Here is a 56632-nt window from a genome sequence, read left to right as displayed (position 1 = left end):
CGGTCGCCGGACTCGGCGCCGGACTCTTCCTGTTGCCCCACACCCCGGACAGCGACCGGCCGCAGGCCCCGCTGCCCCTGACCGGCCGCCCGTCGCCGGACGTCACACCGACGCTCTCCCCCACTCCGCCCCAGCCCTCCGGAACCCCTACCGGCTCGGACACGGCCGCGCCGGACGACACCGCCGGCACCTCCGCACCGCCCTCCGCTCCTGCCTCGACGGGCGGGGCGGCCTCGGACGGCTCGGACGGCTCCGGGACCACGACCTCGGCCCCGCCGCCCCGGAGTTCGTCGACCCCGGGCGACAGCAGCGCACCACCACCCCCCACGACGACGCCCGTCGAGTCACCCTCGTCCCCGCCCTCGTCCTCCTCCTCCGGCTCGGCCGACACCGGGTAACCACCACCCGCCCGCCGGTCCGCCCGCTCTCCGTACTCCCCGGCCGAGGCATCCTCCGGCCCGCCCGCCCTGCCCCGGGACCTTCCGTCCCGCCGACCCTTCCTCGCTCGCCCGCGGCCTCACCCCGGAACCACAGCTCCGCCGTGAGTGCCTTCGGGATGCCCTGCGAGGACGTACAGACCTGGACGAACCATGACCCATACCGTGCGGCTCTCCCCGGCGACCCGCCCGACAGGACTGCCCCTGGACGGACTGCCGCTCCGGCTGCCGCTCCCAGCGGACCACCCGGAACCCGTACTGGACGTCGTCGTCCCGGTGTTCAACGAGGAGCGGGACCTGGAGCCGAGCGTGCGACGGCTGCACCGGCACCTGCGCGAGACGTTCCCCTACCCGTTCCGCATCACCGTCGCCGACAACGCCAGCACCGACGCCACGCCCCGGATCGCGGCCCGGCTGGCCGCCGACCTGCCGGAGGCCGAGTGGATACGGCTGACCGAGAAGGGCCGCGGACGGGCTCTGCGTGCCGCCTGGTCGCGGTCACGAGCCCCGGTCCTGGCCTACCTGGACGTGGACCTGTCCACCGAACTGACGGCCCTGCTCCCGCTGGTGGCCCCACTGATCTCCGGCCACTCCGACCTGGCCATCGGGACCCGGCTGGCCCGGGGCTCCCGGGTGGTGCGCGGTCCCAAGCGGGAGATCATCTCCCGTTGCTACAACGCCCTGTTGCGGTCCACCCTCGCCGTCGGGTTCTCCGACGCCCAGTGCGGTTTCAAGGCGGTCCGGCGCGATGTCGCCGAACGGCTGCTCCCCCTGGTGGAGGACTCGGGCTGGTTCTTCGACACGGAGATGCTCGTCATCGCCGAGCGAGCGGGCCTGCGGATCCACGAGGTGCCCGTCGACTGGGTGGACGACCCCGACAGCCGGGTCGACCTGATCCCCACGGCCGTGGCGGACCTGCGCGGGATCGCCAGGATCGGCGGGGCACTGGCCCGTGGCGCGCTCCCGACCGCTGATCTGCGGCGCGCCGACGCGGGCCCCGCTCCGGGCTCACCCGTGGGCCGCTCCCCACGCCTCGGCGCGGTCGGCCTGCTGACCACGGTCGGGTACGTCCTGCTCTACGTGTCCCTGCGCACGGTGACGGGTCCGCAGGAGGCCAACGCGTGGGCGCTCCTGTGCTGTGCCGTCGCCCACCCGGCCGCGCACCGGCGGCTCGCCCTCGGACGGGGCGGACGCGGCGGCGCGCCGCGCCGGCGGCCCGGAGGGCTCCTCGCCCTCGGTGCCGGTCTGGCCCTCACCGGTGGCGCGCTCGCCGCACTGCACCGCTGGGTCCCCCATCCCGGACGGCCGGGGGAGGTCGCCGTGCTCGCCGTCGCCGACCTCGCCACGACACTGCTGTGCCCCCTGCTCCTCCGGGCCGGGGTGTTCACCAGCGCCTCCACCGCCGACGCACGGGGAGGCGAGGCCCGATGAACCACCCGCGGTCCGCGCCCCCGCCGGCGTACGAGGACGCCAGGACGCGCGTCTACGGCGGTCGGCTCGCCACCGAGCCGCCGTACGCCACCGCCCCCGCGGTCCTCCCCTCCCCCACCGTCCCCACCGTCCCCGCCGTGCCGACACGCCGGGCCCGGCTGCGCCGCGCCGTGTCGCGCCACGCTCCGGTGCTCGCGCTGTACGGATCGCTGAAGCTCGTGGGCTTCTGCGTCTTCATGTACCTGCTCGACTCCGCCGGGGACTTCCGCCGCAAGGACCACCGCTTCGGCGGCGGCGCCCATGTCTGGGACGTCCTGGCCACCTGGGACGGCTGGTGGTACCAGCAGATCGCCGCGCACGGCTACCACCCCGCGCTCGTACCGGTGCCCGGCGCCACCGGCCTCATCACCCTGGAGGGCAACGCGGCGGCGTTCTTCCCGCTGTACCCGGCTCTGATGCGCCTGGTCTCCTCATGCACCGGCCTGGGTCTGCTGGGTGCGGGTCTGCTGGTCTCGGTCGTGGCCTCCTTCGCCGCCGCCCTGGCGATCCACGCCGTCACGGCGCGGATCGGCGGCCGACGGGCCGGACTCGCCGCGGCCGGGCTGTGGGCCGTGTGGCCCGGCTCCGGCCTGGAGTGGTCGGGCTATTCGGAGTCGCTCTACGTCGCCCTCGCGGCCTGGGCCTGTTACGCCGTCATGCGGCAGCGCTGGCTCACCGCCGGACTGCTGACCTGCGTCGCGGGACTCGCCCGCCCGACGGCCACCGCGCTGATCGCGGCGCTCGCCGTCGCCGCGCTGCTGCACGTGCTCCGACGACGGCGGCAGTTGCGGCGCTGGGGCGACGTCCCCGGCCCGGACGGGCAGGAACGCCGGGGCATGCTCCTGCGTCCCCTGGCCGCCGTGGCGATCGCCCCGCTCGGACTGGTCGGCTACCTCGGCTGGGTGGGATACCGGATGGGCGACTGGGGCGGGTACTTCAAGCTCCAGGAGGGCGCCTGGGCCCACACGTTCGACTACGGCGCGCAGACCCTCGACGTGTTCACCTCCCTCCCGGTCGGCCACTTCGACTACCTCTCCGCCTTCCCCTACGAGGACGTCATCGGGGCCGGCACGGTCCTGCTGGCGCTGATCGTCCTCCCCCTGCTGTTCCGGCTCCGACCCCCGCCGGTCCTCGTCGTCCACACCCTCCTGACGATCGTCCTCGTGCTGGGAAGCCAGCAGATCTTCGGCAACGTCTCGCGGTACCTGCTCCCCGCCTTCCCCCTGTTCATCCCGTGCGCGGTCGGGATGCGCCGGCTCAGTACGCCGGTGCTGTGCGCCGTCCTCGGGATCGCCGCGCTCGCCTCCGGCTCGTACGCGGGGTACGTCCTGTTCGAACTAGGCGTTCCGTAGCGGCGTCGCGGGGACGCAGACCCGGGCCCGAACCTGCCGGAGCCCTTGACGCGCCGGACTCGATGTTCGTTTCTCCCCGTGCTGGGCAGGGTCGTGGGCAAGAACAGGGCGGCACCACATGCCGGAGAACCCGGCCCGATTGCAGCGGGCCGGGTTCTCCATGCGGTGCGGTTGGTGCGGTGACGCCTCCAACTACCAGCGGTGGTGGTCCTCGACGACGCGGAAGCTGCCCACGACGCCGTTCTTGACCTTCACACCACCGTGGACCCGGAACGGCATGACACCGTTGCTGGTGCTCCACGGGCCGACCGTGGCAACGGGGGAACCGTTGTCGCAGGTCGCGCCGCGGAAGACCTCGACGGTCCGGCGGCTGTCGTTGCGGACGTTGAAGCTGCGCGAACCGAGACCGCTCACCACGGTGATGCAGCCCCAGCTCTGGGCGGAGTAGGTACGCTCGTTGAAGTCGATGTGGCCCTCGTAGTGGCCACGGCCACCACGGTCGCCGCCGCCGCCACCTCCTTCGTTGCCCTTCGACTGCCCGCTGTCGCCACCCATGGGAGCAACCTGCTTGACGACGGGGGCGGCCTCAGGAGCCGCGGCGGCCGAGGCGTAGGTGACGCCCGTGGCGACGAGGGCCGTAGCAGCCGCAGCAGCGGCCGTCACGGCAATGTTGCGCGTGGTCATGTCACTTTCCCAATCTCTGAGACGTCGGCCAAGCAGCCGATCTATGAGAGAACGTACCGATAATCGCTTTATCTGCCATATCGGACACGCGGGAGTTTCTCGACACCACCCGAATGGACGCAGGTGGCCCACCACCGCCGTCGCACGCCGATCTGACGCCCCCGCAAAGGCGCCTCGGACACGCGAATCTGACGCACCGGCGGCGACGCGCGGAGGAGACGGCACCCACGGCGGCCGGACCGGACCCGCCCGGCCGCCGACACCGGCCCCCGGGCGGGCCGGTACGGGACGGGGTCGGAGCCCGGGACCCGCGGGAAGCCCGGCCGGCCGTGACACGGATCAGCACCCAGCCCCGTCCGGCGTTGTGCGCATCACGGGCCCGGGCACCTCAACTCGGTTCACCAGCAGCGGAATCGAGCACCGACAGGTCGGCCCCGGACACCGTACGGTGGAGCCGATCCGGCCCAACTCACCACGGGCGCGGTGCTCGTCGTCCGGCGTACGGGGGACCCGCGCGGTCAGGGCCGGGTTGTCGGCACCGCCCACGCGATACGCGGGACACCGGGGCGCGTGAGCCCAACACGTTCCCCCGTGCGGACGCGACTCCTCACAGCTTCGCGCCGAAGTCCTGTGTCCACCAAGGGCCGCCGGAGCCCTTGTGAACGCCCACCCCGATGTTCTTGAACGAGCAGTTGAGGATGTTGGCGCGGTGACCGGGACTGTTCATCCAGGACTCCATCACCGCCTGCGGCGTCTGCTGCCCCTCCGCGATGTTCTCGCCGTACGTGGACCAGCGGTAGCCCGCGGCGGTGATGCGCTGCCCGGGGTCGGCACCGTCCGGGTTGGTGTGCTCGAAGAAGTTACGGGCGGCCATGTCGTCGGAGTGCGCCTGCGCGGCCTTCTCCAGCTGGGCGTCCTCGGTGAGCGGGCCGCACCCGGCCGCCGCGCGCTCCTTGTTCACCAGCGCGACCACCTGCTCGACGGTGGTCGTCGGCGCCGCGGCCGACTCCGATGCGCGGGCCGGGGCCTTCGCCGACGCGGTGGAGCTCCGGGGTGTCGGCACACTCTTCTTCGTGGCGGCCGGGGTTCTGGAAGGGCTCGCCTTCCTCGACGGCGACACCGATGCGGAGGGCAGCCCGGACGGCGAGGCCGACGGGGTGGACGAGGGCGTGGACGCGGAGGCGCTGGACTCCGACAGACCGACGACGTGGTCGTCGGTGGTCCGCGCGGCGTTGCCCCCTCCGCCACCGGACCCGGAGTCCGTACCGAAGTACCAGATACCGCCGCCCGCGACACAGGCCGCCACGACGGCGCCGCCCACCGCCCGGCGACGCCGGACGCGCCGGCGCCGTCGGGCCTCGCCGCGGGAGGTGCCCGTACGGCCGGCGGCACGGTGGCGTGCCCTCGTACCCGCTCCGCCGGAGGCACCGGAGCCGTCGGAGGTGCCGGGCGCCGACGACGCGGAGCCGGCTGGAGCCATGCCGCCGTGGGCGGAGCGCACCCGCTCCAGCAGGGCGGGGGACGCCGACACGAGGGCCAGCCCGGCCAGCAGTCCCTCCGCGGGCATCAGTCCACTCCACAGGCCGGAGCAGCGGGCGCACTCCCGGGCGTGCCTCGCTATGCGCTTGCGCCACAGCGCGGAGGGCCGGGCGTCCCACGAGGCGAGGACACCGCGCAGTTCCCCGCACGGCGGCCGCGCGTCGAGCGCCCGCACGACGACACGCGCCGCCTCCAGTTGTGCCTTCATCCGCTGGACCCGGACCGCCGCGTGCTGGGGTGAGACCTCCAGGGCGGCGGCGACCTCGGCCCGGGTCAGCTCACCGGCGCACTCCAGCCACCACAGCGACAGCAGCCCGCGGTCGTCCGGCTCCAGCCACCGGGTGGCACGCGCGGTCTCCTGGCGCTGACCGGACAACTGCAGCTGCACCAGGGTCAGGTCCACGAAGTCGGCGCCGGGATCGGCGAAGTCCCTGGGATCCTCCGGCGTTCCCGTGGTGACCTGCCGGTCCTGTCGGTGTGCCCGCACCTGGTTCATCGCGATCGCCACGAGCCACGAGCGGAAACTCTCCGGCGAACGCAGACTCCCCAGCCCGTCCAGGGCGCGGAGCATGGTCTCCTGCACCACGTCGTCGACGTCGACGGAACCGTTCAGGGCCCGGCCCACGATGTTGTAGACGAGGGGGAGGCAGGAACCGACCAGGGCGTCCTGAGCCCGCGGGTCGCCGCTTCGGGCGGCGGTCACCAGTGCCGCCTCGTCCACCGTGTTCCGTGTGCTCATCAAACGCTTCCCTGTCCTCGACGCCGAACGATGCTGTCCGATACCTGGGAGACCGCTCGGTGCGCCTCGGATAACAGTTCTTCGGAGAATCGTTCCGGGAGAGACTCACCGCTGCGCCGACGAAGCGCAATGGAGGACGTCACATCGGGGAGGGGCAGAAAACGCGCGTGCCGAGCCCGACCGGGTCAGGCTCGACACTTGGGTGTACAGCGTGAAGAGGTGGGAGGAAAGCGGCGATTCAGGCGTTCTTGCGTCCCACCCCGCCGTAGAAGCCGATCTCTTCGGACCTCTCCGGCGGCGGGCCGTCCGGGCGCCAGAACGGCACCTGGGCGAGGCCGGGCTCGACCAGTTCGAAGCCGTCGAAGAGCCGCTCGACCTCGGCACGGTCCCGCAGGTTCAGCGTGGCGCTCGCCTTGTTGTAGACCGCCTGCGCGTCCCTGCGGTCGGCGAAGTCGCCCGTGGCGTGGGAGAGCACCAGGAAACTGCCCTCGGGAAGCGCGTCGCGCAGCGTGGCGACGACCCGCCCGGGCTCGTCCGCGTCGGTGAGGAAATGGACGACCGCGGCGAGGAGGAGGGCGACGGGCTCGTCGAAGTCGATGACGCGGCGCACGTCGGGATGGGCCACGAGCGCCGCCGGATCGCGCAGGTCGGCGAGGACGACTCCGGTCGGGGCGGAGCGGCTGACCAGCGCGCCGGCGTGGGCGTTCACGATCGGGTCGTTGTCGACGTAGGCGATGCGCACGTCGGGCGCCACCGCCTCGGCCGTCTCGTGCACGTTCGGCGCGGTCGGCAGTCCGGTGCCGATGTCGAGGATCTGACGGACACCGCTGCCCACGACGTACCGGACCGCGCGTTGCAGGAACGCGCGGTTGGCCCGCAGACCGATGCGTGCCTCGGGGGCCGCGGCGGCGAGTTCGTCACCGGCCCGCTGGTCAGCCTCGTAGTGGTCCTTGCCGCCGAGCAGGTAGTCGTAGATCCGCGCAGGATGCGGCCTGCTGGTGTCGATCTCCTCGGAACGGATTCCGTACTGCGTCACACCGCGCTCCTCTCGACGGCCGTCCCGGCACCCCGCACACGAACGGCAGAGGACAGCCTGTCACATCAACTGGTGTGCGCATGAATTCAGTTCGCCCTGGTGGTCGAGGGTGGGAGGACCGCGGTGGGCCACCGTCCCGCGTACCGGTGAGCGCGTGGCTGCCGGCGCCGGCCGATCAGTACGTCCGGGGCGCGTCCGCGGACGGGAGGTTCTGTTCGGTCCAGATGGTCTTGCCGGCCGGCGAATAACGGGTGCCCCACCGCTGGACCATGTGCGCGACGATGAACAGGCCGCGCCCGCCCTCGTCCTCGCTGGTCGCCCGCCGGAGGTGGGGGGTGGTGTGCCCGGCGTCCGACACCTCGCACAGCAGGCTGCGGTCGCGGATCAGTCTGAGCTGGATCGGACCGGACGCGTAGTGGATCGCGTTGGTGACCAGTTCGCTGACGACCAGTTCGGTGGTGAAGGAGAGATCGGCCAGTCCCCAGCTGTCCAGTTGCCGACTGGCCAGGCCGCGGGCGCGCGCGACCGCCGCGGGGTCGAGGGGCAGCTCCCACACGGCCACCTCGCACGTGTCCAGTACATGGGTGCGGACCAGCAGCAGGGCGGCGTCGTCGGCCGCCGGGCCCTCGGGGAGGAGTTCGGCGATGACCTGGTCGCACAGCTCCTCGAGCGGCTTCTCGTGGTCGGACAGCACACGGCCGAGCCGTTCGAGTCCGAGCTCCATGTCATGGTCCCTGCCCATGACCAGACCGTCGGTGAACAGGGCCATGAGGCTGCCCGGGGGCAGTTCGAGTTCCGCGCTCTCGAAGGGGAGACCGCCGAGGCCCAGCGGCGGTCCGGAGGGGAGTTCGGGGTAGGTGAGGGTGCCGTCGGGCGCGACGACCGCCGGCGGCGGGTGTCCCGCCCGGGCGACGGAGCACCGGCCGGTGACCGGGTCGTACACGGCGTAGAGGCAGGTCACGCCGAGCGCCGGATCGTCGTCCGGTCCCGGTTCGGTGGGACGGCCGCTCACCCGACGTGCCAGCGTCTGCTCCTCGGAGGTCTGCTCGGCCAGGTCGTCGAGGCGGGTGAGCAGTTCGTCGGGGGTGTAGTCCAGCCGTGCCAGCGCGCGGACGCTGGTGCGCAGGCGCCCCATCGTGGCGGCGGCGCGCAGCCCGTGGCCCACGACGTCGCCGACGACCAGTCCGACCCGCGCCCCGGAGAGCGGTACGACGTCGAACCAGTCGCCGCCGACTCCGGCCAGATGGGCGGGCAGGTAGCGGTGGGCCACCTCGACGGCCGTCTGCGGTGGGATGTTCCGGGGCAGCAGGTCGCGCTGGAGCGCGAGGGCGGCCTCGCGCTCGCGTGTGTAGCGGCGTGCGTTGTCGATGCAGACGGCGGTGCGGGCGGCCAGTTCCTCCGCGAGCGACAGGTCGTCGGTGTCGAAGCGGGCGCAGGCGGGACCGCGCAGGTACGTGATGAGGCCGAGGGTCGTGCCGCGGGCGCGGAGAGGGACGGCCAGGACGGAGTGGGCCCACGGTTCGGCGTCGGGCAGGGGGACCTCCTCGTCCGGCCCGGACTCCTCCAGGACGCGCAGCCCGGAGGAGAGACTGCGGGCCTGGGGCGACTCCTCGGCGTAGGTGATCCGGCGCTCGGCCGGGGGTGTTTCCGGGGCGCCCTCCTCGGAAACACCCCCGGCCGAGCGCCGGGCCATGCGCAGCAGCGGCTCCGGGCGCGTCTGTCCGGGGCCGGGTTCCTCGCCTTCCGTGACGCCTTCCACGAGGTCCACCACGACGGCGTCGGCGAACCCGGGGACGGAGACCTCGGTGCACTCCGTGACCGTGCGCGCCACGTCGAGGGTGGTGCCGATGTGGGATCCGGCCCGTACGAGGAGCGCCAGCCGTCGCTGCGCGAGATAGCGGTCGGTCACGTCGAAGGCGTCCTCGCACACGCCCAGCGTCTGGCCGCGGGCGTCCTGCAGCCGGTAGTAGGAGCAGGACCAGACGTGGTCCTGCTCGCGGTCGGCCGGGGGGCGGCCCCGGTAGCGCAGGTCGACGACGGGCTCGCCGGTGGCGAGCACGTCGCGCATGACCTGTTCCAGCGTCGACGGCGCCCCCTCGGTCAGCACCTCGCCCCCCGGGTACAGGTCTTGCGACAGGGTTCCGACGACGTCCTCGACGGGTTCGGCGAACTCCCGGCCCGACGCGGTGTTGGCCCACGCCAGCCGGAGTTCGGTGTCGTAGATGGTCAGGCTGATGGGCGACTGGGTGGCCAGGCCGCGCAGCATCGCCTGGCCCGCCTCCCAGTCGTGGACCTCCTCCAGCTCCGCCGCGACCACGACCCAGGCCGGTCCCTCGTCCCCGTGGGACAGGCGGGACATCATCGTCGCCGAGCGCACGATGTGGCCGTCCCGGTGTTTCAGGTCGACGGCGTTGCTGCGCACGTTGGGGGCGTCGCGCCACTCGGCCAGGCCGGGCTGCCAGGAGCGCCCGCCCGCGAACAGCACGTCCACGGAGTGCCCGACGATCTCGTCCGACCGGTAGCCGAGCATCCCCTCGGCCGCCGGACTCCATCCGACGACCCAGCCCCGGGCGTCCAGGACCGCCGTGGCGGCCCGCGTGACGTCGAGGGGACCACGGAAGTAGACACTGTCCTTCGCGTTCCAGACATTCATGGCACCACCCCAACCCGTGGCGATGTCTACAGCATCTGTCGGCTGCCCGGGGTGTACAACCGCGGGCACACAGCGACCGGCGTCCTCCACCGCCGCCGCGCGCCGGTCCACGGGTGCACCGGACCCCGCCCCGTCGGGTGACCACGCCGTTGCGGTCCGTGGTCCAGCCGCCGCCGAACACGCGCTTTCCCGCCCCTGCCATGGCGGGCGGTCCCGGCGGTCCGGCCGCGGAAACCCGCCGGACCGGCCGTGACACCCGCGGCGGCCGCATGGGCCTTCCGGGTGGCCCCGGCCGGACGCGCCGCCGCGTGGATGGCGAAGACACCGGTCGGGCCCGGACAGGCCCGGCCGCTCCGCCCGGCCCCGACCGGGCCCCGCGCCGACGGGAGCACGCGTATTTTGGTCGGTATCCACTCGAACCCGTCACGATGCCCCTGTTCCCGGGTTTGCGCCGGTATAGCTGCGGGACTCGGCATGGAGGGAGAGGATGAGGAGAAGTATGACGCCCGCCGCCGAGCCATGGGGTGCGTCGGCGTCCGGAAGCCACCCGATGTTCCGCATGCGGTGAGGAGGGATGGGGATGGGTGCAGCCGAGTCGTTGGAGCGCGACTACGACGCCTCGGACATCGCCCCGACCGCGTCCGGTGGTCTCCTCGACCTGCTGAGCGTGGCCGCCGTCCTCCTCGACGACCAGGGAAAGATCGTCCTGTGGAGTCCGCAGGGCGAGGACCTCTTCGGGTACAGCGCCGACGAGGCGCTCGGTGAGTTCGCCGGCCGCCTGCTGATCCACGACGAGAACCGGGACCTCGTCCTCACCCTGTTCGCGCAGGTCATGGAGGGCGGCGGCAGCTGGGCCGGGGTCTTCCCCATCCGGCACAAGGATGGCAGCACACGACGGGTGGAGTTCCGCAACATGCGGCTCCAGGACGAGCAGGGGGACCACTACGCCCTGGGGCTCGCCGCGGACCAGGCCACGTTGCGGCAGGTCGAACGCGATCTTGCACTGGCGGCCCGGCTCGTCTCCCAGTCACCCATCGGTCTCGGCGTACTGGACACCGATCTGCGCTACGTCTCGGTCAACGCGGCCGAGGAACGGATGAGCGGCGTCCCCGCCGCCGATCACCTGGGCCGGCACGTGCACGAGGTGCTTCCGCACCTGGACGAGTCCTTCGAGACGACCATCCACGAGGTGCTGTCCACCGGCACGCCCGTCCTGGACCAGTACACCTCCGGGCGCACCCCCGCCGACCCGGACAACGAACACGCCTGGTCGATCTCGTTCCACCGTCTCGAAGCGCCCAACGGGAAGGCGCTGGGCGTGGTGACCTCCAGCGTGGACGTCACCGAGCGTTACCGCGCCTTCGAGGAGCAGCGGCGCACCGTCCTCGCCCTTCAACGCAGTCTCCTCCCCCACCCTCCGCCGCAGCGGCCCGGCCTTGCCGTCGCCTCCCGGTACCAGCCGGCCAGGGCGGCCAGCGGGATCGGCGGTGACTGGTTCGACGTCATCGCGCTCGGCGGCGACAAGACCGCTCTGGTCGTCGGGGACGTCATGGGCAGCGGAGTCGGCGCCGCCGCCACCATGGGGCAGCTCCGTACCGCCACCCGCACCCTGGCCGGCCTCGACCTCGACCCCGCGCAGGTCCTCCAGCACCTCGACCGCATCACCGAGGACCTGGAGCAGGACATCATCGCCACGTGCGTGTACGCCGTGTACGACCCGCACAGCACGCGGTGCCTCATCTCGCTGGCCGGCCATCTGCCGCCCGCCCTCCTGCGCCTGGACGGGAAACGCGAACTGCTCGACCTGCCCACCGGAACCCCGCTGGGCGTGGGCAACGGCGACTTCCACACCAGCGTGCTCACTCTGGGCCGTGGGGATCAACTCGTCCTGTACACCGACGGCCTGGTCGAGAAGCGCGGTCTTCCCATCGACACGTGCATGGACGATCTGGTCACTCTCCTCGACGATCCGCACCGCTCCCTGGACGAGACCTGCGAAGTGCTCCTGCACTCCCTGCGGGATCCCGGCGGCCACGACGACGTGGCCCTGCTCGTCGTCCGGGCTCTGCGGGCCTGCGCCTCCGAACGGCCGCCACTGTCCTGACCGCTCCCGTCGCCGCCGGACCCGTCCGGCGCGCCGACGGCGGACCCCTTCGGGCCGCCCCTTCAGTGCGTGGCCGCCCCCGTGCGTCGCACCACCAAGCTCTCCACCTGGTACGACATCGCGGTGGTCGCACGGGTGGGCGCGGGGTGGTAACGCCCGGCGCACACCGAGAGGTTGACGATGAGGTAGGCGTGCCAGGCACGCCCCACCCCCCGCCGGTCGGCGAACACCTGGGTGTCGTTGACCCACCACACCACGGAACGTACGCCGAACTCCACGCGCAGATCGATCCACGCGCCCGGGCTCACCGCCTCGTCCGTGTAGTAATGGCCGCTGCCGCGCACGTGGTTGGAGAACTCCAGCAGATCCGCGTTGTCGGGGTGGTACTCGAAGACGTCGATCTCCTGGCCGCCGTCCCGCCAGGTCCAGATCGCCGGCCAGGCCCCGATCTCGTGGGGCAACCGCACCCGCGCGTCCAGTACGTCGCCGACGCGGACGGCGAAGCCCTCCTCACTGCCCTCGGTCGTCAGCAGTCCCGTGTTCCACCTGCCGTCCCGTCTTCGGGTGGCCCGGAAAACGCCGGTACGGCTGTACGTACCGTCCTCGACCAGGTAGTCGAGCTTGTCGTCGCCCGGATTGACCGGACCGCCGTCGGGATAGGCCCAGGAGCGGCCGGCGACCCACTGGCGGGTGGAGGCGAAGTCCGCCGTGAAGACCACATCGGTCGCGGGCGGGTTTCCGGAGACGGGGAGCGGTTCGTCGGAGACCGGTTCGTGCATGTCCTCGTTCTCTCCGGCAGGAACCGCCGCCATGCCCGCACGCGCCCTCACCGCCGCGCAAACCACACGCCCGGGTGAGATGCCCTCCACCGCGTCGACGGAGCCCCGGCCTCACCGCACATGGCGCCGCCCGAGGCGTCCCGTCCTACCCATCTTCCATCCCGCCTTCCGTCCCGCATGGCCGTGCCGCTGCGCGACCGGGCATCACTGTCCGGGACCGTTCGGGGACCGGTCCGGAACCGGATGCGCCGTTGCCCACCGGCCGACCGACCGTGTGAGGCGGAGTGGAGTAAGGATGGAAGCACAGAGCCATGGGCGCACGACGAACACACCAGGCGGCGCGCCCCGGACGGACGCCGGACATGGTGACCGTGCGTGGCCCGTGCGTGGCCGTGGCGCGGACTTCCCCGTACGCCGTTCCCATGGCGTCACGACGACCGGACAACGAGCTCCGCCGGCCCCTCGAAGGTCAGCCGCCTCCCGCCGCGGACCGCGGAGCGGAGAAGAGTCCCCGTGAACTCCATACCCCGGCGCCTACGCGCTTCTCCCGATCCCGCGGCCGACGCTCCGGCACGGAGAGCCGTCTCGGCGGGCGACTGCGGCCTGTTGCTGATCAGGCTCACGTTCGGCCTGTTGCTGGCGGGGCACGGCGCCCAGAAACTCTTCGGGATCTTCGGTGGTGACGGACTGAACGCGACGGCGAAGGCGCTCGACTCACTCGACTACCGGCCGGGCAAGGTCTACGCCGTGATCGGTGGCGGCTCCGAACTCCTCGGCGGCCTCGGCTTCGCAATGGGTCTGTTCACCCCCCTCGCCGCCGGGGCCATGATCGGCGTGATGATCAACGCCATGGTGACCGTCACCGCCGCCCACGGGGTGTGGGTGACCGAGGGCGGTCTGGAATACAACGTGAGCATCGCGGTCGTGGCGCTCGGCGTCGCCGCCACCGGCCCGGGCAGGCTGGCTCTGGACCGCCCGTTCCGCTGGGGCCGTGGTGGCTGGCCCGAAGCCGTGGTCGCCCTGCTCCTCGGAGGCGTCGGCGCCGCCGTCGTGCTGCTGCTGTAGCGGCCGGGACCGACCGTCGCGCCACCGGCACGGCCACCCACAGGGCCGCGAGACATGCCCCGACGAAGTCCGTGAAAGGGCCACGGAGAGGCCATGCACAGGGCCGGGAGAAAGCGGGTACGGCCCGGTGCCCCGGGCAAAGGTGCCCGGGGCGCCCATCGTCGCGGCGGCCGCTTTCCTTACACCGCGACAATGCCCTCCATGCCGGATTCGGCGAAGGAGGGAAGCCCGGTGACCGTGGTCACCTTGGTCAGAGAGCCGTTCTCGCCCACCCGGAACCCGTCGACCGTGCCGGACGTCGCGTTCTGCACATAGAGGAAGCGCTCGTCCGTGGTCACCGCCACGTCGATGACGCCCTGGGACGCGGCCGACGGCGGGGTGGCGACGCCGCTCGCGTCGGTCAACGACAGTGCGCCGTGGCGGTCGGTGCGGTAACCGGTGACGGTCGAACTTCCCGTGTTGCCCCCGTAGAAGAAGTCACCCGCGCGCTCCAGCCAGCACAGTGTCTTCTGTCCGTTCGGCAGAGGTTTCTGGAGGACGGCGAGCGCGCCGTCGGCGCGCACCTTGTACGTGGTGACCGTGGAGTCCTTCGCCTCGGCCACCAGCATGCGGCCGGACCGGTCGAAGGTGACGGCGAACGGCACGCCTCCGGCCGAGTCGTTGATCACCGCCCGGCGAGCGGGGCGCCCGTCCCGCCCGACGGGGAAGACCTCGATGGTGTTCGCGGACTTGGTGGTGACGACCAACTGGCCGCCGCCCGGCGTGAACGCGACCTGGCCCGGCGAACTCGAGAACAGGGGCACCTTCTTGTTGTCCAGCCCGAGGGAGCGGTGCGACCCCCGCAGCGGTTCGAGCCCTCTGGCCGTGATCCGGAAACCCTGGACGCTGCCCGCGCCGCCCGCGTTCAGGACGTAGGCGAGCCCGCCCGACACCGCGAGGGACGAGGGGAAGTCCCCGCCCGACCACACGACTTGACGGTCACTCAGTTTCTGGCCACGCACCCGGAACGAGGTCACGGTGCCGCTTCCCGCGTTGACGGCCAGAAGCCGCCCCGAGCGCTGGTCGTAGACGAGCGAACCCTGCGAGGCGAGTGAGTCGGTGGGGGCGTCGACCTGGTCGCCGCCCCTGCCCCCGGTCGCGTAGCGGCCCGCGGCCGTCAGCCGACCGCCCTCGCCCCGCTCGAAGACGTGGATGGTGTTGCCGTCCAGTTCGTCACCCTGGACGAAGACGGCATGATCGGCCTTGGCGGTGTCCCCCCGTGGACGGGTCTCCCCCGCCGAGGCGACGGTCACCGACGCGGCGGCGGCCGCCGCGGCGAGGACTCCGGCCGCGCCCACGGTCAGCCGGAACCGCAGCGTCGACCTGCGCCTGTCGTGCCTGCTCATGTGTCGCTCCTCGGACTCGGCCGCCACCCACGCCGGCGGCGGGCAGAGCCAGAGTTGCCCACGCGGAGGGTGGGACAGGAGGCGTTCGGCCGCCGCGTCAGCCTCTCGTAAGAACTCCCCGCACCGCTGGGCACGCGACGGTCGCCCGCCGACCAGGACGCCGGACGAGACGCCGACCGGCCACCAGTCGCCCACAACCCCCGCCCCGGGCGGTGCAGTTGCGCACGCGGTCACCAGACGTCGGCTCGGCGCCACACGGCCACGGGCACTCAGTCCCGCTCCCTCACTCGGGGACGCTCAGGACGACCGCCGTACCTCCTCCCGGCACGCTGCGGATCGTGAGCTCGGCGTCGATGAGGTCCGCACGCTCGTGCATGGCGGAGAGCCCCACCCCCCGTACGGTGGAAACCGGGAGCAACGCCGCGCGCCGGGCCGGCCAGCGCCTGGCGTCCGGGGCCTGCGGCATTCCCCGTCCGTCGTCGGCCACGGTCACCGTCATGACATGTCGGTCGGCCTCCACACCGACCGTGATCCGGGTGGGGTCGGCGTGTTTCACCGCGTTGGTCAGTGCCTCCTGCACGATCCGGTACACGTGGGCCTGCACTTCCGGGGCCAGCCGGTCACTGATGTCGGCCTGTTCAGGATCGATCCGCAGCTCGACACGGATTCCGAAGGTCTCCGAGGTGCGCCGGCACAGGGCTTCCAGAGCCGCGCGCAGCCCCAGTTCGTCCAGGACCAGGGGACGCAGATCGGTGATCAGGTGGCGCAGCGACGTGATCTGGTTGCCGACCAGGGCGCGTGCCTGCTCGATCGCGCCCCGCATCGCCTCCGGCCGTCCGTCGGCGGCGGCCGAGGAGAGCACCACCTGCACGGCGCCGAGTTCCTGGAGGGTGTCGTCGTGGAGTTCGCGGGCCCAGCGGCGCCGTTCGCGCTCCGCGCCGTCGTGGCGGGCGCGGACGCGTTCCCGCTGGAGCCCCCGGTCACGGTGGGTCGCGCTGCGCATCGTGGAAGCCGTGTACGCGACCAGGAGGAGCGGGAGCACATGGAGCGCGTTGAGCAGCGGCTGCTCGGTGATCCGGACCAGGCTGGCCACGGCGAGCATGAGCGCGATGGCACCGGCCACCACCATCCAGGTCCGGCGTCCCGCGGTGTAGAGCGGTGCGGCCCCGAGGAACGGGGTCGCCGCGGCGAGGGAGAGCGCCAGTTCGGACGGCAGCGGCTGGTCGGTGACCTCCAGGACCACCGCGACCGCGAGCAGACAGGTTCCGGCCGCCTGGAGGGCGAGGCCCCAGCGCGCCTGACGCGGTCCGCTCATGCCACCAGGCCGCGCTCGCGGGCCGCGGCGATGAGCTCCGCACGGCTGTCCTTGCCGAGCTTGTCCCGGATACGGGCACGATGGGACTCCACGGTCCGGACCGAGACGTAGAGCTGCCGAGCGATCTCCTGGTTGGTGTGGCCCAGCGCCAGCAGCGACAGCACCTCGGCCTCGCGTGTGGTCAGCGACTCCTGGTCGGCGGATCCCGGCGTCTCCACCGCGAGCCTCGCGCCCAGCACCGGCTGCACATAGGTCGCACCGTCGGCGACCTGGTGCGCGGCGGCCCGCAGCTCCTCGGCGGCCGCCTCTTTGAGCAGGTATCCGGCCGCTCCGGTGCGCAGGGCCTCCCGGGCGAACGCCGGATCCTCCTGCATCGTGAGGACCAGGATCCGGGTGTCGGGAGAAGCGGCGAGCAACGCGGGGATCACGGGCAGGCTCGACGTACCGGCCATGGTCAGATCCAGGACCAGCACCCGCGGACGGGTCCGGCGCACGGCTTCGAGGGTGTCGGGCACGGTGGCGCTCTCGGCGACGATCCGGAAAGCCGGGTCCTGGGCCAGGAGCAGCCTCATGCCGGCCCGGACCACCAGATGATCGTCGGCGAGTACGACGGTCACCTCCCGAGGCGTTTCCCGGGACGGCGCGGTCGCCTCCCGGGGCGCTTGCCGGGACGGCGCGGAGCTGGGGTCGTCCATAGCTGCAACGGTAGATCCCCTCCCGCGGTCAGGCAGCCGCTGTCCACCCGTGTGCGGGAAACCCGCAGGAAGGTGTACGGGCAGGGCGCAGCCGGGGCCGTGGTACCCACGGATTCGCCTACGGGGGTCCTCCGCACGCGGGGTGCGGAACGGCACCGATGTGCCCGCGCCCGCTCGGACGGATGCTCGAAGTGTCAGGACCCATCACCTCCTCTCCCGGGGCGGCCCCCATGATCCGTTCGCCTCTTCCGCTCACCCGAGCCGGCGCGGGCGGGCGGAAACACCCGCTCGCCGGGTGGTGTGCCGGCGGTGGCCGGACGCGGGATCCGTGGCACACCCCCTTCGTACACGGCGGACCGCGGTCAGGTGGCCTCCTCCGCCGGTCGGCGGTCCCGGTCGCGCTGATCACCTCCATCACCCTGGCCGCCACCTTCGCTCCCATGGCCGTCCACCTGTCACCCCTCCTGGTCGCCGCCCCGACCTCCACGGCGGCGTTCGCCGGCGCCCGCTTCACCACGGCCACCGCTCTGGCCGCCAGCGCCGCGGTGTTCGTCGTCGACCGCCATGACGGCCTGCTGCACTCGCCTCTCCTGCCGATCCACATCGCGGCCCTGCTGGTGGTGTCCGTCTTCGTCGTCTCCGCCCGGACCCTGCACGACCGCGATCTGAGGGAACTGACCCAGGTACGGGCGGTGGCCGAGGTGGCCCAGCGGGTCGTGCTGCGCCCGCTGCCCGCGCGGATGGGTCCGCTGCGGGTCGCGTGCACGTACCGGGCGGCGGCGGAGCACGCCCTGGTGGGTGGTGACCTGTACGCCGCCGCCCGGACCGACCACGCGACCCGCTTCCTCATCGGCGACGTCCGCGGCAAGGGACTGCCCGCCGTCGAGGACGCCTCCGCCCTGCTCGGTGCCTTCCGGGAGGCGGCCCACCGGCACGCCGCGCTTCCCGGACTGGCGGCCGCCCTGGAGAGCAGTGTCCGCAGGCATCTGGCGCAGCTCACCGACAGTGATCCCGAGAGCGGCGAACGTTTCATCACCGCGCTGCTCGTCGAGATCCCCGACGAATCGCCCCTCGTCCATGTCGTCAGCTGCGGGCACCCGTCGCCCCTGCGCGGCGGCCGCGGCGAGGTGACCACCCTGTCCGTACCGCGTCCCGCACCGCCCCTGGGGCTGGCCGGAACCTCTCCCGACGCCTATCCCGTGGAGACCTTCGCCTTCGGACCGGCGGACACACTGCTGCTCTACACGGACGGCGTCATCGAGGCCCGCGACACCGGAGGCGGCTTCTATCCGATCCTCGAACGGGCCGCCGACTGGCCGTGGCAGTGCCCGCGCGGACTGCTGCGGCGCATCAACGACGACGTCGACGTCCACGCGGGCGGCCGCCTGGAGGACGATCTCGCCCTGGTGGCCATCCGGCGCACCCCCGTTCCCGGCTCCGGTCAGGGTCCACAACCGTCCCGGCCGCACCACGTGACGGAGGCCGGCCCGTGACTCGTCCGGTACTCCCCAAACGATGTGGAATCCATGGAGAGGTGATGACGACGATGACTGCCACGCGACTCAACAGGTGGCTCTGTATGCTGCTCGTCGTCTATCTCGTCGCGTCGTGCGCCGTGCAGCTGGAGGAGTCCGCGGGCGGCCTCGTCCGCTGGTCGGGATTCTCCGTGCTCCTCCCCGTCACCGCCGCCGCGCTCCTGCCCATGCGGCGCTCCCTGGTCATCGGCCTCGCCACGCTGGCCGCCAGCATCGCCACCTACGGCTTCGCCATCCACGGTGTGTCGGCGGGCGGCCGGACGGTCGTGATCACCGCGGTCGCCCTGTCCGTCGCCCTGGGCCTCGTGGTCCACCGGGCACGCCCGAACCGGCCGACCGGCGGGACCCGACCCGCCCGGCAGCAGTCCTGTCCGGAGGCCCCGCCCGCCGGCCAGGACTGCGGTGCCCCCGGCACTCCGCACGCCATGACGGTCCCGCCCCGCTCGATCCTGCCCGCCGCGCTCCCGCAGCCCGCGGTGGTGGAGCTGGCCGGGCAGTGCGTCACCGGATCCGGGCGGCTCGGCGCCCGCGCCCAGTGGCTCGACGCCATCCCGCTGTCCGGCGCCCGCGTCGGACTCGTCGCCGGTGCGGTGACCGGACCGGACGCCACCGCCACCGCCTCCGAGCTCCGGGCCGCCGTACGCACTCTGGCCGACGTCGATCTGCAGCCGGACGAACTCCTCACGCACCTCGCCGACGTCCTCACCCGGCTGCGCCCCGACGTCCGCCCCGGCCGGGAGCCCCGGACCACCGGCACCGTGAGCGCTCAGTGCCTGTACGCGGTATACGACCCCGCGTCGTGCAGCTGCACCGTCGCGAGCGCCGGCGGCCCCCCGCCCGCCGTCGTCACGCCCGACGGCACGGTCACCTCCCTCGACCTGCCCGAGGGCCCGTCGCTGGGACAGGCGGACCTGCCCTTCGAGACCACGGAGACCGATCTCCCCGAGGGAAGCCTGCTCCTGCTGTACACTCACACCGGCACCAGCGCGCGGAGATCCGCCGGCCGCGAGCTGCTCGGCGCGCTCGCCAGGCCGCGGACCTCCCTGGACGCCACCTGCCGGTCCGCCGTCAGCGCCCTGGCCGACACTCCTGACGCCCAGGCGGCGGTCCTCGCCGTCCGTACCCACGCCCTGGACACCCGTACCGTCGCCACCTGGGACCTGCCGGCCGACCCGGCCGCCGTCTCCTACGCCCGTACCCACATCGCGGAGAAGCTGGACTCCTGGGGTCTCACGGACGCCGCCCCCACCACCGAACTCATCGTCAGCGAGCTGGTCACCAATGCCATCCGCCACGCCCAGCCGCCCATTCAACTGCGTCTGATCCACCACGCCGGCAGCCTGGTCTGCGAGGTCGCCGACGGCAGCAGCACGTCGCCGCACCTGCGCCGGGCCCGCACCTTCGACGAGAACGGTCGCGGGCTGTTCATCGTCGCCCAGCTCGCCGAGCGCTGGGGAACACGCCACGGCCACCACGGCAAGACCATCTGGGCCGAACACACCCACGCGCCCGAACACCCCGCTCCGGGCCGGCCCGAGCCCGGCTGTCCCACCCCCGGTCGGCCCGCTCCGGACAACCAGCCCGTTCCCGACCTGCGCGCTCCCACGGTCTGAACGCGTACGTGTCCTGCGCGACCACCAATCCGAACGCAGATTCGATACATGTCCGGGTCGCGGGTGCCTCTCACAGGTATCGACCGCCAGCTCCGGTTCGTCCCGTTCGCCGTCCGGCCCGTCCGGCAGCGGGTGACTACCATGGATGACAGGCATCTCCGCCGAACGTGTCGTCGACAGCCGTCGCTCCTCCGACGGGCGGGAGGCCCGGGCGATGACCTCCACGGATATCTACGACGCGGTCGTGGTCGGTGCCGGCCACAACGGCCTGGTCGCCGCCCTGTACCTGGCACGGGCCGGGTGGTCGGTCGCCGTGGTCGAGCGCGGGGCCGCGGTGGGTGGAGCGATCGCGAGCGGTGAGGTCACGCTGCCCGGGTTCGTGCACGACCTCTACTCCACCAACCAGAACCTCTTCCTCGGATCGCGAGCGTACGCCGACTTCGCGGACGAGCTGACACGGCGCGGGCTGCGGTTCCGGAGCACCGACCGCCCCTACGCCAACGTGTTCCCGGACGGCCGGAGCCTCGCGGTCCATCACGACTACGCGCGCACCCTCGGGCAGTTGGCGGCACACGACGCCGGTGACGCCGAGGGTTTCGCGGAACTCTACGAGGAGTACCGTAAGTTCGCGCCGTACCTGTTCGGGCTCTACGGGTCCGCGATGCCCTCCGCGGCAGCCGGCCGCCAGGTGCTGGGCCTGCTGCGCCATCACGGGGCGAGCGGTGCGGCCGAACTGGCCCACACCCTGCTGATGAGCACCCGGGAACTGGGCGAGACCTGGTTCAGCACGCCGGAGGCGCGGGCGATGGCCGCCTGTTGGGGCATGCACCTGGACTTCGCACCGGACGTCGCGGGCGGGGCGATGTTCCCGCTCCTCGAACTCTTCGCGGACATGGAGAACGGCATGTCCGTGGTCGAAGGCGGCGCACAGCTCCTCCCGCGAGCGCTCGCCGACGTACTGACCGCGTACGGCGGCGAGGTCCGCACCGGTGTCGAGGTGGACCGCATGGTCTGCCGCGACGGACGGGCCGCGGGCGTCCGCGACACCACGGGGGACGTCCTCACGGCCCGCCGCGCGGTGATCGCGGACGTGGGACCCACGGCCCTCTATCGACGGCTCCTGGACCCCGATCAAGTGCCCGCCCGGGTGCGCCGCAAGGCGTCCCACTACCGGTACGGGCCCGGCACCCTGATGCTCCACCTCGCCCTCGACGGCCCTCTGCCCTGGGAGGCGGGAGACGAGCCGGCGGGCTTCGCCTACGTCCATGTGGCGCCGTACGTCGACGACTTGGCGCGAACCTACGCCGAATCACAGGCCGGGCTTCTCCCCGTGGAACCCCTGCTGATCGTCGGGCAGACCTCCGCGGTGGACCCGACGCGGGCCCCGGCAGGCCGCCACGTCGTGTGGATCCAGGTCCGTACGATGCCGTCGGCCGTACGGGGTGACGCGGCCGGTACGATCCACGGCACCGGCTGGTCCGAGGTCGTCGAGGCGATGACCGACCGGGTCCTCGCCAAACTGGAGCGGTACGCACCCGGCGCCCGGTCCCGGATCGCCGGGCTGACCGCGTACTCCCCCGAGGACCTCGAAGCGGCCGACCCGAACCTCGTCGGCGGCGACAGCGTCGCGGGGAGCCACCACCTCGCGCAGAACTTCGTCTTCCGCCCGATGTACGGGCACAGCGGCTACCGCACGGCGGTCCCCGGCCTGTACCTGACCGGCGCGTCCACCTGGCCAGGTGCGGGCACCAACGCCACGTCAGGCCGGCTCGCGGCCCGACGCGTGCTCAAGGACGCCCGTAGGCGGATCACCCACCACCCGGGCCGACCACGACGCGGCATCGCCGAGCGGTTCACCTCCATGTGAAGATCGCCGGGTGACCGTGCTCCGTTTCCGCCTCGCCGCCGACACCGACCTGCCCTCCCTCGTTCGTCTGCGTGACGATGCCGCACGGTGGATGCTCGCCCACGGCATCACGGGTCAGTGGCGCCCTGGCGAACTGGACGAGGACCACTTCCGCCGGACCATGACGAGCGGGGAGGTCTGGCTCGCGGATTCCGGCGGCCGCCTGGCCGGCGCCTGGGAGCTGTGGTGGACGGACGAGGACGCCTGGGGGCCACAGCTCCCCGTGGCCGGTTACGTCCACCGCCTGATGGTGGACCGGAGTTGTGCCCCGCCGGGGACGGGGCGGCTGCTGCTCCGGGCCGCCGAGCGCCGGGTGGCCGCGGCGGGGCGGTCCTGGGTGCGGCTGGACTGCCTGGCCGGCAACACGCGCCTCAACGCGTACTACCTGAACGCCGGTTACCGGGTCGTCGGCCACAAGGAGGGCAAACCCCAGCCGGCCGGCGCGCCCAAGTCGTTCACCCTGCTGGAGAAGCCCGCGCCGATGCATGACGTGTAGGCATCGCCCGGCCCGATACGCACAAGGGTCACGAAAGCGGCGCCACCGAAATTCGGTGGAACCGCGCTCAGGTGCGCCACTACCGTGCTGCCGAGCCGAGTCGTCCGGGAAAGGACGTGCCGTTGTACACCGTGTGAGACCCCCCGAGCGCTGATCTGTCGCGCGTCGCACCTGTGCGCCGCGCTGCTTCTTGCTGCGGTCCTCTCACTGGAATCGGTGTACCTCTGTGCTCAACACCTGGGTGGTCGCTCCCACCTGCCTGCCCCTCGTTCGCCGTCGTTGCCACACGTGCTCTTCCGAGCACTTCCGCGCGAACGGGAAATTCCGCGTCAACGCCCATCACAAGCTCATCGACGCCTGGCTCCTCGTGCTGTGCACGGCCTGCGGGGAAACGGCGAAGCTCACGATCCTGGAGCGGATGAACGTCCGCTCCGTACCGCCGGAGCTGCTGGACCGGCTCCATGCCAACAGTGCCGTCCTGGCCGCCGAGTTGCTCCAGGATCCGGCCGTGCGGCGGCGCAATCGCATCGCCCTCGACTGGGACGGCGCCTGGCGCCTCGACACCGGCGGTTCGGACGACCTGGACGGCGACGTGGTCGATGTCGCGGTCCGCTTCGCGGCACGGATTCCTGTCCGACCGGTGCGACTGATCGCCGAAGGCTGCGGCCTTTCGCGAGCCGAGGCCGGGAGACTCCTCGCGGAAGGGCGACTCGTCTCGGCGGTCCGGCTCAGCGGCAAGGTCTCCGGGGACTTCACCTTCACGCTCAAGCGCTGAACTCCCCACGGAGGGACGGGGCCTGCCCGGGCTGAAGCACCGGGCGGGCCCTGCCCCACCGCGCCGCGGGCCGCCGTGTCCGTGCGCCCCACCCGCAACGCCTACCGACGTCACGCCCCGGCGTGCGTCCTACTGGCTCCGCCGGCCGAGGATGCAGAACTCGTTGCCCTCAGGGTCCGCCAGAACGACCCAGGACTGCTCGCCCTGACCGATGTCGACGCGCTGGGCGCCAAGAGCCTCCATCCGGGCCACCTCGGCCTCCTGGTCATCGGGCCTGAAGTCGAGATGCAGTCGGCTCTTGGACTTCTTGGTCTCTTCGAGGCGGACGAATTCCAGGCCCGGCAGGCGATCCGGCGCCGACCGGATCTCGAACTCGTCGTCGGAGGAGTGCACCACGACCCAGCCGAGAGCATCGGCCCACCACTGACCCAAGGCCACCGGATCTTCCGCGTGAACGATTACCTGTTCCCATTCCAAGGTCATCCGCAGAGCTTAGACCTGCCGCGGACCCGAACGAAGGCCCTCGGGCCCTCTCCATCCGCCGGAGGGCCCACGCGGTCCGTGTGTGTCCCGGCCGAACGGCCGGGACACACACGGACGATGCTCCGGGGCGGCTCGGCGGGTGCTCGGCGCGCCGGTGCCGATGACTCAGCCAGGCAGCTTCCAGTTCTGGGCACCCGAGCCGTTGCAGGTGTAGAGCTGGAGCTGGGTTCCGGTGGTGGTGGAGGAGTTGGGGTCGTCGAGGCACAGCTTGGACTGGGGGTTGACGAGCGATCCGTTGGCACCGGCGGTCCACTGCTGGGCTCCGCTGCCGTTGCACGTCCACAGCTGGATCAGGGTGCCGTTCGTCGTCCCGCTGTGGTCGACGTCCAGGCATTTGCCGAGGGTGCGGATCGTTCCGTCGCCGGCGACGATCCAGTCCTGGGCGTAGGTGCTGTTGCAGCTCCAGATCTGCACATGGGTGCCGTCGGAGGTCGCCGAACTCGCGTCGTCCACACAGAGGTTCGCGGCGACCGAAGAGGTGATGGCGCCGATGCGCGGCGAGGTCGGAGCCGTGGTGTCACCCGCGTAGGAGGGCGGCGCGGCGGAAGCGGCGGTCGCCCACGAGGTGTTGGCGCCGGTGCCGAGCGTGAAGTCCAGGGTGCCTCCGGCGGTGATGGCCGTGGTGGGGGCGAAGGCGTTGTTCCAGGAGGCGCCGTTCCAGGCCGCGGACTGCACGTAGGGGGCGTTGTCGGCGGCGCCGTTGCCGTTGATCGTGAGCGTCCTGCCGGACGGAAGTGTGACCACGGCCTGGGTGAACAGGGGTGAGCCCAGGGCGAGATCGGAGGTACCCGGGGTCTCGGGGTACATGCCGAGTGCGGACCAGACGTACCAGGCGCTCATCGCGCCGAGGTCGTCGTTGCCGTCGGCCAGGCCTCCGGGGGTGTTCGCCCAGATCTGGTCCTGGATCGCCCGGACGGTGCCCTGCGTCTTGTAGGGCTGCCCGGTGTAGTCGTACTCCCAGGGCAGTTCGATGCTCGGTTCGTTGCCGACCCACGCATAGCCCTTGTCACCGGTGTAGCTGCGCAGCACGGTGTCCAGGTAGTGGTTCATCGCCGTGTTGCCGCCCTTGGCCCGCGCGAGCCCACCGATGTTGAACGGCACCATGCCGGTGTAGATCCAGGAGTCGGCCTCGACCATGTCGGTACCGCTGGTGGGGTCGAACCCACCGGTCCACGCACCACTGGCGTTGCGCGGCTCGACGAAGCCGGAGGCGGGGTTGAGCACGTTGCGCCAGCCCTGGGCCCGGTTGGCGTACGTCTTCTGGGCACTGGTGTTGCCGAGTGCGCCGGCCATCGCGGAGATCGCGAAGTCGGCCGTGTTGTACTCCAGCGTGGTGGCGACCGGACCGTAGAAGTTGCAGCAGCCGTAGCTGCCGTCGTGCGGCATGTATCCGGGCGAGTTCAGGTAGTTCAGGCCCGGACGGTCGTTGTTGGTGGTACTCGCCTGTTTCACCATGTCGGCCAGGGCGGTCGAGGAGTCGAAGTCCCGTGCGCCGAAGGCGTAGTAGTCGGCGAGGATGGCGTCCGCCGGGTCGCCCACCATGACGTACGACTCGCCGTTGTTCTCCGACCACTTGGGGAAGATGCCGGTCTGGGCGTAGTCGTCGACCATCGACTGTGCGGTGTCCGAGGCGACCTGCGGAGCCACCAGGGCTTCGAGCTGGGCCTGTGAGCGGTAGATGTCCCAGCCGGAGTAGTTGGCGTATGCAGCCTGGTGACCGGCGTCCACGGTGTGCGTCCTGCCGTCGAACCCGAAGTACTGGCCGTTGGTGTCACTGATGACGTTCGGGTGCAGCAGCGAGTGGTAGAGCGCGGTGTAGAAGCTCTGCTGCTGCGCGGTCGTCCCGCCGGCAATCTGGATCTTCCCGAGCGCGCCGTTCCAGGCGTTCTGGGCGGCGGTCCGGGTCGCGTTGAAGTCCCAGCCGGAGTTCTCCGCGACCCGGTTGGCCGTGGCGTTCGCGACCGAGACATAGGAGATGCCGACCTTGGCCTGCACCACCGGGTTGGCGGTGGTGTTGAAGGTGACGTAGCCGTTCGAGGCGGCGGCGTTCGGGGCGGCGCCGACGGCAGCCTTCGCCTTGTTCGCCGCGGTGGGGGTCTTGCCGTGGAGTACGGGCCTGTTGGCTTTCTCGGCGGCATTCTTGGAAGCGGTTCCGGACTTCTCCGGCGTGGCCGCCGACTTCGCGACCGAGGCGCCCTGCGAGGTGAACGGCTGGTCGAAGACCATGTCGAAGTACACGCTGTACGTGTTTCCCGCGCCACAGAAGTGACCGCTGGTCACCTGACCACTCACCTCGGTGCTGGAGACCTTGGTGAACTGCGTCGAACTGGCGCCGTTCTGGCTCCCGGTGAGCTTGAAGATCAGGTTGGCCTGGTTGCTCGCCGGGAAGGTGAAGCGCGCCATGCCGCTGCGGGTCGTGGTGGTCAGTTCCGTGGTCACCTGATTGTTGAGGGCGACCTTGTAGGACCCGGCCGACGCGGACTCGTTGGCGTGTGAGAAGGCGTCCGTGGCACCGGTGTTGACGGCACCGACCGTCGGGAGCACCGGAATGTCCCCGGCCGCACCGCAGCCGGGTCCGGCGATGTGGGTGAGGCTGAAGCCGGTGATGGACGAGTCGTTGTACTCGTATCCGCCGCCGGAGGGACGCGACGGAGTGTCCGGACTCCACTGCACCATGCCGAACGGCACGTCGGCCCCGGGGAAGTCGTCTGCCTGGTTCGACGTGCCGATGAACGGGTTGACCACGGTGGCGGGCGACGTGACGAGCGCGGCCTTCACGGCGGCCGCCGCGGGCGCGCACAGACCCGCCGCGGCCAGGGCGCCGGCGGCGATCAACCCGATCGCGGTGGTTCCGGGGAGTCTCGGCCATCGTTTCATCACAGGGTTCTCCTCTACTCGGGAGCAGGAAGCGGCACTTGACAACGTTGCCTTCGACCAAAAAGCGCGATGTTCCGACCATGAGCGAGGGTGACAACGTTGTCTCATCACGAGGATGGGGCACCTGGCGATGTGAACGCGTTGACGGAGCCCCGGGGCCACGAGCACCTGGGGGCACAGACGGGAACTCTTTGTGAAGCTAGCCACAGGTCAGGGTCATGTCAACGCTTCGGGCGAGGGGTTGGCTCGACCTTGAGGCAACTGGGGCCTGGGAAGATCGGACGCGGCGGGCCTCGGGCTCACGACCCCGAGGGGGCCCGCGTCCCTTGCCGGACCGACTGGTCGATCTCGACGCCGCGACAGTCGAGCGGCAGGTCGAAGATCGGGCTGTTCAGACCCAGTTCGCCCATCCGAAGGTGAAGAGACAGGCCCGGCGCCCCGCTTCCAGGCCGCGAACGCCCCTGAGGAACATCGCTGCCAGAGCGCCGACGAACAGGAGGCCGAACACGCCGGCCACAAGGGCTCCACCGGCGGGCCCCGCACCGAGGCTCACGAGCACCGTCGCGATCACGACGATGCCCAGACCGAGGTGTGCGGCAGGCAGGTCGGCTCCGATCACCTCTCGCAGCGCCTTGCGCTCCGCGCGCATGTCGGAGGTGTACCGCTCTCTCGCCGCCTCCGGATCGGCGGCAGGCCCTTCAGACCACTTCTCCACCGAGGTCCCCCGTTCTGTTCGACTGATCCTGACGTGGACGCCGTTCTTCCATTGGACCATCGCGGACGACCACATGGTCGCCCTCTCGACGTCACCTGCGGCTCGGTCGGTCTCGGACCGCCAACTGGATTCGCACCGCCGAACCGGCCACGCCGCTGACCGTCTTGACAGTCAGGGGACGACCTTCAGCCTCCCCCTCAGGCGCCGCGTGCCCACCGCGAGCTGTGTCCCGGCCGCGACCTGTTCGGGGTCGGCTCCGTGGAGCAGGGTGATCCGTCCGGCGCTGACGTCGTCGCCGCGGAAGAACGTCAGGTTGGTGTAGGGGTCTGGGCACGCCACCCGCGAACGATCCAGGCCAGGCGTTCCGGCGGGTCGCGTCCGCACGGCCGCGCCGCACGCGCGTCGTTCATGCCTCCGCGGCGGAACCTGCTCCCCCACTCCCCGTTGACGCCGTCCGGCAACTCCGCCTGTCCGGCCACGAGGTCGGCGACCGGCCCCCGCCCCGGCGAGCGGGCCACCGTGTGCTCGGCGAGACTGCGAACAGCCTGCTCGGCAGCGAAGTGCAGCACCTGATCGACGTCCCGCGTGGCGAAGACTTCTTGGCGGGGGCCGCGGTCCCCGCGCGCGGTGCCGTACTCGCCGAGGACGAGGAAGACGGCGCCGGGATCACCCGCGTGTCACGGGTACTCACCGGGCGAGGAGCCCATGGAGGGAACATGATGTCGTCGAGCAGGTCGGAGCCCGCGGCTATCTGATGCCATGCCTGTTCGAGTGTGTGCTCCGTGATCCGCACGGGCGTCACTATGTGGTCAGGCACTGACAGAGCCCTTCCGGGCTCGGGCACCCCAGCCCCCGGATGCGGACGCGGCGCGTCGCGACAGGGCGGACCGTGGCCGATTCGGGCACCGCCGAGCACCGAGCCCGTGGACCGGGTCGCTGGTGCCGTGACCGCGTCCGGTCACCGGTGGTCCGGCGGCCGGGTGTCCGCCTCGGTAGATGGAACGCAGGTCGGCTGAAGATCGCGCCCCAGCCTGTCAGTTGCCTGGTCTAAGGTTTCCCGAATGGCTGAGCCCTCCTATCTGAAGGCCGTCCGTGAGTCGTACGACACCGTCGCCGCGGATTACGTCGAACGCGTGCCACCTCCGGCCGGGATGGACCCGCTCTCACGGGCGATGCTGGCCGGGTTCGCCGAACTCGTGCGGACGGCCGGCCAGCGGCCGGTCGCGGACCTGGGGTGCGGTCCCGGACGCTTGACCGCACACCTGGCAGGACTGGGTGTGTCCGCCTTCGGCGTCGATCTGTCTCCGAGGATGGTAGGGCTGGCCCGGCAGGCGTTTCCGAACCTGCGGTTCATGGAAGGCTCGATGACCGCGCTGGAGACGGGGGTGGACGAGCTCGGCGGCATTCTGGCCTGGTACTCCACCCATCACACACCCCCACGGTGGCTGCCCGCGGTGTTCGCCGAGTTCCACCGCACGCTCGCGCCCGGCGGCCACCTGCTCTGGGGGGACTACGTCGGCGACGAGCGGCTGCGGCCGACCCACGGCTACGGCCGCCCGGTCTCCTACGAGTCGTACCTCCTGCCATTGGACCGCGTGATCGGTCTGCTGGGCCGGGCCGGTTTCGTCGTCACCGCGAGACTGGAGCAGGAGCCCGGCGGGCGGGTGAAGAGGCCGCACGCCTGCCTTCTGGCCCGCAAGCCGGAAGCACCCTGCCCCGGCTCGTCCCCGGAGTGAGGCCGCTCGCGCTCGTCGGCCGACGGCCGACGGCCGACGACCACGGTACGGTCTGCCGGACCGCTGGGCGGACCTCGTCCCGCGGGTCCGGGTGGGAGGATTACGACGGTCCCGCCGTCCCGGGTCAGCGCCGGGCCGCGGCCACCGGAGCGGCGATGGGCGTGGCGACGCGGCGAGCCCTCCGACATCCGGGCGGGCGAGTCGCCGCTGCCACACCAGCGGCTTCAGCGACACCCGAACGGGGTCGGCCGCGTTTTCGGTGAGGCCGCGTTCGTACCCGTGCACGCCGAGCGGGATCGTCGTGAGGCCCTTCGCCGCGTTCGTCAGGTGGGCGGCCGGCAGGTCGGCGTCGCGGATCGCGGTGGCGGCTGCCCGACCGCCGGTCGGGGGGATCGCGTGGACCGCGTCCCCCCAGTGCGGTGACCGTGCCCGACGGCCAGGGTGTCAGATGCGCCCGGGGTCACAGGCGTGGTAGCGGAACGTGCCCACCGTCCTCGGATCGACCGCGCTCACGATCTCCCGCAGCACCGGAGACCACGCGTGGAGCAGGGCGACGGCAGCACGCACCGCGGCCTCGGCGCCGATCCTGCGGGCCTCCTGGAGTCGGTCGAGCGTCACGTTGACGCCCCAGTAGACGGCGGGGGCTCCGTGAACGCCGGTACCCCGGTGCGGACCTCGGGGTCGAGTGCGGGGCCCGGGACGGTGTCGTGCGGGGTGACGAACGCGCTCGTACCGCCGGGGCCCACCGCGCGGATGGAACCGCCCCACAGCACCGTGGGCAGTTGCTCGCGGACGTCCGCGGTGAGCGGGGTGCGACCGGCGATGCCACCCATGTCCACCGGTGACGACAGCGGCCTGCCCGTGACCACTTCCCCACCGAAGAGGCGCTCGTGGCGGCCGTCGTCGACAGCAGCGTCGGGCGGCGACCGGTGTTCCGCCGCCGGCGGAGAACGGCCCTCTCGCCCCGCCCGCCCACCTGTCGGCGCACATGCACTTCGTGCTGGACCAGTTCGACACGCAGCGTGGACAGTTCGTCGTCCTGAACGAGCTCTGCACACGCGCCGTACGGGACGAGGCCATGCGCGGGACCCTCGACGCCGGCGACACCGCCTGGAAGGACTACCTCCTCGGCATCCTGCGCGCGGGCCAGGACGGTGGCCACTTGCGTGCCGGCCTCGACCCCGACGCGGCCGCCATCCTCATCACCGGATTCCTCAAGAGCCTGCTCCTCCACCCCGGACTGACCGGACTCCGCCCGCAATGCCGCCGACGAGCTGCTCCGGAGTCTCGCACCCGCGTCCTGACGGTCCTCGGGCTGTCGGCTCCGTCCACCAACCGGGTTGGCCCGTTGTGGTCCTGACGGTCGTTCACACCAGGGCCCGCAATCTCGCCAGCCGTCGTCCCGGCACCGGGGCCGCGCCCGTGCCGTGCGGGTCCGGTCAACGGTGCCGTCCCGGAGGCGGGGCGTCGAAGAGGCTCAACTCGTGGCCGTCGGGGGCCTGAAAAGCCATGCGGTACTCCTCGAGCAACTCGCGGCTGATCGACACCGTTCCCGGACCGCCCTCACGGTGGCGGACTTCAAGACGGCGGGTCGACTCGTCGATGGGCACGGCGAGGTGATGCAGTTCCACGGGAACGCCACGTGCGTGCGCCGCCACGCGCTTCTCATCCCGCTCGGAACGCCCCCAGAAGCCGAATTCCAGGATCACGGTCTGTCCGAGCCCCAGCAACTCCTGTGCATGGGACCAAAGTCGCCTCTCCAGCCGGCCCCGCATGCGCTCGTCGAACAGGTCGACGTCGAGATCGAGCAGCCATTCGTCCGGGCACAGACGCACCGCTGGGAGGTCTCTCGCCAGACGCTCGGCCAGTGTCGTCCTGCCGGTGCCGGGAAGCCCGCACAGCAGGATCAACCTGGGCCCGGGACTCGCACCCATCACGCACCTCCACCCCACCGCGGCACCCTCGTCCCCCGCTCCTCCCGCAACCGCTCGGCGCGACGAAATCGGCCGGCCTGACCCCGACCGCGCGGTCCGTGTCCGTCGCGGTGCCGTCGTCACCAGCACCTGCGTGACGCGCAGCGGGTGAACGCGAGATGCCCGAGGTCCCGGCCGGTCGGAAGTCCTGCCGGCGCGGACCAGTACCGGCATCCACGTCCTGGACGGTGACCGGCCCGCCCGAATTCGTTCGACATCACGCGGACGGACGAGGAAGCTTCACCGCAATGACGACGACACGAACAGACACGCCTTCCGCATGGGACGAGCGCACCCAGCTCGCCACCTTCCTCGACTACGTCCGTGACACCGCCCGCGCCAAGTGCGAGGGCGTCTCGGCGCAGGACGCCCGGAGCGCTCCGCTGCCCGGCTCCCCGCTGATGACCCTCGGCGGGCTCATCAGTCACCTGCGCTGGGTCGAGTACTCCTGGTTCCAGGTCATCTTCCTCGGCGAGGAGGACGCAGGCCCCTGGACGGACGAGGATCCCGACCGCGAGATGCGGATCGGCGTCGACGTCCCGCTGGCCGAACTCCTGTCGGACTACGAGCAACAGGCCGCGCGGTACCGGGCGCTGGTGGCCGAGCACTCGCTGGACGACAAGGCGCGGCGCCCGATCCGGGACGGCCGCCATGTCGACCTCCGGTGGATCCTTCTCCATCTGATCGAGGAGACGGCCCGCCACAACGGCCACATCGACATTCTGCGCGAACTCGCCGACGGCACGACGGGATCCTGAACCGATGGACCACTCCGGCGGGTTGCACCCCACCCTCCACAGCCTCACCTTCGACTGCACCGGCGACCCCTACGACCTCGCCCTGTTCTGGGGCGAGTTGCTCGGACGTCCGCTCGACCCCGACGACAAGCCGGGTGACCCGGAAGCACTGCTCCGGGACCCCGCCGGGGGGCCGCGCCTCCTCTTCGTACGGGTCGAGGAGGGCAAGACCGCGAAGAACCGCGTCCATTTCGACCTCCAGCCGCACGGCCGGACCCGGGCGGAGGAGGTCGCCCGTGCGGTGGCACTCGGCGCCCGGCTCATCGCCGACCACACGCGGCCCGACGGCCGCGGCTGGGTCACCCTCGCGGACCCCGAGGGCAACGAGTTCTGCGTGGAGCGCGGGGATCTGGACCGGGTGACGGACCCGGCACCGGAGTAGCCGGCGAACCGGGGCGGTTCGTCCCGGGATGCGATTCAGTGTCGCTCATGTCCTCGTCGTGTCACAGTCGGTCCTGCTGTCGAACCCCGAAGGCCGGCCCCGCCCTCTCAGGGGGCAGGTGCCGGCGAGGGTCCGGCACCCAGACTTCTGCCTCGGGGGACTTCATGCGCTGCAGCACAGGTATCCGCAGGGCGTCGGCGGCGCTGGTGTCGGTGTCGGCGGTCACCGCGCTCCTGACCGGGTGTCAGCCGGACGGAGGCCCCACGGCCCCGGCCCCGGCCTCGGACGACCGGGCCGGGGGCGCGGGGTCCTCCTCCCCCACCGCTTCCGGCACCTCGCGTCCCGCCGGGACACCTGATCCCACGGCGGGGGACCCGTCACCCGGGTCGCCTTCGGCCACCGCCACCGGTAAGGCGGCGGGGTGTGCCGCGGACGATCTCGACGCGTCCATGCGCCAGGCCGCGGTCCGGCCACCCGGCACCGGAACCGGCGCGGTGATCGTCGAGTTCGCCAACGTGTCCGGGAAGCCTTGCGCAGTACGGGGCCGTCCTGAGGTCGCCGGCGCCGGGAACGGCTCCCCGCGGAACAACCGCCCGCTCGAGGTCACGCCCACGGGCACCTCGTCCGAGGTGCTTCTCGCGCCGGGAGCGAAGGCCTGGACGAAGCTCACGTTCGTCCAGGTCCAGGGTGAGGGCGACGGCTACTGCGTCTCCGGGACCCGGCCCGTCACCTTCCCGACGCTGGTGATCGGCCTCCCGGGCTCAGGATCGCACCAAGTCGCCCTGGACGACGGCGTCGTCGCCGAGTGCGACAACCGGGTGACGGTCACCGTCCTTCAGGCTCAACAGCCGGTCCGACCATCGTGACATGGCCTGCGGCTGGTCGGCGGACGCTCGCTCCCGGACGTTCGACCAGCAGCCGCTCGTACGCCAGTTGGGACGCCGGCTCGAACGACATCGGCGGACCTCACCCGCTGAGCCGGAACCGGCCTCCCGCCACGCGGTCTCAACCGACGGCCAGATTCTGGACCACCATGCCGGCCGCGAAGCCGTTCACGCCGAACACTCCGTCCGTGTAGGTGTCGTCCGTCGCGTCGATGACCGGATCGGCGCCGTCGCCGAGCCAGACGCGGATGCGGCTGCCGGTCGTCTGCACCTTCAGATGGTAGGTACGCCCTTCGACGACGGTCGTCCTGAAGGTCGCGATGTCACGCCCGGGGCGCCACAGCTTCACCACGCCGCTGGTGTCGATGTTCGCGGTGTAGCCCGCTCCGTCGGGATCGGCTCGGAAGGTGAGCCCCGCGGCGGTGCCGTTGGTGACGGTCAGGTCACCCTGGTAGGTGAAGTCTGTGCCCGTGCGGTCGCTGAGACAGAAGGCGTCCTGGGCGCTGCGCCCGTGCAGCCCGTCCGGTTCGACGGTCCAGGTGCCGCCGCGCTGGGCCCATCGCGTCGCGGCGAACGTCACGAAGCCCCCGGATCCGGTGTTGAGATTCTGCACCGTGGCCGTGCCGTTGTAGACGTTGGCCCCGAACACCCCGCTCGGGTAGGTGTCGTCGGTCGCGTCGATGACCGGATCGGCACCGTTGTCGAGCCAGACGCGGATGCGGCTGCCGGTCGTCTGCACCTTCAGATGGTGGGTGCTGCCCGCCGCGACGGGCGTGGCGTAGGTCGCGATGTCCTTGCCGGGGCGCCACAGTTTGACCACGCCGCTGGTGTCGATGTTCGCGGTGTAGCCCACGCCCGCCGCGTTCGCGCGGAAGGTGAGTCCGCCGGCCCGCGCGGAGTCGAGAGTGATGTCGCCCTGGTATACGGCGTCCCCCGCGCTGCCGGCGCTCAGGTAGAAGGCGTCACCGGAGGCGGAGACCCGTTTGCCGCCGCTCGTGTCGCTCCAGGCGCCGCCGGAGGCGTGCCAGGGGCCCTTCAGATTGCTCAGCAGCGTCGACTGTGCCGTGCCCCAGCTGGTGTTCAGGCGGGTGAAGGTCGCGCTGTCAAGCGTCACCTTCCCGCCCGCCGTGAAGAGCCCGATGCCTTGGCTGTCCGCCGAGGAGTCGAAGGAGGCGTTGTCGGACAGGGAGTACAGTCCGCCGTCGGCGAAGATCTCGAGCTGTCCCCGGTCCACGAGGATGCGCATCGTGACCTTGCCGTTCCTCGGCCTGAGCGGTTTGCCCTGCAGCGTCTGCGCCTTGGTGTCGTAGACGACCCTCCGGTCGGCGCTGCCGTCCGAGCGCAGGTGGAGGTCGAAGCCGAACTGGGTGGCCGTGGCGCCGTTGACGTCGAATTGCGCGGTCAGTTCGTAGGTGTCGGCTTTGACGTCGGCCAGGAGGTTGCCCTTCTTGGCCGCATCGAGGGTCCGGTTCTTCCAGGTACGGCTGTCGGAGGCCAGGGACTCCAGCTCGGCGACCGGGGTCCGCGTGACGCGCGGACCGTCGGGTGTGGTCACCAGGGCGAGGGCCGCCGGGAACGTGGCGTTGCCGGTCCAGGTGCTGCCGTAGTTGCCGCCCTGCCAGGCCATCTGCACCGTGCGGCCGTCCGGCGTGCCGGTGAACGTCTCGGCGGCGTAGAAGCTGCCTCCCGCGTACGTGGTACCGAGGTCCATCTGCTGGGGCTGGGTCCAGTCTGTGGTGAACGTCCTGCCGTCGAAGGAACCGACCACGTACTGGCTGGACGCGGACGTCAGCACCCATTTCTGCCGCCCGGCCCTGCCGTCCAGGTCGAGCGGGTACAGGTCGGGGCACTCGAACAGCCAGGGGGCCGCGAAGCGGCTGGCGAACGTCCAGTCCAGAAGGTTCGGCGAGGTGTAGATGTTCACCCCGTTGCCGCCCTGGGAGGACCACACCACCATGGTCCAACGGTGTCTGGCAGCGTCCCAGAACACCTTCGGGTCGCGGCTCTCGGCGGGGATGTCGATGACCTTGCGTCCTTTGTCGTACGCCTGGAACGTCCGCCCGTTGTCGTTGCTGTAGTAGACGCTCACACCGTCGGTGTTGGAGAACACCACGATGGGGTCGAGGGAGCCGGTCCTGAGGCCGGAGGTGTCGTCCTTGTCGACGACACCGCCACCGGAGAAGAGTGTGCCCGGATGCACCCCCGGTTCGAGCGCCATCGGCTTCTGCGTCCAGTGGACCAGGTCGGGGCTGGTGGCATGGCCCCAGTGCATGGTGTCCCAGGCCAGTCCGTGCGGGTTGTGCTGGTAGAAGAAGTGGTACAGCCCGTTGGCGTAGACGAGACCGTTGGGGTCGTTCATCCAGCCGGCCTGCGAGCTGAAGTGGAACTGCCCCCGGTACGGCTCGCTGTAGGTGGTCGGCGGATAGGGGAACTCCGGATAGTCCTGCACTGTCCCGGCGACGGCGGGTGTGCTCGGCAGGATCGCGGCCAGGGCCACGACCAGGGTGACGAGCAGGGCCCTGGCTCTTCGACGCATGTGAACCCACTCTCCGAACTTCGAGGGATCATGTCATCGTTGACACTGTCATCGCTGACAGTCGGTCGATGTCCGATGATGGGACCCCGGGCATGGCCAGTCAACGCCGCGGACGCGTCGGATCCGCTGACGTTTCGGACCGCCGGCGTGGCGGGCAGAACTCAGGACGCATCGCCGATGGGTCTCCAACTCAGCGATTCACAGGCGCACTTGATGATCCCCTTTCCACGGGATAACACATCTGATCGCGCGACGAAGTGGACCCCGGAGACCAACGGCGCCTACCTGCACAGGTGTTGTGATTGCCAGATGACTGACGTCATCTCAACATTGCTCGTGTGCGCGGCATTGACTCGCCCACAAGGGACGTCCATCATCCTCCGCAGCGAATGTCATCGTTGACATGTGTCAACGATGGCACCCCCGCCCGCACCCCCAGCACCCCCGAAAGCCGCGCGGATCAACAGTTCTGTCTGCCCGTAGGAGTCGTTCATGTTTCCCAGAACCCGTCCGGCCCTTTCCGTCGGAGTCGCCTGCCTCGCCCTGTCCCTGACGGCCTGCGGGTCCGGCTCAGGCGGCGGCTCCTCGTCCGGCGACGCCAAGGTCGGACTGATCACCAAGACGGACACCAACCCCTACTTCGTGAAGATGCGCGAGGGGGCCGAGCAGGCCGCGAAGTCCGCGCACGTCGATCTGTCCACGGCGGCCGGCAAGTTCGACGGTGACAACGCCAGTCAGGTCACCGCGCTGGAGAACATGGTCGCGTCGGGGGTCAAGGGCGTGCTGATCACCCCGAACGACTCGAAGGCCATCGTGCCCGCGATCGCCAAGGCCCGCGCCAAGGGTGTGCTGGTGATCGCCCTCGACACCCCGCCCGAGCCGCAGAGCGCCGCCGACGCGCTCTTCGCCACGGACAACGTGAAGGCGGGCGAGTTGATCGGCGCGTACGCCAAGGCGGCCATGAAGGGCAAGGCCGCGAAGATCGCCACGCTGGACCTCGCCCCGGGCATCTCGGTCGGCGTGCAGCGCCACGACGGCTTCGCGAAGGGCTTCGGTATCGGTGCGACCGATCCGTCCATCGTCTGCTCCCAGGACACCGGCGGCGACCAGGCCAAGGGCCAGACCGCCATGGAGAACTGCCTGCAGAAGGCGCCCGACATCAACCTCGTCTACACCATCAACGAGCCCGCCGCCCTCGGGGCGTACACCGCGCTCAAGGCCAAGGGCCGTGAGAAGGACGTCATGATCGTCTCGATCGACGGCGGGTGCACGGGCGTCCAGGCGGTCAAGGACGGCAAGATCGCCGCCACGTCGCAGCAGTACCCCCTGAAGATGGCCTCGGACGGCGTCAAGGCGATCGTCTCCTACGCCAAGGGCGGCAAGAAGGCGTCGGGTTACACCGACACCGGGGTGCAGCTCATCACCGACAAGGCACAGACCGGCATCGAGGCCAAGGACACCGGCTTCGGTCTGCAGAACTGCTGGGGCTGATCCCCCATGGCCGTCTCCACCTCGCTCGCCGCGGGCAAGGACCCGCTCACCCTGCGCAGACTGCTCACGACGCCCGTCGCCGGTCCGTTCGCGGCCCTGGTGCTCGCGTCGGTGTTCTTCTCCGTCGGCACCGACCGGTTCCTGTCCGGCGGAAACTTCTCGCTCATCCTCCAGCAGGTGATGGTCGTCGGCACGCTCGCGATCGGGCAGACGCTGATCATCCTGACCGCCGGGATCGACCTGTCGTGCGGTGCCGTCATGGCCTTCGGCAGCATCCTGATGGCAAGGCTGGCCGTTCATCAGGGGTGGCCGCCGCTGCTCGCGGTGCTGGCGGGACTGCTCGTCTGCGGAGCGTTCGGACTGCTCAACGGACTGCTCGTACAGGCCGTGCCCCTGCCCCCGTTCATCGTCACCCTCGGCATGCTGAACGTGGCGTTCGCCCTCACCCACCTCTACTCCGAGGAGCAGACGGTGACCGGGCTGCCGGGAACGCTCACCGCTCTCGGCCGCACCTTCCCGCTGGGCAGGACGGACGTGACCTACGGGTCGCTGGTCACCGTGGCGCTGTTCCTCGGTTTCGCGTACGCGCTCGGCAGCACCTCCTGGGGCCGTCATGTGTACGCCCTGGGGAACAGTTCCGAGAGCGCTCGGCTCAGCGGCATCCGGGTCGGGCGGCTGACCGTGAGCGTGTACGTCGTCGCCGGACTCGTCTACGGCATCGCCGCGCTGCTGCTCGTGTCGCGCACCGGAGTGGGTGACCCGCAGGCCGGCCAGACCGACAACCTGGACAGCATCACCGCGGTCGTCCTGGGCGGCACGAGTCTCTTCGGCGGACGGGGTACGGTCCTGGGCACGTTCGTCGGTGTGCTCATCGTCGGCGTCTTCCGCAACGGGCTCCAGCTGATGGGGGTTTCCTCCGTCTACCAGACGCTGGTCACCGGCGTCCTGGTGATCCTGGCCGTGACCGTCGATCAGCTGTCTCGGAAGGGGACACGATGAGCGGGTCCGAAGCCTCCGAAGAGCCGGCGCTCCCCTCCGGGACGCCCAGGTCGACGACGAAGGACGGTGGGACACCGGCGCCGCTCCCCCACAGCCGCGACGGCGGGGGGAGTCCGCCGGAAGCAGCGCCGCCGCCGGTGCTCAGCGCGCGCGGGCTGGTCAAGCGCTACGGCCATGTCACCGCCATCGACGGCGCCGACTTCGACCTGATGCCCGGCGAGGTGCTCGCCGTCATCGGCGACAACGGTGCCGGCAAGACGAGCCTGATCAAGGCTCTCACCGGCGCGCTGGTCCCGGACGCGGGCGAGATCCGCCTCGGCGGCGAGCCGATCCGCTTCGGAGGACCGCAGGACGCCAGGGCCCGGGGCATCGAGACCGTGTACCAGGACCTGGCGGTCGCCCCGTCCATGGACATCGCGTCGAACATGTTCCTCGGCCGCGAGATCCGCCGTCCCGGCGTGCTCGGCTCGGTCTTCCGGCTCCTCGACAAGCGGGCCATGCGGGAGCAGGCCGCCGCGCACCTGGCGGCGCTGAAGGTGGGCATCGGCTCGCTCACCCAGCCGGTGGAAACCTTGTCCGGCGGTCAGCGCCAGGCCGTCGCGGTGGCCCGCGCGGCGGCCTGGGCACGCAGCGTGGTGGTGATGGACGAGCCGACCGCCGCGCTCGGGGTCAAGGAGTCCGGTCAGGTACTCGACCTGATCCGCCGCATCCGTGACAGCGGCGTGCCGGTGATTCTCATCAGCCACAACATGCCGCACGTCTTCGAGATCGCCGACCGCGTCCACGTCCACCGGCTGGGCCGCCGAGCCGCGGTGATCAAACCGTCGGACTACACCATGGCGGAGGTGGTCGCCATCATGACGGGGGCGCTGAACGTGTCCGCCGACGGGGGTACGGTCGTCGCGGACAGTGACGCCGCCTCCGCGGCCGGGGTCCGGCCGAGCTGATCCCGGCGGGGCTGCGGTCGCACCCGGGGGGAGGTCCGGTCGAGCCGGCCCACGGATCCGGCGTCCCCGGGAACACGGCCCAGAGGACAGGGAGTTCATGACACCGACCCGCAGACCAACGCTCGCCGACGTCGCCCGCGAGGTCGGGGTCAGTGCCAAGACGGTCTCCCGAGTGCTCAACGAGGACGGCCCCAGCTCGGCCGAGACGCGCAGACGGGTCCTGGAAGCCGTGGACAGACTCGGCTTCCAGCCCAATCTGATGGCCCGCTCCATCCGGACCGGAGGCCCGGACACCACCGTGGGACTGGTCATACCCGACGTCGGGAACCCGTTCTTCGGGGCGGTCGCGGGCGGTATCGAGGACGCGCTGCACACCAGCGGCCTGACTCTGCTGATGGGCTCGTCGGACGACGACCCGGAGCGGGAACAGGCGCTCATCGACACGTTCCTGGCGCGCCGGGTGAGCGTGCTGATGGTCGCGCCCGCCGTGGGCGCCGAGCACTCCCGGCTGCGGCCGCACCGGTCGGCGGGCATGCCCGTCGTCTTCCTCGACCGGCCGGGCACCGGTCTGACGACGGACACGGTGGTCAGCACCAACCGCTCCGGCACCCGCGAGGGCGTGGCCCATCTGATCGCGGGCGGCCATCGGCGGATCGGGTTCGTCGGCGACACACCGGCTCGGCTCTACACGCGTCGCGAGCGGCTCGCCGGATACCGCGAGGCGCTCGCCGAAGCGGGCCTTCCCCACGATCGCGCCCTGGTCGCCGACGCACACGATCCCCGGACCGCGGCCGAGGCGACCGCCCGGCTGCTCGACCTGGCCGACCCGCCGACGGCCCTGCTGTCGGGCAACAACAACATGACACTCGGCGTCCTGAGTCAGCTGGCCCGCGGCGGACGCAAGGACGTCGCTGTCGTCGCCTTCGACGACGTCCCGATCGCGTCCCTGCTCGAACCGGCGCTCACCGTCGTGGCCCAGGACCCGGAGGCCGTGGGCTCGACCGCGGGAGCGATCGCGCTGAGGCGTCTGGCGGGAGACCGCTCGCGGGCCCGCACCGTCACCGTGGAGACCCGCCTGATCCGACGTGGTTCCGGTGAACTCCGCCCGGTCGCAAGCGCGGAGTGAACTCCCGGCCGACGTGTTCCCCGGGGACCGTTGGAGTCGGTCCGCCCCGACGCGCGGCCCCGGCGGTCCGGGCCCGACCGGGTCCGGACCGAGCCGTCGCCCAGGTCGGACCGTCGGCGTACCACCCGGCACGGTGTGCCGTGGGTGCCGCCAGGACCGGCGCGTCAGTTCTGCGCGCTGCGTTGACGCGCCCGGTAGGCGGCGGACTTGACCCGGCTTCCGCAGGTCTTCATGGCGCACCACTCCCTGCGGTGACCGCGTGAGTGGTCGAGGTAGACCTGGGTGCACTCGGGCCGGGCGCACTCGCGCAGCAGTGTCGCCTCGTCGCCCCCGAGGATCTCGACCGCCTCGCGCGCGAGGCCCGCGAGCCCCTGGGAGGCCGACCCGGTGTGACTCACGCCGTCCTTGCCGAGCTGGACTTCCACGGGCATGCCGGCCGCTCGCCGGTTCAGCGCGGCGACCGCCGCCGCGGGGAGTTCCTCGCCCGCCAGACGCAGGAAGACCAACTCGTAGATCAACTCACGCAGTTCCACCGCTGCTTCGAGGTCCGCCTCGTTCGCGTCGGGAGCCGCGTCGAGCATCCCGGACTCGACGAACCACGCGTCGAGCAGCTCGGGAGAGGCAAGCTTCTCCGTGGGCACCGTGTTGCGCCGCGCGCGCAGGGTGCCGACGAAGTCGAGGGGAAGCGTTCCGCAGGGAAAGGCATGGTTCACGTCACCATATTGACCGGTGACAGCCAATTGCGCAACGCCCCCGGCCGCACCCGCGACCCACCGGCACCACATGACCACACCGAGTGCTGCGACGCACACGCTGAGTTAAGTCTCCGTCACCGTCCGTCACCGCATGCCGCTGACGGCTCGGCCCGCTCGCGGCCGTGCCTGGCCTGCTCTCCCGCGGCCTGGTCGTCGGAGACCCCTTGGGCGGGTGTCAGCGGCCTGCGCTCGGCACGGCCCTCGACGCCGTGCGCGGCACTGCTTAAGATCGCGGGCACGGCATCGCGTGTCGGTCACCGACCGGGTGAGGCATGGAGGTGCCCGTGAGACTGCCTTGCGGAGGCATTCCACAGATGTCCGTCGAGTTGAATCACACCATCATCCACGCCCGGGACAACCGGGAGTCGGCCGAGTTCCTGGCGCGTGTCCTGGGGCTCGAGGTCGGGACCGAGTGGGGCCCGTTCCTTCCCGTGGCCACCGACAACGGGGTCGCCCTCGACTTCGCCACCGTCCCGGCGGGGTCGATCGTCCCGCAGCACTACGCGTTCCTCATCTCCGACGAGGAGTTCGACGCCTCCTTCGCGCGTATCCGGCAGGCCGGGATCACGTACTACGCCGATCCGCGCCTGAAGCAGCCCGGAGAGATCAACCACCATCACGGTGGGCGGGGGCTGTACTTCATGGACCCGGCCGGACACGGCATGGAGATCATCACGCGGCCCTACGGAAGCCACGAACCGGCACCGACGGCCTCGTGACGCGGCGGTGGGCCGGGAATCCGTCCTGGCCCACCACTCCTCGGCGCGGTTCGCCGAGGCCTTCGTCCCTCCTCGGCGGCTACGAGGATGCCGCGGTCTCCGCGAAACGGAGGACGTAACGCTTCTGCCAAGGGGTCTCGACGGCACGGGCGTCGTAGTTCCGGCGGACGAAGTCCACCGCCTGGCCGGCGGGCACCCCGTCCAGAACGGCGAGGCAGGCGAGGGCCGTTCCCGTGCGACCGCGCCCGCCGGCGCACGCGATCTCGACACGTTCGGCACTCGCTCGGACCCAGGCCTCCGTCAGGACGGTCCGGGCTTCGGCACGGCTGTTCGGCAGCCGGAAGTCGGGCCACCGCAGCCACCGGGCCTCCCACGGCGTGCGGGGAGGCGGTCTGCCGAGGAGATACACGGCGTAGGCGGGAACCGGGCCGTCGGGAATCGGGTGTCGTAGCCCCCGCCCGCGTATCAGACGTCCGGAAGGGAGGCGCAGTACCCCCTTGCCGGCCTCCCAGGTCCCCGTCATGGACCCACCGTAGTCTCCGTGAGCGAGGAGCATCGCCCCGTCGGCGAATCCTCCTGGCCGACTTCGGCTTCGGGCTTGGCTTCGGCTTCGGCTTCGGCTTCGGCTTCGGCTTCGGCTTCGGCTTCGGCTTCGGCTTCGTGGAGCGTCAGCCCGCGACGGTGTTGTAGTTGACGATTCCCTCGACCATGAGGGCGACCGCACCGGACAACGGGCTGTCCACCCCCTTGGCCACCACATCGGGCAGGCGGTGCGCCTCCTTCTCGGTGACCGCCACCATGCCCCAGTACGCGTTGAAGCCCGAGGGATCCGCCGGTTTGTCGGTCGCGGCCGCGACGGTCACCAGGCCGCTCCCCTCGGCCAGGGCCAACGCGCCCATCTGCCGCAGGGTGTCGGGGTTCCGCTCCTCCGCGGCCACCACGCTCCAACCCGCCACATCCGTCCGGCGGAACGCGGCGAGCAGGCTGCCGGTGCTCCCCGCTCCGGAGACAACGATGTCGGGCAGGACGAGGGCCACCGGCCCGTGCGTCATCGGGAGAGCCGTGCGGATGGCGCCGTCGAGGTCAGGTTCGAACGACTGGTCCTGGTAGACGAAGACCATCTGGAACGTGTCGGCGTAGCGGGCGAGATAACTCACCGTGTCCAGCTTGTGGGCTCCGAAGACGACGACCAGGCGTACGTTGAGTCCGCTCTTGGCCAGTTCGACGACGGCTTCCAGGCTGCGGTCCAGCACGGTCACCCCGGGCGCCAGGCAGTGCAGCTCCTTCGAGTAGGGCGCACCGAACCGTGTGCCGAAACCGGCGCAGGGCAGGATGACCGAGACATCAGGGACGGGCACAGACGACCTACGCATCCAGTGGCTCTCAGGTTGTGTTGACGATCGGGAACCTTGTACGTCTCGCCGGGCACGGGTACGGGCGGCCACGGGCCGACGCGACACCGTCGGCCCGAAGGCACGCTGGCGCACACCGTAGCCACTGAGGACGGCTCCACGCGAGAGGGCGTCGATCGGGGTCGGCCACGAGGGACCCGCAGGATGCCTGGGGTGCGCGTTCCGGCCCAACTCCATGTTTTGGAGGTTCACTTGAAGATCGGGCTGGGCAAGATCCGGGGGTGCGCGGGGCTCGGCGTCCAGGTGTCCGGGTACCCCTGCCGCGCGGAACGGCGCGCGACATGAGTTGCGCCGGGCACACTTCAGGGCCGTCGCATCGCAGTCGGCGGGCCGCTCGACCGCCCGCCGGGCAGTCGCGTCGCAGGGAAGACAGGACGAAGGAGGTCGCGGAGTGCGGGTGTTGTTGTCCACGTACGGGACGCGCGGCGATGTCGAACCGCTGGTGGCACTCGCGGTGCGGCTACGGGCGCTCGGGGCCGAGGTCCGGATGTGCGCGCCGCCGGACGACGAGTTCGCGCAGCGGCTCGCGGGTCTCGGGATACGGCTGGTGCCGGTCGGTCCTCCGGTGCGTGCGCTGATGCGCGGCGCCGGCCTGCCGTCGGCGGCCGAACTCTCCCGGTACCGGACCGAGATGGTCGGCACACAGTTCGACGTCTTCCCCGCGGCGGCCGACGGATGTGACGTGCTGGTGGCGGCGGGCCTGGCGCAGATCGCCGCGCGGTCGGTCGCGGAGACCTCGGGCATCCGCTACGTGTACGTGAGCTATTCGGCGGTCAACCTGCCGTCACCGCATCATGCTCCCCCGCCACGCCCGGGTTGGCCGGAGCCCGACGCGAGTGACCACCGGACGCTGTGGGAGCTGGACGCCCGTCATGTGAACGAGCAGTTCGGCGAGCCGCTCAACGCCCACCGGGCGTCGATCGGTCTGCCGCCCGTCGACAACGTCCGCGACCACGTCGTCACCGACCGGCCCTGGCTGGCGGCGGACCCGGTCCTGGGACGGTGGCGGAAGGTCCCGGGTCTCGACGTGACCCAGACGGGCGCGTGGACGCTGCCGGACGAACGCCCACTCCCGGCCGACCTGGTGACGTTCCTGGACGGGGGCGAGCCGCCGGTCTACGTGGGCTTCGGAAGCATGCGCCCGTCGCCGGACATCGCCCGCTGGGCGGTCGAGGCGGCGCGCGCGCAGGGTCACCGCGTACTCGTCTCCCGAGGGTGGGCGGACCTCGACCTGGTCGACGACGAGGACGACTGCTTCGCCATCGGCGAGGTCAGCCATCAGCGTCTGTTCGGCAGGGTGGCCGCCGTAGTGCACCACGGCGGCGCGGGGACCACGCTCACGGCCGCACGGGCGGGGACGCCGCAAGTGGTGGTGCCTCTCCGGCTGGCGGACAACCCCTACTGGGCCGGCCGGGTGGCGGACCTCGGCATCGGCGCGGCGGTCGACACCGCGGCTCCGACGATGGACTGCCTGAGCGTCGCGTTCAAGACGGCCCTGGCACCCGGGACCCGGGCGCGCGCGAAGGCTCTGGGCGGCGAGATCCGTACCGACGGAGCGGCCACGGCCGCGGCCCTGCTGCTCGAAGCGGCCCGCTGACCGGCGTCGGCCCGGTCCGCCTACCGGTGACGCCCGCACCGGAGGCGCGCGGTGGGCCCGAGGGGGTGGCACCGACATGGCTCCGACCTCTCCGGGCCGAGACCGAGCCCCGGTAGGCGGACCCGCGACCGGGGCTCCGGCAGGGGAAGGGACGAACCGGCATCTGTCGCGGACCGTCGCTGATCCGGTGACTGCTAGCGTTCGGGCGCATGGAAGACGGCGTGTACGTGGGCAAGGCGGGCAAGGACGCGGCGCTGGACCGGGGATGGCTGCTCGGACACTTCAAGGAGCGGGACGACCCTCGCCACAGTCAGGCGGTGGAGGTCAAGTGGGGCGTCCACCCGCGGGGCGACGAGCGCGCCCGGTGGGTGGAGGGGGAAGTCCGTACGGCTCTTCTGGTTCTCATCAGTGGCAGGTTCCGTATGGAGTTCCCCGGCCGGAGCGTGCTGTTGGAGGAACAGGGCGACTATGTCGTCTGGGGCCGGGGGGTGGATCACTCCTGGTCCGCCGAGGAGGAGTCCGTCGTACTGACCGTGCGATGGCCTTCCGTGCCCGGATACGCCGTACCGCGGGAGGAAGGGCCGACGGTGTCGTAGGACCGGGTGCGGCCGTGCTCGCGCACCTCCGTGACCGACGGGCGGTCGGTCATGTCGGCGGCGCTGTCCCGGCCGGCGGTTGCCGCCGCGGGGAGGGAACCACGGCCTCGGGCCGGCTCGTGTCCTCGTACGGGCGAACGGTGGGACCGCGCGAGGCTCAGGGGGGCATCATGCAGATCATCGAAGTGACCGGGTATGCCGTCCGATCCGCCGTGATCACCATGAGACGGACGGGGACCCCTCTTGAATTCGTCATCTTCCCGATGCTGCATGTGGCTTCGCCGACGTTCTACTCCCAGGTCCGCATCAGACTGAGGGAGTGCGACCTCATAGTGCTCGAGGGAATCCGCGGGCGAGCGGCCGGGGTGAGTGCCCTGACGCTGGCCTACCGTTTCGCTCCGCGCCGGCGGCGCAACGGCCTCCAGGAGCAGCGCGACGATCTCCTGCTTCCCGAGGGTGTGCCGGTGATCAACCCTGATGTGACCGCGGCCGAGGCGATCGCGGACCTGAAGACACTGCCGCGGTGGATGTACGTGCTGCTCATGGTCGCGGCCCCGGTGATGGGGCTGGTGTTCGCGCTGCGCGGTCCGCGGGCGTTCCTCGACGAGGACCTGGCGGTCGAGGACCTGCCCTCGACGCTCCGGGCGGAGATGATGGCCGACGATCCCGTGGAGCACGCCATGACGGATAGACGCGACCGGCGACTGCTCGACGCGCTCGGCAGGATCGACGCGGAGCGCGGCGCGGAGCCGATCCGGGTGGCGGTCGTGTACGGGGCCGGTCATGTCCCGGCGATCGTGTCGGGGCTGTGGGACCGCCACGGGTACCGGCCGCGCGAAGCGGAGTGGCTGACGGTTCTCATCCCGGCGTAGGGGGGTCCAAGGGCTGTCCCCCGTGATCCCCGGCGGGCGGACACCGCCGAGGGCGAGCGTGCGTAGGGGCGAGCGCCCGTGGGGGGCGCCATGGTTCCGTCCCGACGAGCACGGCGCCCTCCGGTGTGACGGTGGGTGCCGCACACGCCGAGGCGGGAGCCACCGGACCGCGCGGACCCGCCGCGGCCTGCCACCGCGACGGGCCGGTCCGGTGCGGGGGTCCACGCTGGGTCGGGTCAGGCGTCCGCGAGGGCGGCGAGCACCTGCTGTGCGGTGCTGAGGCTGGACTGCGGATTCTGGCCGGTGATCAGGTTGCCGTCGACGATCACGGTGTCGGACCAGGGCGCGCCGGTCCTCAGCCGCGCGCCGCGTTCCGCGAGCCGGGTCTCGACCAGCCACGGCGCCTTCTCGCCGAGACCGCCCTGCTGCTCCTCGGCGTCGCTGAAGCCGGTGAGGGCGCGGCCGGTGAAGACGAACGAGCCGTCCGGGCGCTCGGCGCTGAGCAGGGCGGCGACACCGTGGCACAGAGCGGTGATGATCCCGCCGCGGCGGTCGGCGTCGGCGAGCAGGGTGCCGAGTTCGGCGCTGGCGGCCAGGTCGGCCATCGGGGCGTGGCCACCGGGCAGGTAGAGGACGGCGTAGTCGGCCGCGCGGACGGTGGCCAGGTCGAGCGGGGTGGCGAGGACCGCGTCGATCGACTCCAGGTACGTCCGGAAGGCGGCGGCGGCCTCGGGCTCGACGCCACCGCGCCCGTCCAGGGAGATCGCGTCGACGGTCGGGCGGGCGCCGCCGGGGGTCGCGATGTCCACCTGATGGCCGGCTTCGGTCAGCACCCGGTGCGAGGCGGCGACCTCCTCGGCCCAGAAGCCCGTCGGGTGTGCGGTGCCGTCGGCCAGGGTCAGGGTGTCGGAGGCCGAGATGATCATCAGGATCTTCGCCATGGGGAAGGGGCCTTGTCTCGTGCGGGGACGTGGCTGGGTGTACGTCCCTCGGTGGGTGAGGCCTCCAGCTTTCATCAGATGCCTGCTGCGATCACGCTCGGTCCATAAGTTCTCTTATGTATCGTGGCTTGCGTGACGGACCTTGATCTGCTGACGACGTTCCTGGAGATCTACCGCCGTGGCTCGCTGACCGCCGCCGCCACCGCTCGGGGAATCTCCCAGCCCGCCGTCAGCGGACAGCTCGCCCGGCTGGAGGACCAACTGGGCGATACGCTGTTCACCCGCTCGCGCAACGGCGCGGAACCCACCGACCGAGCCCACGAGTTCGCCCGTCGGATCGGCCCCCATCTGGACGGCCTGCGGCACGCGCTGGCCGAGGACACCGACGAACAGGACTGCCGGGGCACCGTACGAGTCGGCGCGGCGAGCGAGTTCACGGCGGTCCGCCTGCTCCCCACGCTCGCCCCCCTCACCCGCCGTGGACTGCGGTTGCGCGTCACCCTCGATGTCGCCGAGCCGCTCCTCGCGCGCCTCGCCGACGGCGAGCTGGACCTGGTGGTGTCCTCCGCCCGCCCCTCCGCGAAACTGCGCGGTCTGGCCGCGGTCCCCTTCGTGGACGAGGAGTTCCTGCTCGTGGGCACGCCGACCGCGGCCCGCTCCGTCGACCCGCGGCGACTCGCCGAGGACCCCGTCGCGGCCCTCGCCCACCTGCCTCTGGTCACGTACGCCGACGAACTGCCGATCATCCGCCGGTACTGGCGCAGCGAGTTCCAGCGACGCCCGCCCAACCCCGTCTCCGTCGTGGTGCCCGATCTGCGCGCCGTGCTCGCGGCCGTGATCGCCGACGCGGGTGTCTCGGTCCTCCCCCGCTACCTCGCCGAACCGGCCCTGCACGCGGGGTCCTTGGAACAGCTGCACCGGACCCAGGTACCGCCGCTCAACACCCTCTACCTGGTGACCCGCGCCGACCTCGGCGAGCCGGCGGTCCGAATCGTCCACCGCCGGCTCCTCGATCACGCCTCGGCCTGGGGACCCCTCTGAGCCCCGGCGGCAGGGCCACCGGCAACGGCCGCCGCACGGAGGTGGGGCGGCCGTCGTCGTCCATCCGGCCGGTCCGAGGGGGCGTCCCGCGGTCACACCTGCATGAGTTGCGGTTCCGGGCGCTGTGCCGGTGCGGCGGCTTCGGGATCCCAGGACCTGGTGGTCCGCAGGTAGCGGTGGATCACCGACCCCATGGCCAGCAGGAGCAGGGGCCCGAACACCCATGGATGCGCGGCCATCCGCATCGGCAGCCAGCGGTACGACACCAGGAGCGCCGCGAAGACCGTCACACCGTGGGCGACCAGCCCGGCGCCCGACCGGTCCCACCCACGGTCGAACGAGCGCATCGCCACCTCGACCGTGAGCGCGAACACCACACCGGCGACGAGATCCACTCCGTAGTGGTAGCCGAATCCCAGCGTCGCGCAGACCGTGGCGACCAGCCAGAACGTGCCCGCGTACCGCAGGATCCTGGGGCCCTTGCGGGAGTGCAGGAAGAGCGTGGTGGCCCACGCGGTGTGCAGGCTCGGCATGCAGTTGCGAGGGGTGATCGCGTCGAACGGGATCGGGTGCGGGACATCGACCGGCACGGGTGTGGCCGGCCACAGGTTGGCCACGGCCCAGTGCCCGCCGTCGGCGCCGTAGGCGAAGACCGGCCCGACCACCGGGAAGATCATGTAGATGGCCGGACCGAGCAGGCCTATGGCGAGGAAGGTGCGCACCAGATGGTGGCCCGGGAAGCGCCGCTCGACGCCCACGTTGCGCAGTTGGTAGAGCGCGACGATGGCCGCGGCGAGGGGGAGCTGGCCGTACACGGCGCCGAGCACATGGGTCCCGATCGGGCCGGTGGCCTCCACCAACCGGCCCACCACCCACGAGGGGTTGCCCAGTGCGTGGTCGGCCGTGGCCAAGTAGGGGTCGAGCACCGCCGGGCGCGTCTTCGAGGTGATCAGCAGCCAGGTGTCACCGGTCTTGTGACCCGCGATGAGCAGCAGGCCCAGCCCGGCACCCTTCAGCAGCAGCGCACGGTCCCGGCCGGTGCGGCGCGTGACGGCGATGACCGCACAGCCGAGAATCACCCACAACGCGCCGTTGCCGAAGTTCATGGGTGCGTCGATCGCCCATCGCACCACCCAGAAGACGAAATCGACGGCGACCGCGGCACCGGCCGCGACGAACCGCTGCCGCCAGGTGAGCACCACCATCATCAGTGCCATACCGGCGTACAGCAGCGGTCCGGAGTGGGGAGCGAACACCACTTCGCGCGCCTGGTTGGTGAGGGGTCCCGGTACGCCGTACCAGCGCGCGGTGATCTCCAGCGCGACGAGGAAACCGAAGGTCGCCACACCCGCCGTGGCCCACAGCACCGCCCGTGGTCTGTGCCGCACGACGAACGCAATTCTGCTCTGTATTCGCGAGAACATCCGCGAAGCTATAGAAATCAACGTATTTGGCCGATTTACTAGTTTCCGGTCACATGGCTCACTCCATCCTCGTGGCTGCATGGCAGGTTTCTGCCGAGGGCGGACGATCACGGCGATCAACGTGAGATCGGACATGTTATCGGAGGGGTGCACGTTTGTTCCGCTGGTCACCGGTACCACTGAGGCCGAGAAACACCGTGGCCGCCGGGGCCGCCCCGCCGGTATCGTCCGCTTCCCCGACCGACCGCTTCGACCGTCCCGCCCTGAAGAGAGCGATCCTCATGACCAGCCGGCCCCCGACGACGACCCTGTGGCGCCCGACCGGCCCGCTGGAGCTGGACCTCGTCCGCGGGACGAACTGGCGCGCGTGGCCGCCCCGTCTGCCCGAGCAGCCGATCTTCTACCCGGTCCTCAACGAGGAGTACGCGATCAAGATCGCGAGAGACTGGAACGTGCGGCACGACGGAGCCGGCTTCGTCACCCGTTTCGAGGTCGACTCGGAGTTCCTGCGCCGCTACCCCGTCCGGCAGGCCGGAGGGCGGACCATCCTCGAACTGTGGGTCCCGGCGGAGGACCTCCACGACTTCAATGCCCATGTCGTCGGGGCCATCGAACTGGTCCACGAGTTCCATGGAGAGACGCGGGCCCACTGACACACCCGCGGTGACCGGCCCCGCACCGGTCGCCGTGAGCGGGCGGTCGGCCCGCCGTGCCCCGGTCACCGATCGGGACCCCCGCGGGTCCGGGAGCGATCGAGGAACCGTGCCTCGCCCGCCCCCACTCGTCCGAAATGCGTTGGCCGCTCGCCCGTCACCCCGTGCCGAGGGGCGGGCCCTCGGAATCAGTCACCCCGGCCCGGCCGCGGAGAGGCCTTTCCCGGCGTCTGGCAGGGGTCACGGCGCCCGACGGGCCCGGGGGCGGAGGTGGCCGTCACGGGCTTCCTTCCCGTGGCCCCTGCCACGCCCCACGGCATCCGCCCACCCGCCCTGACCTGGCCTTTCGATGCACACGGCACTAAGCTCGCACTCTGCTGAAGGGGGCCCCGAATGGACCGGACCGTGCGCACGGTCGAGGATGTTCTGACACTTCTGGACGGACTGTTCGCCGGACAGGACGGCCCGTGGGCGACGGGTGACGGCGTGGGCTTCTGGGACCGCTTCTACGCCGACCGGTCGAAACCGGTCCCGTTCTTCGCGGCCAAACCCGACGAGAGCCTGGCCGCCCACGTCGAACGGGGCGTCGTCACCCCGGGGCGGGTCCTGGACCTCGGTTGCGGCCCGGGGCGCAATGCCGTGTTCCTCGCATCCCGGGGGTTCGAGGTGGATGCCGTCGACCTCTCTCCGACCGTGCTCTCCTGGGCCAGGGACCGGGCGCACGAGGCCGGGGTCGACGTCCGCTTCGTCCAGGGTGACGCGTTCCGGCTCGTCGGCACGGAGCTGACGGGTCCCTACGATCTGGTCGTGGACTCGGGGTGCTTCCACCACCTTCCCCCGCACCGCCGCGTCAGCCACCTGGCCCTGCTCGACCGCTTGTTGACCCCGGGCGGCCATCTCGCGCTCACCTGCTTCGCCGCGGGCGCGATGGGCTCGGAACTCTCCGACGCGGACCTGTATCGCGAACTCCGGTTGCAGGGCGGGCTCGCCTACACCCCGGAGTCGTTGCGCCGGATCTTCTCGGAACTCACCGAGGTCGAACTGCGCCGCATGCGCGACGAGTCACCCGAGTCGGACCTGTTCGGCGAGGCGTTCCTCTGGACGGCCCTGTTCCGTCGCGACGCGGCTACGGTTTCCGGCTGACGCCGGGGCCGCTGGATCCTGAGGGCTGTCCCGTAATCCCCGGCGGGCGCACGACGACAGCTGCGGCACCTCGCCGCGTCGTCGGATCGCCCGAATACACCCGGTATGAGGACGACCCTCCGCCTTGCGATGCACCGCATCTTCAAGGCAAGGCAATGACGACGGCCAATGATCGTCAGCCGTGTGATCATGAGGGTGTCGCAGGCTAGGTTGTGGTCGGAGGTGACCATGCTGGAGGTTCTCGGGCTGGACCAGCCTGCTGAGGCGTTATACATCATCCTGGTCGACAACCCACCCCTGTCCGTCGACGAGTTGTGCCGCCGAACCGGCATCGAGCCCGAGGTCGCCGTCGCGGCCCTGGTGCGACTGGAGGACGGTGGCCTGATATCCCGGCTCCCCGGCACTCCTCCCTGGTACACCGCGCTGCCCCCCGACCACGCCCTGGAAGTCCTCCTGCTCGCGCGCGAACGCGACATCCACCGGGTGCGGGCGCTGAGCGAGCGGCTGACGGAGCGGCACCGCGAGGCTCGTCGCAGCCGGGACTCGACGTCGCTGATCCAGGTGGTCACCGGACGCGACGGCGTCGCCCGCTGCGGGCAGCAACTGTTCAAACGGGCCGAGCGTGAGCTCCGCGGCATCGACGCGCCTCCCTACGCCCAGGCGAGCGACGGCGAACGTGTCAACTCCGCCACCGCCGTCGCCGGACGCAGTGTCCGCAGCCGCTTCATCCACGCTCGTGACACGCTCAGCATGCCCGGTGTCGTGGCACGGGTGGAGGACGACATCGCGGCGGGCGAAGAGGTCCGTTTCCTGCCCGAGGCCCCGATGAAGCTGATCATCGCGGACGACCAGGCGGCCCTGATCCCGCTGCTCGCCACGCCTCAGGTGCTGGACGCGTGCATTCTGGTCCACCCTTCCGCCCTGCTCGACGCGTTGTCCACTCTCTTCGAGTCGCTGTGGGAGCAGGCGCAGCCCTATCTGCCGGGGAAGCCGGCGTCGGTCGGTCCGAACGAGTTCGTCAGCGACGAGGAGCGGCGGATCATCTCCCTGTTGGCCATGGGGATGTCGGACGAGGCGATCGCCCGCCAACTGGGTATAGGACATCGCACGGTTCAGCGCCGGGTGCAGACACTGCTCGGCAGGCTGGGGGCGGCGAGCCGTTTCCAGGCGGGAGTGCTCGCGGCCAGTCGCGGCTGGTGGCAGCCGGATCACGAACAACGGCCGTCCGGACCCATGGCGTTGAGCGGCGGTCCTGGTCACGCCGGTTCGTGAGCCCGGTGCGCGGGACGCCCGTTGCCCGGCGGCGCGCGATGCGCTCCGCCGGGCAACGGTCCGGCCGGGTGCCCCGGCCGGACCCGTCTCATCTCGACGGCAGACGGAAGTCCGACGTGACCACTCCCCCCTTCACCAACCGGATCGACCGGGCCGCGGGCCGGTGCCCGTCGGCGGAGACGACCACCCGTACCGGGCCGTTCCTCACCGGCAACCAGGCGGAGTACGTGCCCTCCTGAGCGGTCGTCACCGTCAGCGCCGCGTCCGGGGCGTCGATGTCGACCGTGGCCCCGGCGAGCGGTTCCGCCTCGCCGGCGGGCGTCGTCCCCGTGACGGTCCCGGTCAGCCGTCCCCAGTCCGCCGGCGGTACCACCGTCATGGTCACCGGAAGCGACACCGCACCGTACGGGGTGTCCGTGTCGACGACGAGCGCGGCCCGGTGCGCGCCGGAGTCGGCGGCGGTCATCACCCCGGCGTCCAGGGTCAGCCGTATCCGGGCCGACCCGTGCGCCTTGACGGTGAGTTTCCCGGCCGATGCCGCGAGCCAGGGTACGTCGCCGTGCGCCTGGTCCCAGCCCGGCAGTTCACGTACGGCGGGCTGCGGCACACTGAAGGCGTCCATGCCGCCGACCGCGAACCAGCCGGGTGCCGACTGGGCGCCGAGCAGGGGTTCGGCCATGTTGGGAAGCGACGACCAGGTGTCGGTCGACGGGTCGTAGGCGTGCGCCTCGTTGGTCAGCGCGCCGGCGCTCACCTCGAAGCCTCCCGCCACCAGGAGCCGGCCGTCGGCCGCTGTCCCCGTGGCGCCCCAGAGGTCGGCCGGGGCGTCGGCCACCCGGTGCCAGGTCCCGCTCGCGCGGTCCAGGGCGTAGGTGTGCTCGGTGGCCCGTGGTGCGTGGCCGTCGGGTTCGTAGGCGCCGCCCGCGCAGTAGGCGACGCCGTCCGCGGCACCGCACACCGGGTACGAGATCGGCTCCGGGTAGGGCGCGCCCGCCGACCAGGCGTCGGTCGCCGGGTCGTAGACCTGGACGTCGGCCGTGCCGCAGTTGATCCGGTCGCAGCCGCCGATCACGTACAGCCGGTCACCGAGCACCACCGAGCCCGCGGCGCCGTAGGCCTTGGGCGCGTCCGCGATCTGCGACCACGTGTCGGTGGCGGGGTCGTAGACCTCGCCACCCGCGATGGGGGCGCCGGAGGCGTCACGGCCGCCGGTGACGTACAGCTTGCCGCGGATGAAGCCGTAGGCCGGGCCGAGCCTCTTGGTGGCCGGCGCGGTGAGCGCGCGCCAGGTCGCGGTGCCCGGGTCGTAGGCGGAGAAGGCACCGCTCCACCGGCCGCCGGGTGCCTCACCCAGTCCCGCGTACAGCGTGCCGTGGTCGACCGCCGCGAGTCCGGCGAAGGTCCCGGTCGGCAGGTCGGTCAGCGCGGACCACTCCTGCGCGGCCGGCGTACCTGTCCCGGAGGTCGGTGCGGCGGCGGTGCGCGGCAGCGAGTCCGGGGTGAGGGCGGCCTTGGTGTGCCGGGCCGGTACCCCGGCGGACGCCGTCGGGGTACCGCCGAGACCTTGCTCGCCGAGCGAGACGGTGGCCGGTGAGCCCCCGGTGTTGTGGACCGTGACCGTGACGTCCTTCCGGGCGCCCCACGGCACGTCGGCCGCCACCGCCGAGACGTCGTAACGGAGTTGGGCGGGGTGCAGGGTGAAGTCGGCCGGCGTGACCGTGTCCGGCCGGACCTTGACCGTCTCGCTGACCGGCGGGTAGCCGAAGCCCGGAAGTCCCGCGGTGAATCTCCGCGCACCCGTGCGCGAGGAGAACAGCCAGTACAGTCCGTCGCCGTGTGCCGGGTCGCCCGGAGCGGCCACCATGCGGCCGCTGTCGGCGGGCACGGCCGCGGCGGCGACGGTCGCGCCGAGGACGCCGTGGCCGGAGTTGGCGTCGTCGACCTGTCCGACCAGCAGGCCGCCGGGGCGGGTGACCAGGGTCGGGGTTCCGACCGTCACGTCGTCGATCTGCCAGATGCCGGTCAGGGAGCCGGTGAAGTGGAATCGGACGCGCACCGACTCCTTGCCCGCGTAGGCGGTCAGGGGCACCGTCTGGTGGGCCGGTCCTGCGACGATGTCGGTGTGGTGCCACAAGGTCGTCCAGGTCGCTCCGCCGTCGGTGCTCGCGTCCACGTCGGCGGTCAGGTCGCCGACCCGGTAGAGCGAGGGCAGCGAGGTGTCGAACTGCAGCTGTGGGGCTCGCTCGGCACTGAAATCGTAGGCGGGGCTGATGAGTTCGGTGTCCGCGGGGGCCCAGCCCAGGGCGAAGTCGTCCACCTCGGCGAACCGTCCGGTGCCGCCGGTCTGGTTGCCCCGGTTGAGCGGGTCGTCGAACTGCCAGCCGCCGGCCGCGGTGTGGTCGCGGACGGTCCATCCGTCGGGTGTGGCGGTGGTCGGGAAGGACTGCGACCCGCCGCCGTGGTAGGTCATCTCATAGCCGGGAGCCAGGGTTCCCGTGGTGTCGAGCGGCAGTGCCAGATCGGCGGTCCGCGGGGCGGAGCGCACCTGGACGGTGGTGTCGGCGGGGCGGTAGCCGGGGTAGAGCGCCGTGGCGCGCAGCGTGTAGGTGTGCCCCTCGGGGACACGGACCGTGTACCGGCCGGTCGCCGGGTCGGTGTGGAACGTGCCGGGCACGCCGTCGACCATGAGCCGGGCGTAGACGCCCCAGCCGTGCTGTCCGCCGTCACGGACGGTGCCGGACAGGGTCTGTGAGGGCAGCGCGGTGAGGGTCGCGTTCCTGGTCAGTGTGGTGCCGTCGGTCACGTGGACGGTGCCGAGGCCGGAGTCACGGTAACCGAAGGCGCTGATCGTCAGCCCGTACGCGTCGGCCGGTATGTCCAGTCGGTAGGCGCCCCGGGTGTCGGTGGTCGTCCGGTGGTCGCCGAGCGCGACGGTGGCGCCGGGCACCGGTCGGCCGGTGTCCGCGTCGGTGACGGAACCGGAGACGGTGCCGTGCGGGCCGGGGCGGAAGGCGGTCGTGCCGTCGGGTGTGCCCAGGCCGCTCGGTCCGTCGTAGCCGGGCTGCGCGGAGCAGGTGAAGGCGGGGGTGCACTCGGGGGTCGGTCCGTGGCCGCACACCGAGCGGTCGGCGCAGCTGGCGTCGTCGCCGCGGGTCACGTCGTGGAGGGCGCCGGGTGCCTGGTAGGGGTAGGCGGCCGGATACGTCCCGGAGACGGGGGTGCCGGCCAGCGCGTACACACCGGCGATGATCGGTGCGGAGGCGCTGGTGCCGCCGTAGACGTTCCAGCCGCCGTCCGAGAACGAGTTGTAGACCGCCACTCCGGTGGCCGGGTCGGCGACCGCGCTGACATCGGCGACCGAGCGGCCCGGGCAGTCCACGGCGGACTGGAAGGCGGGTTTGGGCTCGACCGCCGAGCAGCCGGATCCCGGGGCGCCCCAGTGCTGTTGGCCGTCGCCGTCGACGGTGGTGGTGTTCCACACCGATTCGTCCCAGCCGCGGGCGCTGCCGTCGCGGACCAGTGAGGTGCCACCCACCGCGGTGACGTACGGCGAGGAGGCCGGGTAGCTGGCGCCGTATCCGTTGTCACCCGAGCTGAACACGACGGCGACGCCCGGGTGGTTG

General features: G+C 71.4%; 50 protein-coding genes (2 of these 50 running past the window's edge). 27 read left to right on the top strand and 23 right to left on the bottom strand.

Features of this window, described 5'->3' with window-relative positions; genetic code table 11:
• The 3 genes from OG776_RS39040 to OG776_RS39030 all read left to right on the top strand — a co-directional run.
• Positions 1-398 carry the 3' portion of a hypothetical protein gene (locus OG776_RS39040; RefSeq protein ID WP_329323437.1) on the top strand. Its footprint begins 151 nt before the window's first position, so only the last 398 of its 549 coding nucleotides appear in the window; the start codon falls outside the window, past its left edge; the stop codon is at positions 396-398.
• A gap of 192 nt (positions 399-590) precedes the next feature.
• Positions 591-1868 carry a dolichyl-phosphate beta-glucosyltransferase gene (locus OG776_RS39035; RefSeq protein WP_148014717.1) on the top strand — a complete coding sequence of 426 codons (1278 nt, stop codon included), beginning with the start codon at positions 591-593 and terminating at the stop codon, positions 1866-1868.
• Positions 1865-3259: a hypothetical protein gene (locus tag OG776_RS39030; RefSeq protein WP_329323436.1), complete on the top strand. Its 1395-nt coding sequence runs from the start codon at positions 1865-1867 to the stop codon at positions 3257-3259. The genes OG776_RS39035 and OG776_RS39030 overlap by 4 nt, the downstream gene beginning before the upstream one ends.
• Positions 3260-3451: 192 nt before the next feature.
• Here OG776_RS39030 and OG776_RS39025 read toward each other — a convergent pair whose 3' ends face one another.
• The 4 genes from OG776_RS39025 to OG776_RS39010 all read right to left on the bottom strand — a co-directional run bounded on the left by OG776_RS39025 (position 3452) and on the right by OG776_RS39010 (position 9910).
• Entirely contained in the window at positions 3452-3943 is a 492-nt protein-coding gene (locus OG776_RS39025; protein WP_148009874.1) for a hypothetical protein, read from the bottom strand.
• Positions 3944-4550: 607 nt separating this feature from the next.
• Positions 4551-6221, bottom strand: a complete 1671-nt coding sequence (locus OG776_RS39020) for a sigma-70 family RNA polymerase sigma factor (RefSeq protein ID WP_329323435.1) — start codon at positions 6219-6221, stop codon at positions 4551-4553.
• Positions 6222-6459: 238 nt separating this feature from the next.
• The gene (locus OG776_RS39015) at positions 6460-7257 is read right to left on the bottom strand and encodes an SAM-dependent methyltransferase (protein ID WP_148009872.1); all 798 of its coding nucleotides are present in this window, start codon (positions 7255-7257) and stop codon (positions 6460-6462) included.
• A gap of 175 nt (positions 7258-7432) precedes the next feature.
• On the bottom strand, positions 7433-9910 hold the full coding sequence (locus OG776_RS39010; protein WP_148009871.1) for an ATP-binding SpoIIE family protein phosphatase: 2478 nt from the start codon (positions 9908-9910) through the stop codon (positions 7433-7435).
• Between the two features lie 580 nt (positions 9911-10490).
• On the opposite strand from OG776_RS39010, the gene OG776_RS39005 reads away from it, so the two are divergent.
• Positions 10491-12014, top strand: coding sequence for a SpoIIE family protein phosphatase (locus tag OG776_RS39005; RefSeq protein ID WP_148009870.1), 1524 nt, complete (start codon positions 10491-10493; stop codon positions 12012-12014).
• A 62-nt stretch (positions 12015-12076) separates the two neighbouring features.
• Here OG776_RS39005 and OG776_RS39000 read toward each other — a convergent pair whose 3' ends face one another.
• On the bottom strand, positions 12077-12793 hold the full coding sequence (locus OG776_RS39000) for a family 16 glycosylhydrolase (RefSeq protein ID WP_148009869.1): 717 nt from the start codon (positions 12791-12793) through the stop codon (positions 12077-12079).
• 522 nt (positions 12794-13315) lie between these two features.
• On the opposite strand from OG776_RS39000, the gene OG776_RS38995 reads away from it, so the two are divergent.
• Positions 13316-13858: a DoxX family protein gene (locus tag OG776_RS38995; protein ID WP_148009877.1), complete on the top strand. Its 543-nt coding sequence runs from the start codon at positions 13316-13318 to the stop codon at positions 13856-13858.
• A gap of 179 nt (positions 13859-14037) precedes the next feature.
• Here OG776_RS38995 and OG776_RS38990 read toward each other — a convergent pair whose 3' ends face one another.
• The 3 genes from OG776_RS38990 to OG776_RS38980 form a co-directional block, all read right to left on the bottom strand.
• Positions 14038-15243 (bottom strand): lactonase family protein, encoded by a 1206-nt coding sequence (locus tag OG776_RS38990; RefSeq protein ID WP_187285664.1) that lies wholly within the window; start codon positions 15241-15243, stop codon positions 14038-14040.
• Between the two features lie 283 nt (positions 15244-15526).
• On the bottom strand, positions 15527-16558 hold the full coding sequence (locus OG776_RS38985; RefSeq protein ID WP_148009868.1) for a sensor histidine kinase: 1032 nt from the start codon (positions 16556-16558) through the stop codon (positions 15527-15529).
• A complete protein-coding gene (locus tag OG776_RS38980) occupies positions 16555-17253 on the bottom strand; it encodes a response regulator (protein WP_148009867.1) in 699 nt (232 codons plus the stop codon). Before OG776_RS38980 ends, OG776_RS38985 begins: the two co-directional genes overlap by 4 nt.
• A gap of 440 nt (positions 17254-17693) precedes the next feature.
• On the opposite strand from OG776_RS38980, the gene OG776_RS38975 reads away from it, so the two are divergent.
• The 5 genes from OG776_RS38975 to OG776_RS38955 all read left to right on the top strand — a co-directional run bounded on the left by OG776_RS38975 (position 17694) and on the right by OG776_RS38955 (position 23578).
• The gene (locus OG776_RS38975) at positions 17694-18746 is read left to right on the top strand and encodes a PP2C family protein-serine/threonine phosphatase (RefSeq protein WP_148009866.1); all 1053 of its coding nucleotides are present in this window, start codon (positions 17694-17696) and stop codon (positions 18744-18746) included.
• Positions 18747-18790: 44 nt separating this feature from the next.
• On the top strand, positions 18791-20401 hold the full coding sequence (locus tag OG776_RS38970) for an ATP-binding SpoIIE family protein phosphatase (protein ID WP_329323433.1): 1611 nt from the start codon (positions 18791-18793) through the stop codon (positions 20399-20401).
• Positions 20402-20546: 145 nt separating this feature from the next.
• Entirely contained in the window at positions 20547-22268 is a 1722-nt protein-coding gene (locus OG776_RS38965) for a phytoene desaturase family protein (RefSeq protein WP_148009864.1), read from the top strand.
• A gap of 10 nt (positions 22269-22278) precedes the next feature.
• Positions 22279-22803 (top strand): GNAT family N-acetyltransferase, encoded by a 525-nt coding sequence (locus OG776_RS38960; RefSeq protein ID WP_148009863.1) that lies wholly within the window; start codon positions 22279-22281, stop codon positions 22801-22803.
• Between the two features lie 226 nt (positions 22804-23029).
• Positions 23030-23578, top strand: coding sequence for a DUF1062 domain-containing protein (locus tag OG776_RS38955; protein ID WP_148009862.1), 549 nt, complete (start codon positions 23030-23032; stop codon positions 23576-23578).
• 129 nt (positions 23579-23707) lie between these two features.
• Here the strand turns inward: OG776_RS38955 and OG776_RS38950 are convergent, their stop codons facing one another.
• From OG776_RS38950 to OG776_RS38935, 4 genes are all read right to left on the bottom strand, one after another.
• The gene (locus OG776_RS38950; protein ID WP_148009861.1) at positions 23708-24061 is read right to left on the bottom strand and encodes a VOC family protein; all 354 of its coding nucleotides are present in this window, start codon (positions 24059-24061) and stop codon (positions 23708-23710) included.
• Between the two features lie 165 nt (positions 24062-24226).
• Positions 24227-26998 (bottom strand): lectin, encoded by a 2772-nt coding sequence (locus OG776_RS38945; RefSeq protein ID WP_148009860.1) that lies wholly within the window; start codon positions 26996-26998, stop codon positions 24227-24229.
• A gap of 391 nt (positions 26999-27389) precedes the next feature.
• Positions 27390-27647, bottom strand: coding sequence for a hypothetical protein (locus OG776_RS38940; protein WP_261994596.1), 258 nt, complete (start codon positions 27645-27647; stop codon positions 27390-27392).
• A 237-nt stretch (positions 27648-27884) separates the two neighbouring features.
• Positions 27885-28052, bottom strand: a complete 168-nt coding sequence (locus OG776_RS38935; RefSeq protein ID WP_187285663.1) for a hypothetical protein — start codon at positions 28050-28052, stop codon at positions 27885-27887.
• Between the two features lie 722 nt (positions 28053-28774).
• On the opposite strand from OG776_RS38935, the gene OG776_RS38930 reads away from it, so the two are divergent.
• The gene (locus OG776_RS38930) at positions 28775-29449 is read left to right on the top strand and encodes a class I SAM-dependent methyltransferase (protein WP_148009859.1); all 675 of its coding nucleotides are present in this window, start codon (positions 28775-28777) and stop codon (positions 29447-29449) included.
• 444 nt (positions 29450-29893) lie between these two features.
• Here the strand turns inward: OG776_RS38930 and OG776_RS38925 are convergent, their stop codons facing one another.
• Both OG776_RS38925 and OG776_RS38920 read right to left on the bottom strand, forming a co-directional pair.
• Positions 29894-30067, bottom strand: a complete 174-nt coding sequence (locus tag OG776_RS38925; protein WP_187285662.1) for a hypothetical protein — start codon at positions 30065-30067, stop codon at positions 29894-29896.
• Positions 30064-30282, bottom strand: coding sequence for a hypothetical protein (locus tag OG776_RS38920; protein WP_187285661.1), 219 nt, complete (start codon positions 30280-30282; stop codon positions 30064-30066). The genes OG776_RS38925 and OG776_RS38920 overlap by 4 nt, the downstream gene beginning before the upstream one ends.
• Positions 30283-30425: 143 nt before the next feature.
• Here OG776_RS38920 and OG776_RS38915 point away from each other — a divergent pair, with 143 nt between their 5' ends.
• The gene (locus OG776_RS38915; protein ID WP_261994597.1) at positions 30426-30809 is read left to right on the top strand and encodes a TetR family transcriptional regulator C-terminal domain-containing protein; all 384 of its coding nucleotides are present in this window, start codon (positions 30426-30428) and stop codon (positions 30807-30809) included.
• Positions 30810-30888: 79 nt separating this feature from the next.
• On the opposite strand, the gene OG776_RS38910 is transcribed toward OG776_RS38915, so the two are convergent.
• Positions 30889-31383 carry an AAA family ATPase gene (locus OG776_RS38910; protein WP_148009856.1) on the bottom strand — a complete coding sequence of 165 codons (495 nt, stop codon included), beginning with the start codon at positions 31381-31383 and terminating at the stop codon, positions 30889-30891.
• 287 nt (positions 31384-31670) lie between these two features.
• On the opposite strand from OG776_RS38910, the gene OG776_RS38905 reads away from it, so the two are divergent.
• The 3 genes from OG776_RS38905 (at position 31671) to OG776_RS38895 (ending at position 33467) form a co-directional block, all read left to right on the top strand.
• Entirely contained in the window at positions 31671-32180 is a 510-nt protein-coding gene (locus OG776_RS38905; RefSeq protein ID WP_148009855.1) for a DinB family protein, read from the top strand.
• A 4-nt stretch (positions 32181-32184) separates the two neighbouring features.
• Positions 32185-32601 (top strand): VOC family protein, encoded by a 417-nt coding sequence (locus tag OG776_RS38900; RefSeq protein ID WP_148009854.1) that lies wholly within the window; start codon positions 32185-32187, stop codon positions 32599-32601.
• Between the two features lie 164 nt (positions 32602-32765).
• Positions 32766-33467 (top strand): DUF4232 domain-containing protein, encoded by a 702-nt coding sequence (locus tag OG776_RS38895; RefSeq protein WP_148009853.1) that lies wholly within the window; start codon positions 32766-32768, stop codon positions 33465-33467.
• A 139-nt stretch (positions 33468-33606) separates the two neighbouring features.
• Here the strand turns inward: OG776_RS38895 and OG776_RS38890 are convergent, their stop codons facing one another.
• Positions 33607-36021, bottom strand: coding sequence for a glycoside hydrolase family 32 protein (locus OG776_RS38890; RefSeq protein WP_148009852.1), 2415 nt, complete (start codon positions 36019-36021; stop codon positions 33607-33609).
• A 492-nt stretch (positions 36022-36513) separates the two neighbouring features.
• On the opposite strand from OG776_RS38890, the gene OG776_RS38885 reads away from it, so the two are divergent.
• The 4 genes from OG776_RS38885 (at position 36514) to OG776_RS38870 (ending at position 40584) form a co-directional block, all read left to right on the top strand.
• Positions 36514-37512: a substrate-binding domain-containing protein gene (locus OG776_RS38885; protein WP_148009531.1), complete on the top strand. Its 999-nt coding sequence runs from the start codon at positions 36514-36516 to the stop codon at positions 37510-37512.
• Between the two features lie 6 nt (positions 37513-37518).
• A complete protein-coding gene (locus OG776_RS38880; protein ID WP_148009532.1) occupies positions 37519-38511 on the top strand; it encodes an ABC transporter permease in 993 nt (330 codons plus the stop codon).
• A 137-nt stretch (positions 38512-38648) separates the two neighbouring features.
• A complete protein-coding gene (locus OG776_RS38875; protein ID WP_329323430.1) occupies positions 38649-39458 on the top strand; it encodes an ATP-binding cassette domain-containing protein in 810 nt (269 codons plus the stop codon).
• A 97-nt stretch (positions 39459-39555) separates the two neighbouring features.
• Positions 39556-40584 carry a LacI family DNA-binding transcriptional regulator gene (locus OG776_RS38870; protein ID WP_148009534.1) on the top strand — a complete coding sequence of 343 codons (1029 nt, stop codon included), beginning with the start codon at positions 39556-39558 and terminating at the stop codon, positions 40582-40584.
• Positions 40585-40748: 164 nt separating this feature from the next.
• On the opposite strand, the gene OG776_RS38865 is transcribed toward OG776_RS38870, so the two are convergent.
• Together OG776_RS38865 and OG776_RS38860 are read right to left on the bottom strand one after the other, a co-directional pair.
• Positions 40749-41297 (bottom strand): CGNR zinc finger domain-containing protein, encoded by a 549-nt coding sequence (locus tag OG776_RS38865; RefSeq protein WP_148009535.1) that lies wholly within the window; start codon positions 41295-41297, stop codon positions 40749-40751.
• A gap of 116 nt (positions 41298-41413) precedes the next feature.
• Positions 41414-41578, bottom strand: a complete 165-nt coding sequence (locus tag OG776_RS38860) for a hypothetical protein (protein WP_187285638.1) — start codon at positions 41576-41578, stop codon at positions 41414-41416.
• A gap of 75 nt (positions 41579-41653) precedes the next feature.
• Here OG776_RS38860 and OG776_RS38855 point away from each other — a divergent pair, with 75 nt between their 5' ends.
• The gene (locus tag OG776_RS38855) at positions 41654-42058 is read left to right on the top strand and encodes a VOC family protein (protein ID WP_148009536.1); all 405 of its coding nucleotides are present in this window, start codon (positions 41654-41656) and stop codon (positions 42056-42058) included.
• Positions 42059-42137: 79 nt separating this feature from the next.
• On the opposite strand, the gene OG776_RS38850 is transcribed toward OG776_RS38855, so the two are convergent.
• Together OG776_RS38850 and OG776_RS38845 are read right to left on the bottom strand one after the other, a co-directional pair.
• Positions 42138-42581, bottom strand: a complete 444-nt coding sequence (locus tag OG776_RS38850; protein WP_148009537.1) for a protein-tyrosine phosphatase family protein — start codon at positions 42579-42581, stop codon at positions 42138-42140.
• Positions 42582-42726: 145 nt separating this feature from the next.
• Positions 42727-43431, bottom strand: coding sequence for a hypothetical protein (locus tag OG776_RS38845; protein WP_222723793.1), 705 nt, complete (start codon positions 43429-43431; stop codon positions 42727-42729).
• Positions 43432-43861: 430 nt separating this feature from the next.
• Between OG776_RS38845 and OG776_RS38840 the strand changes: the two genes are divergently transcribed.
• The 3 genes from OG776_RS38840 (at position 43862) to OG776_RS38830 (ending at position 46535) form a co-directional block, all read left to right on the top strand.
• Entirely contained in the window at positions 43862-45067 is a 1206-nt protein-coding gene (locus tag OG776_RS38840; protein ID WP_148009538.1) for a glycosyltransferase, read from the top strand.
• Positions 45068-45276: 209 nt separating this feature from the next.
• The gene (locus OG776_RS38835) at positions 45277-45663 is read left to right on the top strand and encodes a signal peptidase I (protein ID WP_148009539.1); all 387 of its coding nucleotides are present in this window, start codon (positions 45277-45279) and stop codon (positions 45661-45663) included.
• 170 nt (positions 45664-45833) lie between these two features.
• Complete coding sequence (locus tag OG776_RS38830; RefSeq protein ID WP_148009540.1) at positions 45834-46535, top strand: hypothetical protein; 702 nt, start codon at positions 45834-45836, stop codon at positions 46533-46535.
• A 236-nt stretch (positions 46536-46771) separates the two neighbouring features.
• On the opposite strand, the gene OG776_RS38825 is transcribed toward OG776_RS38830, so the two are convergent.
• The gene (locus tag OG776_RS38825; protein WP_329323429.1) at positions 46772-47476 is read right to left on the bottom strand and encodes a type 1 glutamine amidotransferase domain-containing protein; all 705 of its coding nucleotides are present in this window, start codon (positions 47474-47476) and stop codon (positions 46772-46774) included.
• A 132-nt stretch (positions 47477-47608) separates the two neighbouring features.
• Between OG776_RS38825 and OG776_RS38820 the strand changes: the two genes are divergently transcribed.
• Entirely contained in the window at positions 47609-48517 is a 909-nt protein-coding gene (locus OG776_RS38820) for a LysR family transcriptional regulator (RefSeq protein ID WP_148009542.1), read from the top strand.
• A gap of 92 nt (positions 48518-48609) precedes the next feature.
• Here the strand turns inward: OG776_RS38820 and OG776_RS38815 are convergent, their stop codons facing one another.
• Positions 48610-49941, bottom strand: coding sequence for a phosphatase PAP2 family protein (locus tag OG776_RS38815; RefSeq protein WP_329323427.1), 1332 nt, complete (start codon positions 49939-49941; stop codon positions 48610-48612).
• Positions 49942-50222: 281 nt separating this feature from the next.
• Between OG776_RS38815 and OG776_RS38810 the strand changes: the two genes are divergently transcribed.
• The 3 genes from OG776_RS38810 to OG776_RS38800 all read left to right on the top strand — a co-directional run bounded on the left by OG776_RS38810 (position 50223) and on the right by OG776_RS38800 (position 53009).
• Complete coding sequence (locus tag OG776_RS38810) at positions 50223-50594, top strand: hypothetical protein (protein WP_329323425.1); 372 nt, start codon at positions 50223-50225, stop codon at positions 50592-50594.
• A gap of 393 nt (positions 50595-50987) precedes the next feature.
• Entirely contained in the window at positions 50988-51737 is a 750-nt protein-coding gene (locus tag OG776_RS38805; protein WP_329323424.1) for a class I SAM-dependent methyltransferase, read from the top strand.
• Positions 51738-51965: 228 nt separating this feature from the next.
• Positions 51966-53009 carry a helix-turn-helix domain-containing protein gene (locus tag OG776_RS38800; RefSeq protein WP_329323423.1) on the top strand — a complete coding sequence of 348 codons (1044 nt, stop codon included), beginning with the start codon at positions 51966-51968 and terminating at the stop codon, positions 53007-53009.
• An 88-nt stretch (positions 53010-53097) separates the two neighbouring features.
• Here the strand turns inward: OG776_RS38800 and OG776_RS38795 are convergent, their stop codons facing one another.
• A protein-coding gene (locus tag OG776_RS38795) for a carboxypeptidase regulatory-like domain-containing protein (protein WP_329323422.1) crosses the window boundary here: on the bottom strand, positions 53098-56632 show its 3' portion. It continues 725 nt past the right edge of the window; the window shows 3535 of its 4260 coding nt (coding positions 726-4260); its start codon lies beyond the right edge, outside the window — the gene reads right to left on this strand; the stop codon is at positions 53098-53100.

This window comes from Streptomyces sp. NBC_01689 (genome assembly GCF_036250675.1).
Classification (GTDB): domain Bacteria; phylum Actinomycetota; class Actinomycetes; order Streptomycetales; family Streptomycetaceae; genus Streptomyces.
Note: the sequence above shows the minus strand (reverse complement) of the source record. Positions and strands in the feature narration are given on the sequence as shown.

What these genes read in the sequence shown, in the direction of transcription:
- OG776_RS39035 (WP_148014717.1), top strand. Translation starts at nt 591, where the DNA reads ATGACCCATACCGTGCGGCTCTCCCCGGCGACCCGCCCGACAGGACTG.
- OG776_RS39030 (WP_329323436.1), top strand. Translation starts at nt 1,865, where the DNA reads ATGAACCACCCGCGGTCCGCGCCCCCGCCGGCGTACGAGGACGCCAGG.
- OG776_RS39025 (WP_148009874.1), bottom strand. Translation starts at nt 3,943, where the DNA reads ATGACCACGCGCAACATTGCCGTGACGGCCGCTGCTGCGGCTGCTACG.
- OG776_RS39020 (WP_329323435.1), bottom strand. Translation starts at nt 6,221, where the DNA reads ATGAGCACACGGAACACGGTGGACGAGGCGGCACTGGTGACCGCCGCC.
- OG776_RS39010 (WP_148009871.1), bottom strand. Translation starts at nt 9,910, where the DNA reads ATGAATGTCTGGAACGCGAAGGACAGTGTCTACTTCCGTGGTCCCCTC.
- OG776_RS39005 (WP_148009870.1), top strand. Translation starts at nt 10,491, where the DNA reads ATGGGTGCAGCCGAGTCGTTGGAGCGCGACTACGACGCCTCGGACATC.
- OG776_RS39000 (WP_148009869.1), bottom strand. Translation starts at nt 12,793, where the DNA reads ATGCACGAACCGGTCTCCGACGAACCGCTCCCCGTCTCCGGAAACCCG.
- OG776_RS38990 (WP_187285664.1), bottom strand. Translation starts at nt 15,243, where the DNA reads ATGAGCAGGCACGACAGGCGCAGGTCGACGCTGCGGTTCCGGCTGACC.
- OG776_RS38985 (WP_148009868.1), bottom strand. Translation starts at nt 16,558, where the DNA reads ATGAGCGGACCGCGTCAGGCGCGCTGGGGCCTCGCCCTCCAGGCGGCC.
- OG776_RS38980 (WP_148009867.1), bottom strand. Translation starts at nt 17,253, where the DNA reads ATGGACGACCCCAGCTCCGCGCCGTCCCGGCAAGCGCCCCGGGAGGCG.
- OG776_RS38975 (WP_148009866.1), top strand. Translation starts at nt 17,694, where the DNA reads ATGGCCGTCCACCTGTCACCCCTCCTGGTCGCCGCCCCGACCTCCACG.
- OG776_RS38970 (WP_329323433.1), top strand. Translation starts at nt 18,791, where the DNA reads ATGACGACGATGACTGCCACGCGACTCAACAGGTGGCTCTGTATGCTG.
- OG776_RS38965 (WP_148009864.1), top strand. Translation starts at nt 20,547, where the DNA reads ATGACAGGCATCTCCGCCGAACGTGTCGTCGACAGCCGTCGCTCCTCC.
- OG776_RS38950 (WP_148009861.1), bottom strand. Translation starts at nt 24,061, where the DNA reads ATGACCTTGGAATGGGAACAGGTAATCGTTCACGCGGAAGATCCGGTG.
- OG776_RS38945 (WP_148009860.1), bottom strand. Translation starts at nt 26,998, where the DNA reads ATGAAACGATGGCCGAGACTCCCCGGAACCACCGCGATCGGGTTGATC.
- OG776_RS38940 (WP_261994596.1), bottom strand. Translation starts at nt 27,647, where the DNA reads ATGCGCGCGGAGCGCAAGGCGCTGCGAGAGGTGATCGGAGCCGACCTG.
- OG776_RS38930 (WP_148009859.1), top strand. Translation starts at nt 28,775, where the DNA reads ATGGCTGAGCCCTCCTATCTGAAGGCCGTCCGTGAGTCGTACGACACC.
- OG776_RS38920 (WP_187285661.1), bottom strand. Translation starts at nt 30,282, where the DNA reads ATGGGTGGCATCGCCGGTCGCACCCCGCTCACCGCGGACGTCCGCGAG.
- OG776_RS38910 (WP_148009856.1), bottom strand. Translation starts at nt 31,383, where the DNA reads ATGGGTGCGAGTCCCGGGCCCAGGTTGATCCTGCTGTGCGGGCTTCCC.
- OG776_RS38905 (WP_148009855.1), top strand. Translation starts at nt 31,671, where the DNA reads ATGACGACGACACGAACAGACACGCCTTCCGCATGGGACGAGCGCACC.
- OG776_RS38900 (WP_148009854.1), top strand. Translation starts at nt 32,185, where the DNA reads ATGGACCACTCCGGCGGGTTGCACCCCACCCTCCACAGCCTCACCTTC.
- OG776_RS38895 (WP_148009853.1), top strand. Translation starts at nt 32,766, where the DNA reads ATGCGCTGCAGCACAGGTATCCGCAGGGCGTCGGCGGCGCTGGTGTCG.
- OG776_RS38890 (WP_148009852.1), bottom strand. Translation starts at nt 36,021, where the DNA reads ATGCGTCGAAGAGCCAGGGCCCTGCTCGTCACCCTGGTCGTGGCCCTG.
- OG776_RS38885 (WP_148009531.1), top strand. Translation starts at nt 36,514, where the DNA reads ATGTTTCCCAGAACCCGTCCGGCCCTTTCCGTCGGAGTCGCCTGCCTC.
- OG776_RS38880 (WP_148009532.1), top strand. Translation starts at nt 37,519, where the DNA reads ATGGCCGTCTCCACCTCGCTCGCCGCGGGCAAGGACCCGCTCACCCTG.
- OG776_RS38870 (WP_148009534.1), top strand. Translation starts at nt 39,556, where the DNA reads ATGACACCGACCCGCAGACCAACGCTCGCCGACGTCGCCCGCGAGGTC.
- OG776_RS38855 (WP_148009536.1), top strand. Translation starts at nt 41,654, where the DNA reads ATGTCCGTCGAGTTGAATCACACCATCATCCACGCCCGGGACAACCGG.
- OG776_RS38850 (WP_148009537.1), bottom strand. Translation starts at nt 42,581, where the DNA reads ATGACGGGGACCTGGGAGGCCGGCAAGGGGGTACTGCGCCTCCCTTCC.
- OG776_RS38845 (WP_222723793.1), bottom strand. Translation starts at nt 43,431, where the DNA reads ATGCGTAGGTCGTCTGTGCCCGTCCCTGATGTCTCGGTCATCCTGCCC.
- OG776_RS38835 (WP_148009539.1), top strand. Translation starts at nt 45,277, where the DNA reads ATGGAAGACGGCGTGTACGTGGGCAAGGCGGGCAAGGACGCGGCGCTG.
- OG776_RS38830 (WP_148009540.1), top strand. Translation starts at nt 45,834, where the DNA reads ATGCAGATCATCGAAGTGACCGGGTATGCCGTCCGATCCGCCGTGATC.
- OG776_RS38825 (WP_329323429.1), bottom strand. Translation starts at nt 47,476, where the DNA reads ATGGCGAAGATCCTGATGATCATCTCGGCCTCCGACACCCTGACCCTG.
- OG776_RS38815 (WP_329323427.1), bottom strand. Translation starts at nt 49,941, where the DNA reads ATGTTCTCGCGAATACAGAGCAGAATTGCGTTCGTCGTGCGGCACAGA.
- OG776_RS38810 (WP_329323425.1), top strand. Translation starts at nt 50,223, where the DNA reads ATGACCAGCCGGCCCCCGACGACGACCCTGTGGCGCCCGACCGGCCCG.
- OG776_RS38805 (WP_329323424.1), top strand. Translation starts at nt 50,988, where the DNA reads ATGGACCGGACCGTGCGCACGGTCGAGGATGTTCTGACACTTCTGGAC.
- OG776_RS38800 (WP_329323423.1), top strand. Translation starts at nt 51,966, where the DNA reads ATGCTGGAGGTTCTCGGGCTGGACCAGCCTGCTGAGGCGTTATACATC.